Source organism: Enterococcus sp. DIV2385 (assembly GCF_051711925.1).
GTDB lineage: Bacteria > Bacillota > Bacilli > Lactobacillales > Enterococcaceae > Enterococcus > Enterococcus faecalis.
In genome coordinates, this window is sequence record NZ_JBIONV010000001.1 from 1,379,044 (window position 1) to 1,436,714 (window position 57,671).

Consider the following 57,671-nt stretch of genomic DNA (forward strand, 5'->3'; position numbering starts at 1 on the left):
GTTGGCAAAGAAACCCCTTTATTCGCTCGTTTTTCAACTGTAGCTGGAGAGTTAGGTTCATCAGATACATTGCGTGATCCTCGCGGTTTTGCGCTTAAATTCTATACAGACGAAGGAAATTACGACTTAGTTGGCAATAATACGCCCATTTTTTTCATTCGTGATGCAATTAAGTTTCCAGATTTTATTCATAGCCAAAAAAGAAATCCGCGGACGCATTTGAAAAGTCCAGAAGCTGTTTGGGATTTTTGGTCTCATTCACCGGAAAGCCTTCATCAAGTAACAATTTTAATGAGTGATCGTGGCATTCCGCTATCGTTCCGTCACATGCATGGTTTTGGTAGCCATACGTTCAAATGGGTCAATGCTGCTGGAGAAGTATTTTTTGTTAAATATCACTTCAAGACGAATCAAGGAATCAAAAATCTAGAGAGTCAATTAGCAGAAGAAATTGCTGGGAAAAATCCCGATTTCCATATTGAAGATTTGCATAATGCAATTGAAAATCAAGAATTTCCTTCTTGGACATTATCTGTGCAAATTATCCCGTATGCAGATGCGTTAACAATGAAAGAAACACTTTTTGATGTAACAAAAACGGTTTCTCAAAAAGAGTATCCGCTGATTGAAGTTGGCACGATGACTTTAAATAGAAATCCAGAGAATTATTTTGCAGAGGTTGAACAAGTAACCTTTTCACCAGGGAATTTCGTTCCTGGTATTGAAGCTTCTCCGGATAAATTATTGCAAGGACGTTTGTTCGCTTATGGGGACGCACATCGTCATCGCGTGGGCGCTAATAGTCACCAATTGCCGATCAACCAAGCAAAAGCGCCTGTAAATAACTACCAAAAAGACGGCAATATGCGTTTTGACAATGGCAATAGCGAAATTAATTACGAACCAAATAGTTATCCTGAAACACCAAAAGAAGATCCTAAGGCGAAAATTAGTTCCTTTGAAGTTGATGGAAATGTTGGTAATTATAGCTATAATCAAGATCACTTTACACAAGCAAACGCTTTGTATAATTTGCTGCCAAGCGAAGAAAAAGAAAACTTAATTAACAATATAGCGGCATCTTTAGGTCAAGTGAAAAATCAAGAAATCATCGCGCGTCAAATTGATTTGTTCACTAGAGTAAATCCAGAATATGGAGCACGTGTCGCACAAGCAATTAATCAACAAGCATAATTTATATAACGTACGTGACAAAACCAGTCTAGATAAACTAAAGACTGGTTTTGTTTGCTTTTCAATGCTTTTAACTCTACTTTGTATAATGTATATTATGTAAACTAGAATAAAATAAAAAACTTTAGCCGATAAATTGCACTTCTCTTTCGACTAATTAATTTACCCAACTAACCTTACAAGTTGTTTGCTAAGCTAGTTGGGTTTACTGTTTATTGAAACCTTGGATTGTTCATTTCTTGATGAATTTCTTTGCTCGCTTCATATAGAAACAATGTTTGTTTTTTACTTGATGCATAATCGACAATGGGTTTTGGATAATTTTCTCCTAAATGTACATGATATTGCGTTTGTAAAGCTTCGTTCATTAGATTTGGTTGATGAATATACTTTTGTGGCACTTGCTTAAGTTCTGGAACATATTTTTTGATGAACTGGCCGTCATTATCAAATTTTTTTGACTGGATAATTGGATTAAAAATCCGAAAATACGGGACAGCGTCCGTTCCTGTCGAGGCAGCCCATTGCCAGCCACCAATATTATTGGCAGCATCATAGTCAATCAACATTTTTTGAAAGTATTTTTCACCCCAACGCCAATCGATGTGTAAATTTTTAACTAAAAAAGAGGCAGTTATCATTCTTAAGCGGTTGTGCATCCAACCAGTTTGATTCAGTTGTCGCATGGCGGCATCAATTATAGGGTACCCCGTCTCCCCTTTTTGCCACTTGACAAACATTTCTGGGTCATTTGTCCATTGAATATAACGAAATTTTTCTTGAATAGCTTCCTCTTTTTGTTGTGGAAACGTACTATAGATCATATTGTAAAAGTCGCGCCAAGCTAATTCTTTTTTGAAGGTTTCTTTACTTAAGCTAGAAGGCGCAGATGCAAGCTCTTGCCAAATAGTGCGAATCGAAAGTTCTCCCGTTCTTAAAAAAGTAGACAGATGACTCGTTTGATCCTGATAAGGGAAATCACGCTTATTTTCATAGGATCGAAGTTTTTGATTAATAAAAGTATTTAAGCACCTTCTGGCTGTTTTTTCGCCGACACTATAGTGTTTTAAAGGAATCCTCGCAATCTGTTCCCCATATGCTGCTTCCTCTTCTGGAAAAAGACACGCACTAAAAATTTTTTCAGCTGTATAGGAAACAGGAATCGGTGTTTCTTTAGGCGCCTCTTTCCATTTATTGTAATAGGGCGTAAACACTTGGTACTTGCTGCCATCGTTCTTCTTAATTTCTTCAGAGCCATGCAAATAGGCATCTTGAAAAGAGAAAGACTGAATATTATTTTCTTCAAAAAAGCGCATAGCTTGCTGGTCCCGCTTTGCCCCAAAGCCACAAGTATCTTCATTAAAATAAATGGCCTGCCAATCGGGTAATTTGCGTTTCAAACGTGAAAATAAATCTAATGGTTCGCCGACCATGATTTGTAAATGTGCCTCTTGATCGATTCGTTCTTTAAACGAGGCTAAACTTGCAAAAAAAGCGTTATGATTAGCACTTTCTTGAATAAATTGTTGAGGATTCATTTGGAATAATAAAATCAATTCATCAGCTGCAGAATTTTGTAACGCGTGTGCTAATGCTTTATTATCCTGTAATCGTAAATCACGTCTAAACCACATCACTCTTTTCATTTTTAAATCCTCCTAAATACTTCGTCTTGCTTATCGTAACCGTGACTGCTGATTTTTAAAAGCAACTTGCCTAGACTTTTCAAAAAGCCGATAAAAACTGGGTTTTCAGCTTTTATCGGCTTTTTGATTAAATTAATAGGAAATATTAAAAGCTTTCATATCTTTCTCAATATATTGTAGGACTTCTGTATTGCCAAAAAATTGTGTAAAATAATAGGCTTGACGATAGTCATCGGCTGTGTCTTCCCCGAGCATTTGTTTGTTAAAGGCTTTTTCATATAAAAGATAATCTAGCAAATAAATGGAGTGTTTGTCACGACAAATCTGAATCCCTTTTTCGCTTAAAATGACACTTTTTTGGTAGTCTTTCATTTCCGAGTAGAATTTAGCAGAATTATAATAAATTCTACAACGCTCCAAGGAACATTCTAATTTAAATTGTTCCAATTCTTGTAATGATTTTTCGTAATACACTTGCGCTTTTCTCATATCTTTTTCCAGTTCATATAGCGTACCTAGCGCATTCAGGCTTAAAATGTTGTAAATATTGACTTTACGGTCAATTTCCGCGCCCCGGTATAGGTAAAACAAGGCTTCTGCTTTATCTTTTTTTCCTAATAAACAAGTAATTCCCTTATAATATAACAATTTAGTCGTTAGTTCATTATTAGATAAGATAAGACCTTCAGGCACTTCTTGTAATAAATTGTAGGCCTCTAAGTGAAATAACCGTAAAGATAAATCCTCGACTTTGTTTAGTAGATTTTCAATTTTCTTTTCTTCAGAAATCATCATGCATTCTTCTACTTCTAAATCTAATCGGAGGCAAATAGATGAGAAAATATCTAAACTGTCACATAGATTACGGTTTTCAATATTACTAATTGTTGCTTGCGTACAGATGCCGTTAGCCAGCTCTGATTGTGTGATTTTTTTAAGTTTTCTCGCTTGTTTTATTTTGTCTCCTGCTACCTTCACGAACAGACCTCCACTTGTATTATTATGTAAATTCATTAAAAAATGTTATACTTTGATTATCAATTAAAGGAGGTACATGCTATGTTTGATTTACTTGCATTATTGACTGGAACATCAACTTATGGCAACGTTCCCCATGTTTAATTAGTCAATGCGTGTCAAGTATGGTCTTCCATACTTGGCATGTTTCCTTTAAAACTGACTCAATCATACTACAAACGGATAGACAAATACAACCGAAAATCATTGGTTTTTTATTAAGAAAAAGAACAGCAAGAAGTGATAACTACTTCTTGCTGTTCTTTTGTTTAGTTAGGTGTATTTAGGTTTAAAATAATTTGTTCCAGCGTAATTTCATTATGATCTGACATCATTGGCTCTACACTTAAATAACTTGAAGTATTTGTAATGATAACCATGACAGTTGAGTCAAGCCCAGCTTCTTTAATGGCTTTTCGATCGAACGTTCCTAAAAGATCTCCTTTTTTAACACGGTGACCTTGGGTTACTTGTGTCTGAAAGACTTCCTGCCCCAACGTGACGGTATCAATTCCTATATGAATTAATACTTCAGCTCCTGCGTCCGTTTGGATACCATAAGCGTGCCCAGTTTCTGCAACCAAGTTTAATAAACCATCTGCAGGCGCGTAAACCTTGTTCGCTGTTGGCATGATTGCTAAACCTTTGCCCATCATCTCGCTTGAAAATACTGGGTCATTAACAGCAGTAAGATTCATGGCGTAACCATTTACCGGAGAAAAAAGTTGTTCATCTAAGGTGTTATGTTGCATTTCAAAGACTTCGCGTTCTTCCTCTTCGATTACTTTATCTGAAATTAAAACCTCTTGTGGAATTGCAAATAGACTGGTTAATGCATAACATACACCGACAGATAAAAGTGCGACTAATAAATAGATCACTAATTGATGTGCACTATAGATATACATTAAGAAAGAAGGAATAACGGCTAATCCATAAGAATTTGATTGAATATGAAAAATAGCTAAAATTGCTCCGCCTAAACCTGACGTAAACAAGACACATAGCAACGGTTTTAAGTTCCAACGAATAAGTAATCCAAATAACACAGGTTCACTAACTCCAAATAATTGAGACAACATAGAACCGATGGCCGTCGACTTCACTTTGCTATCTTGCGCTTTTTTCGCAAAAGCTAAACAACTGCCAACGTTGGCAAACCCATACATGGCACATATTGTAATCAATGCATTAAATCCTGTATTTGCTAATAATGATGTTTCTACCATAGTTAGTGTATGATGAATACCAATCAAAACCATTAAAGGATATGAGGCACCAATCACGAAACCACCTAATCCTAAGGGCAACCCAATCAACCATTGGACAACATCTACCATGCCTAACTCAACGGTATGCAAAATTGGGCCAATTCCGAGAATCATGATTAAAAAAGTAATTAACATAGTCATAAAGGGTGTAAAAATTTGATCAAGAATATTCGGCATCTTTTTTCGGAAAAAAAGTTCAATCTTTGCGCCAATTATACCAGCAGCAATTGCACTTAAAACGGATCCTTGTGCACCGACAACTGGGATAAAACCAAAAGCCATAATAGCTTTCACGCCAGAATCTGGTGTTGCAACTGCATAAGCGTTTGGTAAAATGGGTGATACCATCATTAAGCCAATAACAATCCCGATTACAGGTGTCGCATTAAATGCTTTAAAGGTAGACCAAACAATCAAAGCTGGCAAAAAGGCAAAGACGGTATCTGTAATGACAGAGACAATTTGTTGAAAGCTTTCAGGAATATTGGCTACACTTGCTCCGAATAATTGTAAAAAAGTGTCGTTAAAAATAACACCTTTTAACCCTAGGAACAATCCTGTTGCTGCAATTACTGGAACAATTGGAATGAATATTTCACTTAAAATGCGCATTGTTTTGCGCATGCCCGTTTCATTATTTTTTAAAATTGCTGTTTGCTCTGCTTTTGACACAACATTGATTCCAAGTTTTTCTATTTCATCATACACTTTAGTCACAATACCAGTTCCTAAAATCACTTGGTATTGACCACCATTATAAAAAACACCCTTGACTAAATCGATTTTTTCTAGTTGTTTACCATCTACTTGTTCGTGGTCCTTCAAAATAAAACGTAACCGCGTTTGACAATGGGTGACCGATATAATGTTATCCATACCGATTAATTGAATAATGTCTTTGGCTGCCTGCTGATAATTTTCTGCCATGTTATACTCCTCCTAGCTACTCATTTATAGTAATCAATAGTCCTTGATAGCTTTTTAATAATGTTCCCTGCTGAACTAATTGCTCTCGTTCTTCAGACTGTGTATCAAAAATAACTGTGCCATTAACTAAATAATGAGGGATTGGAACCGCCTCACCAAAATTAAAAAAGGCGTAAATTGTTTTTTCATTTAATTTGCGTTTATAAGCAATAACATTATCTGGAAGATTTGATAGTCCCTCAAATGTTCCATAAAGTAAGATGTCTGTATAGGGACTCTTTTGACGAAATGCAATCATCCGCTTATAGAAATGAAAAATACTTTGACTATTTTTTATTTCTGCTTCGGCATTGATTTCTTTATAATTATCCACCATTCCTAACCAAGGCTTGACGCTTGAAAAACCGCCATACATAGAATCATTCCATGGAAAAGGCGTGCGGGCATTGTCTCGACTACGCAAATTGACAAGTGACAAGGCTTCTTTGGGCGTAAATCCTTCTTTTATTGCTCGATAGTATTGATCAATGCTAGAAATATCATCGAATTCATCAATCGAACCCCTTTCAAAATTGGTCATTCCTAATTCTTGTCCTTGGTAAATAAAAGGCGTGCCTCTTAAAAAGAAATACATGGCGCCGAATGTTTTAACCGCATTTGGCTGTTGAGCCTGTTCTTTTAAATATTTCGTTGTCGCTCGAGGTTGATCATGATTTTCGATAAAATTTGCACTCCAACCAGCCTTTTGCATGGCTTCTTGCTGTTTAAAAATTAATGTGCGTAAATCATTCCAAGACCAATCGATTCTATAAAACCATTCGCTTCCTGATTTCACATCCAAATCAGCCCATTTGAAGTCAAAAATCATGTCGAAATACCCTGTTTCTCCAATAAATTCTGATAAATTTGGATAATTGACGCCGGCCGCTTCGGCAACTGTGACAATATCAAAGCCAGCAAAAGCTTTTTCTTTTAATTCGTTCAAAAAGTCACTCATTCCTGGTATGTTTCTACTAGCTTTTGTTACTTTGGCTAATTGATCTGCCCCATCAGCAGGTAAGTTTGTCCAAGTCAAATCTTTCTTAATAAAATTAATCGCATCTACACGAAAACCAGCAATTCCTTTGTTTAACCAAAAACGGATCATTTGGTAGATTTCTTTGCGTAGTTCAGGATTTTCCCAATTTAAATCTGGCTGTTTTTTATGAAAGGCATGAAAGTAGTAGGCATCTTCCCCAGGTAATTTTTCCCAAACACTACCACCGAAGTTAGACCGCCAATTTGTAGGTGCTTCTCGTCCTTCTTTTATAATATAAAAGTCTCGAAAACGACTTTGAGGATTTTTTAAAACATCTTGAAACCAAGCATGTTCATCAGATGTATGGTTTACCACCAAATCTAAAATAACTTTTATGTTTCGTTTTTTTGCTTCTTCAATGAGTTCATCGAAGTCTGCCATTGTACCAAAATCACTAGAAATACCATAATAGTCTGAAATATCATATCCATTGTCAGCCATTGGCGACGGGTACATTGGACTCAGCCAAATCAGCGTAATTCCTAAATTTTCTAAGTAATCCAGTTTTTGAATAATGCCTTGTAAATCACCGATTCCGTCATTATTACTATCCGAAAAGCTACGTGGATAAATTTGATAGGCCACTTCTTTTTGCCACCAATTTCTGTTCATTCTGGTTCTCCTCACTCTTAAACTAGTCCTGTTAATTTTTTCTGTAACCGTTTTTACATTTTGTATGATACTCGTTTTTGCGTAATATGTCAAACGTTTATCATAAATAAATGTAAATTATAATATTCTTTTGATTTAAATAGATTTATATATGTTATACGTTTGACTTTTTTCTGATTTGTTTATACTATTAGACTAACTACTATTTTCTAATAAAGGAGACATTACTTATGTCAAGCATCATGAACCAATGGACGGATGAATTACGTTATGCGCCTTATTCTTCTTGGACATCTGCTCACCTCGAAAATCTAACTTCTATTATCGCGCAATCTAGTTGGCGTTTTAAGTATCATATTCAACCACAGACAGGACTACTAAATGATCCCAACGGTTTTTCGTATTTCAATAACCAGTGGCATTTATTTTATCAAGCGTTTCCTTTCGGGAGTGTTCACGGACTAAAAAGTTGGGCCCACTTAACTTCCTCCGACTTAATTCACTGGGATTATGAAGGAATTGCCCTTTATCCCGACTCTGAATATGATTCTCATGGCGTCTATTCAGGCTCAGCTTTACCAATAGATAACCAACTATGTTTATTTTATACAGGAAATGTTCGTGATCAAACTTGGCAACGATTTGCATATCAAAATATTGCATGGCTGAATTCTTTAGGTGCGATCACAAAGGAATCAACACCATTCCTACCTATTGACCCCAATTATTCTTCCCATTTTCGTGATCCGATGGTATTTCCTTATCAAGAAGGACTTGTTTTATTAATTGGTGCTAGTGATTTAAATGGACAAGGAAAAATTGTGGTCTATTTTTCTAAAGATCGAAATGTACACAATTTTCATCAACTTGGCGAATTGACGTTCACCAACCAAGAATTAGGCTACATGGTTGAATGCCCCAATTTGGTATTTATTGATGGCCAGCCTGTCTTATTATTTTGCCCACAAGGTCTATCTCCATCTGTAAAAAGTTATCAGAATATCTATCCGAATATGTACACATTGGCCGAAACGTTTGATTTGGAGAATCTTTCTTTAGTTCAGGCTGGGCCTTTTGAAAATTTAGATGAAGGATTTGATGTCTACGCCACTCAAGCCTTTAATGCGCCAGATGGTCGTGCACTTGCGGTCAGTTGGATTGGGTTGCCAGAAATCACTTACCCAAGTGATGTGGAGGGTTGGGCAAATGGCTTAAGTCTGGTTAAAGAACTCACAATTCACAACGGGAAACTATTTCAATATCCAGTTTCTGAAACAGAAATGCTTCGTCAATCCGCCACTACTTTATCAAATGGCTGCCATTTCTTATCTACTGCTTCTTTTGAATTAGAAGTGGATATTCCCAAAAATGAGATTGCTTTTATTCGGCTTTTAGCGAACGAAACGGGTTCAAAAGGACTTTTAATTACAATTGATACGATTCATGGTAAAATAACCCTTGATCGAACATTTGCTGGCCAATCTTTTGCTGAAAAGTATGGCACAATTCGTGAAACTAAAATTAGGAAAAATAAGTCAGTTCAGTTAACTATTTTTGTTGATTGCTCTGTTGCAGAAATCTATGTAAATAAAGGTGAAAAAACGATGACTGGTCGCTTCTTTCCAGATAAAGCGCAACGGTATCTTCATCTATCCAAGACGGCAAAAGCTTGTTTTTATGAGCTGGAAAATACGAATAATTAGGAATGATGGTGAATTTTGATGGTGGTTAAATTAACGGATGTAGCTAAGCTTGCTGGGGTGAGCCCGACAACGGTAAGCCGCGTGATTAATAATTATGGTTATCTTAGTCAAAAAACAATTGATAAAGTTCATCAAGCGATGGAAGAATTAAATTATCAACCTAATGGATTAGCCAGAAGCCTCCAAGGAAAAAGTACGCAGCTGATTGGTTTAGTCTTCCCTTCTGTTAGTCATCCATTTTTTGGTGAATTAATTGAAACACTGGAAAGAAAGCTCTTTGTTCAAGGATATAAAGTGATTTTATGTGATAGTGAAAAAGATCCAGAAAAAGAGCGCGCCTATTTACGAATGCTCGCTGCAAATAAAGTGGACGGTGTAATCACTGGTAGCCATAACTTAGCTATTAACGAATATGAAAATGTTTCACTACCTATTGTTTCCTTTGACCGTTTCTTGGCACCTGGCATTCCAATTGTCTCTTCGCAAAACTTTCAAGGGGGCCAAAAAGCCACTGAAGCCTTATTTGCAAGTGGTGCACAAAAGATTGCAATTATTACTGGTGCTAATAACACAGGCGCACCTAGCGATTATCGATTGGCTGGTTATAAACAAACAATGGAAAAATATGGCGCAGAAAAAACGATTCTACAAATTGATAATGGGACCTCAACAACATTAAAAAATCTAGAAATCGAACGTTTGCTTCAAAATAAAACTGTGGACGGCATCTTTTGTACCGATGATTTGACAGCAATTACAGTTATGAATATTGCTCAAAAATTGAAGATAGCCATTCCTGAAGAATTAAAAGTAATTGGTTATGATGGGACAAAATTAATCAAAAGAATTGCCCCACAACTATCAACCATTGTGCAGCCAATCGACGAGATGTGTGACGTTATGATTGACTTACTGATTCGTAGAATGAAGGATCCTGATGTTGCGCTCGAGGAAAATTATCCTATTCCAATTCAGCTATCATTGTCTGAATCCTGTTAAAAAAGACACCTGAAAAGGTGTCTTTTTTTATTCTTAATTCCTCATTTGCCCATTTTCCCTTAATTCCAAAGCACAGAGATTAAATAATACAACAACATGATTCCTACAAATACACCGAGCATTAGTAAAACATACCACCAATTTTTGGCGCTATAGGTTTCATTTTTATCTTTTTCGGTTCGTTTCCCGGCAGCCCATTTCCATAAATCGTAATTATTCATCTCTCTCACCACCTTTAATGGGTTTATTAACTTAAATCTAACACGGAATGAGAGAACTTGAAAACAAAAGGATCACCCGCGTATGCAATGGATGATCCTTTTTGGGCACTATTCTTCTGGTAACCCATTATTTTTAATTACTGATTGGTACCAATAAAAACTATCTTTTTTAATGCGTCGTAAATCTTTTAACTCATGGTCTTCACGATTGACGTAAATAAAACCGTAGCGTTTTTTGAATCCTTGATGAGAACTTAAAATATCCATGACCGACCAAGGGCAATAGCCAAACAACTCAACACCGTCAGAAATAGCCGCATGACAAGCAGCAATATGATCATGCAAATACGCAATTCGATAGTCATCATGAACTTTTCCGTCCTCTGTTAGGTGATCGGGTGTGCCTAAACCGTTTTCTGTAATGATTAATGGCAAACGGTATTGACGATAATAATCATTTAAAACTAAACGTAGACCAGTTGGATCAATTTGGGCACCATACTTAGAGGTTTTTAAATGTTGATTTTTTTCGATTTTAAAATAACCGTATAGATCAAAATCAATGTCCTTTTCTTTCGTACCCAATGGGTGTTGCTCATCTGTCGGTAAATAGCTAGCAACTAACGTCCGATAATAATTAAGGGCGATAAAATCTGGTTTAGCGGCTTTCAGAATTGCTTGATCTTCTGGCTGTGTTTCGGGATAAATGCCGCATTTGGTTAAATACTCTTGATAGTAACCAGGGTATTCGCCAAAACAATACATTTCTAGAGCATAATTTGTTTTAAAGTTATCATTCATACGAGCTGCCCAAACATCCTCAGGTTTATTGGAACTAGGATAAGTCATCGTTGAGGAAACAGAGGGACCGACTTTTCCCCCAGCGACCAATTGGTGACAATCATTCGTCGCTAGCGCATGGGCAACAAACATATGGTAATCCATTTGTGCACGAATTTTTTCAGCATTTTCTGGTGCAACGTCGTACATATTCATTCGTTCATCGACACGAATCATTAAGTTTTGTTCGTTTGTAACTTGCCAATTTTTGACTCGATCACCAAACGCTTGATAACAGACTTGCGCATAGCGTTGAAATGCGGAAACGCAGCGACGATCCGCCCAACCATTGTATTTTTCCACCAACGCAAAAGGTAAATCAAAATGATAAAGTGTGACAAACGGCAAAATATCGTTTTCTAAAAGTGTATCAATGACGGCATTATAAAAATCGATGCCGGCTTGATTGATTTCGCCATCACCTGTTGGAATGATTCGTGCCCATGAAAGAGAAAAACGATAGGTTTTTAAGCCTAATTCTTTCATTAACGCAATGTCCTCTTTGAAACGATGGTAAAAATCGCTGGCGACTTTCGTATCTGCTTGTACAGCTGACTTTTTAAAAGAATTGTAATCAGCGACTGTTAGGCCTTTGCCGTCCTCATTCCAAGCGCCCTCAATTTGAAAAGCGGAGGAAGAAGCTCCCCATAAAAAATCGTTCTTAAATTGTTTAACCATTAGTTTTGCTCCTTTACTTGCATGAAAAATAAATTTGTTTGTGGTGTAATCTCTGTTTGTTTGGTTGTCTCAATTACAGCCATTTCCGCAGTATTTGTTACGATGACTAAGACGGTTGGATCATAACCAGCAGCTTGGATGATTTGTTTATCAAAAGAAAGCAGCTTTTGTCCTAGCCTGACTCTTTCTCCTGCTTTTACGAACGCTTCAAATCCCCGCCCTTTTAATTCGACTGTATTGACTCCAATGTGAAGGAGGATTTCAGCACCATTGTCTAACTTTAAGCCAATTGCATGATGAGTTGGATATAAAGCCGTCACTTGCCCATTTCCTGGTGAAACAATTTGTTCCTCTGTCGGATAAATAGCTAGCGTTTTTCCCATTTGTTGAGAAGAAAAGACTTCATCGTTGATTTGGTCTAAAGATACGAGTTGTCCTTGAACAGGTGCTTGAATCCGTTGTTTTTCTTTGACGGTCGTTGCCTCGGTCTTTAAGCTGGGTTCTTGACGTGACTCGTCAAGCGGTAAATCATTAAAGCCTAGAAAAATCGTTAATAGAAATGCACCAAAAAAAGCAATGCCACAACCTAATAAATAACAAATAAAGGCTTTGGTTCCTGCTTCTGCGTAAACTGGGATGGTCAAGAGTCCTTGGTTAGCGAAGGCTGTCCCGTAGGAACCGCCCCAGCCCATTAAGGCCCCGCCTGCTGCTCCGCTAGCCACCGCATAAATCATCGGTTTTTTTAGCCGCAAGTTTGCCCCATAAATGGCTGGTTCTGTGATACCAAATAATGCAGTCACTGTTGCAGAGGCAGCAACGGCTTTCAAGCCTTTATTTTTTGTGCGGACAAACACGCCAAATGCGGCGCCCGCTTGAGAAAAGTTCGCTGCACCAGCAAACGCTAGCAAATTTTGACGCCCTGTTCGAGCAACATCATTAATCCCAATTGGTACAAGTCCGCGGTGAGCCCCAAAAATGACTAAGACACACCAAATTCCGCCGATAAAACCGCCTAACAAGATGGGACTCAAATTCATTATATAATAATACAACCAATTCACGCCGTCACCTAAATAAATCCCTATCGGTCCAAATAATAATAAAGTGGCTGGAATCATTAAAAGTAATGACAGCGTAGGAACCATAATAATTTTTAGAACTTCTGGAATGACTTTTTCCAAAAAGCGTTGCACATAAGCTAACATAAAAATTGCAAGAATAATAGGAATTACTGTGGAAACATAATTGGCTTTGGTCACATGTAATCCAAACAAGGTAACCGCTGATTCTTCAGTCATTAATGAAACGATGGTCGGATAACATAAGGTGGCACCAATTACCATGGCGATATATTCGTTTGTTTTGAAAACCTTAGCAGCTGAATAACCTAAAATAACTGGCATAAAATAAAAAAGTGCATCGGAAGCGGCGCTTAAAATAATATACGTATTCAAAGGTTTTAAATCGACCTGGTAAAAATTGTTTGCGACCATCACAGCGATGGCTAGAATTCCTTTTAACATGCCTGAAGCGGCAATTGCTGGTACGACAGGTGTGAAAATCGCGGCAACAGTATTTAAAATTCGATTACCTAATGAATTTTTTTCTTTTGTGGATGTTTTGGTCGTAAGTTGCTGAGCCAACAAAGGTTCTAGAACATTATAAACATGCGCGACTTTATTGCCTAAAACCACTTGATACTGCCCGCCACTTTCAACAACAGAAATGACACCTTCTGTTTGTAGTAAGGCTTCTTTGTTCGCTTGTTTCGTATCTTTCAATACGAAACGCAATCGTGTATAACAATGTGTGACATCCACGATATTGTCTTTGCCACCTACGTCTTTCAAAATTTCTTTTGCTATTGCTTGGTAGTCCATGATGACCACTCCTTATCTATAAAATAACAGCTCAATAAAAAAGACCAAATCACACATGCACATTTCAGCAAACACACTCAATATTTGCTCGTCGTGAATGTCCCTTTGATCTGATCTACGTAATAACTATGTTTCTCACGATAGAATAGCTGATTGAATTTATTTTTAATTTACCATTATTTAGAGGGATTATCAATGAATTAGGTAGACCACCTCAGTGTTTTGTTACTAAAATCAGCAGTGAAAATAGTAGTTTACTACATTCACTGCTGATTTATTGATTACAAGACTGGTGACAACAAGCGTGAAAAGTTTTGCTTGAAGCGTAGCCAGTACCCTTGTTTTTTAATTATCTCGTCGGTTAGTAAGACACTTTTTTCTATATCTTCTTCAAAGACTTGCGCTAACATCCACGCAATGTCGGGATTGTAAATAAACGTACTTACCTCAAAATTCAATGAATAACTGCGAATATCTTGGTTTGTTGTGCCAACCATAGCTAATTCATCATCAATCACCATTGTTTTTGCATGAATAAACCCACTATCATAAATATAAATTTTAATGCCGCGTTTGTGTAAGTAATTCGCGTAATATTGTGTTGCGCGGTAAATAAAGGGATGGTCAGGCATACAAGGAATCATAATTCGCACGTCGACACCTGAACGAACCGCCACTAACAACGCATTAATCATACTATCGTCAGGGATTAAATACGGTGTTTGAATCCAGACACTCTTTTCTGCAGAAAAAATCATCCGAACGAACCCGCTTTTCAAAATTTCTTCTTCTGAATCAGGACCATCTGAAACAACTTGTAAGGACAAATGCTCCACTTCATGATCTTCTGGTAATTTAAAATATTTTTCATGATACGTCATACGTTCTTCAGGATATTTGACTGAAGCATTCCAATCCATGATAAATATCTCTTGCAATGAAAATACGGCCGTCCCGACCAAACGAATATGGGTATCTCGCCAGTAACCAAATTTTTCGGTGACATTCAAATATTGATCCCCAACATTGAACCCGCCGGTCCAGCCAATTTTCCCATCGATGACAACAATTTTCCGATGCAAGTGATAATTTAGACGTGTTTTACGGATCATATCGCGAGAAGTAATAAAGGGAGCTACTTTTCCTCCAGCGTCAACGTAACGAGCAAAAAACTTTTTATTTGCGCCGGGTGAACCCCAAGGATCGTAAATTAAGTAAACTTCCACGCCTTCATGCAACTTTTCGATTAATACATCTAAAAATTGATTACCAATTGTGTCATTAAAAAACGCATAATACTCCACATGAACGGTTTCTTTCGCTGCACGAATATCTTCAAATAATGCTTGGAATTTTTCTTGGCCATCTGTGAATAATTGCAAACTATTTCTTTTGGCCAACGGTGATGCGTCCATATTCCGGAAATAACGATTTAAAACTTTCGCATCATAAAGTAAATCATAACGTTTATCGCGCCCTGCTTTTTTGTTATCAATGTCCACTTTTTCTTTAATTCGTTGAACCATTTGTTTTTCATCATCAGACAATTTAAAAACTTCTTGTCCATCGATACCTCGCCCACAGAATAAGTAAATAATAAAGCCGATACCAGGCAAGAAAATCAACGTCATCATCCATGCTAAAACGCTGGAAATACTACGAGGTTTTCTAAAAACAGTAATTAAGGCAGCAATAACGTTAATTACTAATAAAAATAACAAAATCCAAACAAAAATTTTCATCGCTTACCTCCTTTTTACTTCATACTAAGATTATATCAAATAACAGTTAAATTAGGCGAATAATATGAGCGAGTATTCAAAAAAGAATTTATTTCTATAAGTGTTTCGCCTTTGATTCTCAGTTTTTCTGTACTATAATGAGGGCTGGATGTAAAGATTTTGAAAAGAGGTACTTATTTTATGGTCGTTGATTTGAAAATGTTAGCTATGATTTTTATCATTAATTTTGCGTATATTACCTTAAATACTATTCGTTTTATGTTAACGATGAAAGGTTATCGGGTTATTGCACCGCTGGTTAGTATGGCTGAAATAACAATTTATGTCTTAGGGCTAAGTATGGTTCTGAATCGGTTAGACAATCCTTTAAATTTACTTGTTTATGCGCTTGGTTACGCTGTTGGCATTAGTGTAGGAATTAAAATCGAAGACTATTTGGCCTTGGGTTATATCATGGTATCGGTTATCCTCCCTTCTACTACTGAACAATTTCATTTACCAGAAACACTTCGTGAACACGGCTATGGTGTTACGCAAAGTGTCGCCTACGGACGCGAAGGAGAACGAATGGTTTTAGAAATTCTTTCCCCAAGAAAAAATGAACGTACATTGTACAAATTAATCAATCAATTAGAGCCGAGAGCATTTATCATTTCCTATGAGCCTAAGTTCATTTCCGGTGGTTTTTGGACGAAAAAAGTTCGCAAAAGAAATGACGCCATTTCTCACTAAGAAGCGGCGTCATTTCTTGTTATTGATTTTTAGTTTACATAATAAAATTATCGTAACTTTAATTTATTCTAAGATAACTTAGAGAGTTCGTACCTAGTTGCTCAATCAATTGTTGCATAAAAACTAAGCGTTCGATGGCCGATCGGTTAGCAATTTTTTCATAATAAAATGCTAGAATATCCGACTGTGCTTCTAAAGGCTCGGCTTGTTCCGTTGCTACTGGTAAAAGGAGTTTTAAGTGGTCCTGGTCAATCGTAATCACTTGGGTCAAGTGCAAACTTTCTTGAAAAATATTAGGTACAGTACTGACTTTGCGGCCTCGCAGAGCTTGTTTAATAACTCTTCTCGCTTGTGAAAGATAGTATTCAGGATTTACGTCTCCTAGCAAGTCATATAAAGCACTGAAGGCTTCTGGCAAGGATTGCTCTTTGCCCAAGTAATCAAAATAACGAGGCATTGTTGGAACCTCTGTCTTTTCTTTTTCAAGCGTAATTATAGATAGTTGTACCGAGGCCAATCTTTGTTTTTGATAGAATGAGGGGCCACCGCTCACGCCAAAAAAATAGTCTTCCTCTTCTGGAAACACTTGTGGCCAAAAAGATTCAGCTAGCCAAAATAATTGCTCTGTTACAGTTCCTTTAAACTTAGGAAGTTCGTCTTCAGTCAAGGTCAAACTCGCAACTTCAGCTGCCGTATAAATAGGAAAATTCAAACAATATTGACGATTTTCCCGAATGATTAACTGACAATCAATCATTTCTGATAAAAATTGTTCTAACTTGGCTTCTGTTGCAAAGGCCGCTTTTAATTGTCTTAAAATGATTCTTTCTTCCCGATGTTCATACATAAAAGTAACAAGAGGGAAAAAAAGTGATTGGTTGAGCAAATGATTGTATTGTTTCGTTTGTTGCGGAGAATGATAGTAAATTGCTAAATCATTCATGTTAACGCCCCTTTACTATTGAAGCGCCTAAGCAACAAGGAATTTATCGCGTTGCTTAGGCGCTTACGGTTTTAGTTAAAGACTTCTGTTAATTGTGGTACTACTTGTTTTTTACGAGAAACAACGCCGGGTAAGAACGCACGATTGTTAACTAATGTTACATTGAACGCTGCTTCAATTTTGGCTTGTTCCGCACCAATCGCTAATAATTCAGAATCACTGTCTAGGATATTCGTAATAATTAAGACAAACAAGTCATAATTATTGGCTGCATTTTCTGCGGCCATAGCTGCTTCTAATTCAGCTTGACGATCTAAAACTTCTGCTAAATCGACGGTATTTACTTGAGCAACGCGAACTGTTTTGCCGTTCATTGGGAAGCTCTTAGCATCTAAATCTAAAAGAACTTCAGCTGATTTATCGCTTAAATTTGTTCCTGCTTTTAATAAGTCAAGACCATAGCCTTCTAAATTAATTTCAGCAATATCAGCTAGGGCGTGCGCTGCATCGATGTCTTCTTGTGTGCAAGTTGGTGATTTAAATAATAATGTATCAGAAATAATCGCTGAGACCATCATACCAGCAATTTGAGCTGGAATTGTCACGTTATTTTCTTTAAACATTTTATAGATGATTGTACTGGTACACCCTACTGGTTCTGCACGATAATACAATGGATCTGCTGTTTCGAAGTTGGCAATCCGGTGATGATCCACTACTGCTAAAATGTTTACTTCAGCGATATCTGAAATGCTTTGTTGGAATTCGTTATGATCCACTAACATGACTTGGTTTGTTTCGCTAGCTGCTTCAGTGACAACACGTGGTGCTTCAATATTGAAGTAATCTAAGGCAAATTGAGTTTCTTCACTTGGTGTTCCTAAAGCGACAGCTTCTGTCTCTTTTCCTAATTCTTTTTGTAAGTAAGCAAAACTAATTGCTGCTCCGATAGCATCTGTATCAGGATTTTGGTGTCCAAAAACTAAAATTTTTGACATAATACACACTCCTTGGTTTTGATTCACTCTTAATGATAACAAAAAATAGAAAAGAAACAACAAAAAAATTGTCTTCTTTTCTATTTTTTCGTTTGTTAACGTGCTAGATAACCTTGATAGTCCTCGACATGTAGTAGTTTTTTCGCATTTTCAACACGATCATTTTTAGGAGGCTCAATTCCTTCTAATGGATAAGGAATACCTAGTTCTTCCCATTTGTACTTGCCCATCGTATGGTAAGGAAGCACTTCAACTTTATCTACATTGTTTAATGTTTTTATGAAGGCATCCAGACGGATTAAATATTCGTCGTAATCACTACGTTGAGGCACCAATACGTGGCGAATCCAAACAGGTTTGTCAATTTCAGATAAATAGGTAGCCATCTCTAAAATATTATCATTTGATTGCGTTGTTAACAGTTTATGTTGCTCGTTATCAATATGTTTGATGTCAAATAAGAGTAAATCTGTATACTTCATCAATTCATCAAATTGACTAATGAAGGGTTCTTCCCGAGTAAAAGGCTTGCCACACGTATCTAAGGTTGTATGAATGCCTTGTGCTTTGGCTTTTTTAAATAAATCGATCAAAAAGTCCATTTGCAATAGCGGCTCACCACCACTGACAGTGATACCACCCTTTTCGCCCCAATAAGAGCGAAAACGTAATGCTTCCTCTAATACTTCGTCAGTCGTCACCACACGACCACCGGAACCAATTTTCCAAGTATCTGGATTATGACAGAATTGACATCTCATGCGACACCCTTGTGTAAATACGATAAAACGGACACCTGGGCCATCAACGGTACCAAAATTTTCTGTTGAATGAATTCTACCTGTAACTGGTGTTGTCATAATGATCCCTCTTCTTTCAAACGAAAAGGATGACACGTTAAATGTCACCCTTTCAGTTAAATAATGTAAATGTTTTTTATAGTCTGTCGTGTGAAGTTCTTGAAATAACGTCTGCTTGTTGTTCAGGAGTTAAGTCACGGAATTTCACGGCATATCCAGATACACGGATAGTTAAGTTTGGATATTTTTCTGGATGTGCTTGTGCATCTAATAATAATTCGTTTGTAAATACGTTTACGTTTAAGTGGTAACCACCTTTATCGAAGTAGCCATCTAATACGTTACGTAAGTTGTTAATTCTTGTGTCGTCGTCTTTACCTAAACCATTAGGGTTGATGGTTTGTGTATTAGAAATACCATCTAAAGCGATTGTATATTCTAAACGAGCTGTTGAGTTTAATGAAGCTAACAAGCCATTTTTCTCACCTAAGAATTTACCGTCTTGATAACTTGGGTTCGCACCTGGTGCAAGAGGTTTGCCGGCACGACGTCCGTCAGGCGTGTTCCCTGTTGCTTTACCATAAACAACGTTTGAAGTGATTGTTAATAATGAAGTCGTTGGTTTAGAGTTACGGTATGTGTGTTGACGTTTAATTTGTGTCATAAAGTAATCTAAAATCCAGTTAGCCATTGCATCGGCTTCTTCGTTATCGTTTCCGTATGTTGGGAATTCTTTTGTTGGTACATAATCGATTGCCATACCATCTTCGTCACGGATTACTTCTACTTCACCGTGTTTAATTGCCATGATACTATCAGTCGCATGAGAGATTCCGGCAATACCAGTTGCGAATGTCCGTTGTAAATCAGTATCCATTAAAGCTAATTGTGGTGCTTCATATGCATATTTATCATGCATGTAATGAATAATATTTAATGTGTTAACGTACAATTCAGCTAACCAGTCTAAGATGTCTTTATAGCGTTCCATGAATTCGTGGTAATCTAATTTGTCACCAGTCATTGGACGATATTTTGGTGCTACTTGCATTTTAGTTTTTTCGTCGACCCCGCCGTTAATTGCATAAAGAACAGCTTTCGCTAAGTTCGCACGAGCGCCGAAGAATTGCATATCTTTACCCATAACTGTTGCAGAAACACAACATGCGATTGCGCAGTCGTCAGAACCCCAGTTTTCACGTAATAAGTCATCGTTTTCAAATTGGATAGATGAGCTTTCTTTCGCGATTTTAGCTGCATATGTTCTGAAGCCTTCTGGTAAGTGAGAAGAATACAATACAGTTAAGTTCGGTTCTGGAGATGGTCCCATGTTTGTTAAGGTGTGTAAGATACGGAAGTCATTTTTGGTAACTAATGAACGACCGTCAATACCCATACCAGCAATAGATAATGTTGCCCAAATTGGATAACCAGAGAATAATTGGTTGTATTCTGGTGTCCGTGCAAATTTAACCATACGTAATTTCATGATTAAATGGTCAATCATTTCTTGTGCTTCAAATTCAGTGATTAAACCAGCTTCTAAGTCACGTTGGATATAGATGTCTAAGAATGCTGAGATACGACCAATTGACATTGCCGCACCATTTTGAGATTTAATGGCACCTAGGTAACCAAAGTATAACCATTGGATTGCTTCTTGCGCATTTGCAGCAGGACGAGAAATATCGAAACCATAAGAAGCAGCCATTTGTTTTAAGTCATTTAACGCACGGTATTGTTCAGAAATTTCTTCACGTAAGCGAATAACATCGTCTGTCATTTCTTTGTTACCAGTGTTATCATGATCTTTTTTCTTTTGTTCCATTAAGTAGTCGATACCATATAATGCGATACGACGATAGTCACCGATAATACGGCCACGGCCATAAGCATCTGGAAGACCAGTAATGATTTTGTTTTTACGTGCTAAACGCATTTCAGCTGTGTAGGCATCAAAAACACCTTGGTTATGTGTTTTTCTGTATTCTGTGAAGATTTTTGTCATTTCTTCGTCAGTTTCATAACCATTTGAAACTAAGGCATTGTTCGCCATTTTAATACCACCGAATGGCATAAATGCTTGTTTTAATGGTACATCTGTTTGTAAACCGACAATTTTTTCTTCTTCTTTGATTAAGTAACCAGGTTCATGTGACGTAATAGTTGCTGGGATATCGCTATCCATGTCATAAACGCCATTTTTTTCATGTTGGATTTCAAATAATTCTTGTAGTTTTGTCCATAATTTGTCAGTGCTCGGAGCGATTGGTTCTAAGAAACTGTCGTCGCCTTTGTACTCTGTGTAGTTGTTTTGAATAAAATCACGAGTGTCAACGCTTGTTCTCCATTTGTCGCCTTTAAAGCCTTCCCATTGTTTCATGAAGTGTTTGCCTCCTTAGTTAACTGCTACTTGATTGTATGTAACAGCTTTATGTGATTAGTATAACACATAACCTTTTAGATGCAAGCGTTTTTTTATTATTTATTGCACTTTCTTAATAAATAAATGGGGAGCGAAGATTCTAAACGCTGATATATAAACATTTATACTTGTGAAAATAAGAACGATTTATAGTTGTTATCACTTGTGAAAAATGTACTTCTGTATTAAAAACAGCAGCCATCTGTATTAATACAGATGGCTGCTGTGGAGATATTTATAACACAGTTTAGTTTGTTTGTTCTTCTTCAATCACTGCAGAATGCATCTCGTGGACTTCCATTACTTGGCCATCTTTTTGTTCATCGATGACAAAGGAACCGTTGGATGTTCGTTCACTGATTGGATAGTTTTTCGACTGAATAACTTCTTGTGTACCTTTTTGTGTAGTGACTAATAAATCTAAATCGGTACTTTCAGACATAAAGACAACACGATGTGGATTTTTCTTCAATTCCCGTAAGACCATTAATCCACGTTTTGCTCGTCCTAATTGTGTTAATTCTTGGGCTAACATGCGTTTAACACCGCCACGTTGGGTAACGATGACAATCGGTGTATCCCCTTCAGAATGAACCAGTAAACCATTAACGACATAATCGTCTTCTTTGAGTTTCATTGATTTAACTCCAGCCGCTTTACTACCCACAACAGGTACTTCATATAATGGATAGCGTAAGCCAAAACCGCGATTGCTCACGAGGAAAACATCCAATAAGTCTTGATCATTTGTTAAATAAACATTGGTAATTTCATCTTGGTCTGATTTTAATTTCATACAAGATGTCGGGCGGCTCTTATAAGTGCGCCAAGGCTCAAAATCAGCCATTTTGGTTTGTTTAATCATGCCAGCTTTTGTAATGAAAACAAAGGTTTTTGTCGGACTTAACTCTTTATAAGGATATACAGCAATAATCGATTCATCGATAGCAAGATTTAAAATGGTTTGAGAAATATGTTCGCCAATTTCTTTCCAGCGTAAATCTGGCAACTCATGGACGGGGCGATAGATCATATTTCCTTTATTTGTTACTAGTAAAAGATGATCTAATGTATTGACTTCGCCAGCATATAGTAAAAAGTCGCCTTCTTTCATGCCGATTTCTTCTGGTTTTGATGCTGTATAAGAACGAATACTACTCCGCTTGATATAGCCTTCGTGCGTCACGGTTACGACCACGTCTTCCTGCGCAACTAACACGGCTGTTTCAATCTTGATTTCTTGGATTTCCTCTTCAATTTGAGTTAAGCGCGGATTGCCATATTGCTTTTTAACTTCGCGAAGTTCTTTTTTCATGACTGAGAATAGTTCTTTTTCATTGTTTAAAATGTTCAATAACTCAGCAATTTGTTGTTCTAAAGTTTTCGCTTCTTCTTGTAAATCAGTAATATCCGTATTGGTTAAACGGTATAGCTGTAAAGTAACGATTGCTTCAGCTTGTTCTTCAGTAAACGCATAGTCGGATACTAAGTTCTTCTTCGCATCTTTTTTATCTTTACTGCCACGGATTGTTGCAATCACTTTATCTAAGATAGACAATGCTTTAATTAAACCAGCAACAATGTGCTCACGTTTGCGAGCTTTGTCCAACTCAAATTGACAACGGTTAATGATAACTGATTTGCGGTGCGTAATGTAACTTTCTAAAATCCGTTTTAGTCCCACTTGTTGCGGGGTCATGTTGTCGATGGCTACCATGTTAAAGTTGTAATTGATTTGCAATTCAGTGTTTTTAAATAGATAATTTAAAATACCTTCTGCATTGACATCTTTTTTTAGTTCAACAACAATTTGCAAGCCAGTTCTGTCACTTTCGTCACGAACTTCGGCAATGCCGTCTACTTTTTTATTTAAACGGATTTCATCCATCTTCTTCACTAGCGTTGCTTTATTGACTTCGTAAGGAATTTCAGAAATAACAATTTGTTGTTTGCCGCCTTTTAAGGGCTCAATCTTTGTCTTCGCACGTAAAATTACTTTACCACGGCCGGTTTCGTAGGCTTTTTTAATTTCTGCTTTTCCTTGTAGGATCCCACCTGTTGGGAAATCTGGTCCTGGAATGTATTCCATTAATTTCTCTAAACTTGCATTAGGATGATCAATTAAATACACGGTTCCATCAATAATTTCCGCTAAATTATGCGTAGGAATTTCTGTTGCATAGCCTGCTGAAATCCCCGTTGAGCCGTTTACCAATAAATTAGGATATTTGGCTGGTAAAACAGTGGGTTCTTTTTCTGTATCGTCAAAATTCCAGACGAAATCGACGGTATTTTTGTCGATATCTTTTAACAACTCACCACTTAACTGTGATAAACGAGCTTCTGTATAACGCATCGCCGCTGGTGGGTCGCCATCCATACTTCCGTTGTTTCCGTGCATTTCAATTAGTACTTCCCGTAATTTCCAGTCTTGACTTAGACGCACCATCGCTTCATAAATACTACTGTCGCCATGGGGATGATAATTCCCCATAATGTTTCCGACAGATTTTGCTGATTTACGAAAGCCTTTATCAAAGGTATTGCCGTCTTTATTCATTGAAAAGAGAATGCGGCGTTGTACTGGTTTTAGCCCATCTCGAATATCTGGTAGGGCCCGTTCTTGAATGATGTATTTGGAATATCTTCCAAAACGATCGCCCATTACTTCTTCAAGGGTTAATTCTTGAACTTCTTGGCGTTTTTCCAAAATTGTCACTCCCTACTCTATGTCAAACAAACTGATTTCAGTGTCATCGGTTTGTTCTGCTTCTTTTGTTTTTTCCGCATCTAAAAGACTTTCTCCTGTTGGTGCAGAAGTGTCTTCTTCTGAACGATCTAAAATACTGCCATCTTCTTCCAGCGTAAATTGAACATGTTGTTCAATCCATTTTCGACGAGGTTCGACTTTATCGCCCATTAATGTGGTCACACGGCGTTCTGCTTGAGCTGCATCATCAATCCGAACACGAATTAAGGTTCTAGTTTCAGGATCCATCGTTGTTTCCCAAAGTTGTTCTGCATTCATTTCCCCCAGACCTTTATAGCGTTGGAGCATATAGCCTTTACCAACTTTATCAATTACTTCTGCCAATTCACCATCGGTCCAAGCATACTCAATGACTGATTTTTTTCCAGTTCCTTTAGAGACTTTATAAAGTGGTGGTAAGGCAATGTAGACTTTGCCAGCTTCAATTAATGGTTTCATATAACGATAGAAGAACGTTAATAGCAACACTTGAATATGGGCACCATCGGTATCCGCATCGGTCATGATGATGATTTTATCATAATTACAATCTTCAATTGAAAATTCAGGACCGACGCCTGCGCCAATTGTATAGATCATAGTATTGATTTCTTCGTTTTTCAAGATGTCTTGCATTTTCGCTTTTTCCGTATTAATGACTTTTCCTCGTAGCGGTAAAATGGCTTGAAATTTCCGGTCGCGTCCTTGTTTTGCTGAGCCACCGGCCGAGTCTCCTTCGACAAGATATAGTTCATTTTTCTTAGGATTTCTAGATTGAGCCGGTGTTAATTTTCCAGAAAGTAACGATTCACCTTTTTTCCGTTTTTTACCGTTCCGGCTTTCTTCACGAGCTTTGCGAGCCGCTTCACGGGCTTCACGGGCTTTAATTGCTTTCCGAATTAATGATTGACTCATTTCACTGTTTTCTTGTAAATAGAAGCCCATTTGTTCGCCTACGACGTTATCGACAACGGTTCTTGCTAAAGGTGTACCTAATTTCCCTTTGGTTTGGCCCTCGAACTGTAGTAAGTTTTCTGGTACTCGAATAGAAAGGACGGCTGCTAAGCCTTCACGGAAGTCGCTACCTTCTAAATTTTTATCTTTTTCTTTTAATAGTCCTACTTTACGTGCATATTCATTGTACGCCTTTGTCATTGACGTTTTCATACCGACTTCGTGGGTACCGCCATCTTTTGTGCGGACATTGTTAACGAAAGATAAAACATTTTCAGAATAGCCATCGTTGTATTGGTAAGCTAATTCAACTTCAATACCTTCTTTGGCTCCTGAAAAATAAACAACGGGTGTTAATGTGTCTTTTTCTTCATTTAGATAGGCAACAAATTCTTTAATGCCTTCTTCGTAGTGAAAGACTTCTTCTTTGGGTTCTTCCCTACGTTCATCCGTTAAAGTAATTTTGACGCCTTTTAGTAAGAAAGCTGATTCTCTCAAACGTTCTGCTAAAATTTCGTAAGAAAAATTTGTCGTAGAGAAAATGGTGTCGTCAGGTAAAAAAGTAACGGAGGTGCCGTTGCGTTTTTTTGTTTTGCCGATTTTTTTTAAGGTACCAACTGGTTTACCGCCGTCCTCAAATCGTTCCATGTATTCTACGCCATCACGAACAATATGAACTTCTAACCACTTCGATAAGGCATTAACAACACTGGCACCCACCCCATGGAGTCCGCCTGAAGTTTTATAGCCACCTTGGCCAAACTTACCACCCGCATGTAAGACAGTAAAAATTACTTCTACTGTTGGGATACCAGAAGCATGCATCCCTGTTGGCATTCCGCGGCCAGAGTCTGCAACACAAATACTATTATCTTTTTGGATAGTTACGTTGATTTCATTCCCGTAGCCAGATAACGCTTCATCGACTGCGTTATCGACAATTTCATAGACTAAGTGATGGAGTCCACGGCTATCGGTTGAACCGATATACATACCAGGTCTTTTCCTCACTGCTTCCAATCCTTCTAGGACTTGGATAGAGGCATCATTGTACTCATTGTTAATTTTTTTAGCCAAAGAAAAAACTCCTTATACTTAGATTCTCGTTTAGTTAATAAGCGTACATTAACTATTTCTTAAAGAATTAGAAGGAGAGTGAGCGGGTTTCTTGCGTTTTCCGTTCGCTCCTTCTAAAACCATCATTACAATAATACTCTATCTGGGTCAAAAAAAAAAGAGCTTTCCGTTCAGGACGCTCTTTCTTTATAAAATTACACGTGTTTATTCAGCATCTGCCATTTTTGCCAATTCAATTTTAATACAACGGTCCATAATAACTTGACGACCTTCATTTAATAACAAGTTCGCTGCCTCTTCGTTTTCCAAACCTAGTTGGGCCCAAAAGACAGGCGCTTCTGTTTTCAATGTTTCTGCGGCCACTTCTGGCAAAAATTCACTCCGCCGAAAGACGTCAACAATATCAATCTTTTCAGGAATCTCTGTTAATGCCCCATAAACTGTTTCGCCAAGCACCGTTTCGCCTTTTAAAACTGGATTGACAGGTAACACACGATAGCCATGTTGCTGTAAAATTTCCGCAATTTTGTAACTCGTGCGGTCGGGCTTGTTACTCAAACCAACCACCGCAATATTTTTTGCTTGTTTTAGAATATCAAAAATTTGATTTTGACTTGGATTCTCAAATGTCATTCACTCAACCCCTTTTTTCGTTCTTATTTATTATAACGCTGAGTAAAGGGTTTTGGCAAAATTATTCTCTGAATACCGACAAAATAATTATTGGCTTTGCCAATCTGCTGGATAAGTCACGTAGACAAAGCGGGCATCACCCGTCACTGAAAATTGAATTTTGCTGCTTTTCGGGATTAAAATAATTTCACCGGCTGTTGCAGAAATTTTACGTCCGTCAATCAGTATATCCAGTTGTCCTGAAATAATATAATCAATTTCATCGTATTCTAGTGTCCAATCGAAGGTGGTATCTTTCATCACCATTAAACCGCAACCAAGGCGCGGGCTTTCTTCTAAAGAAAACAGATCTTTTGTGTAAACAATGTCCGCTGGGTTGCCTGTATCTAAGCGATCGTCTTCTGTTACGTCAATTTCGGGTAATTTGATGGACATAATTCCACTGGGATCCACTTGTTTAGTCGGCATTAATTTTTCTGTGACAATTTGTCGAACAAGCGTTTCAATCATTTCACGATTTAATTCTGTCATATTTACACCTCATTATTTCACTTCTGTTTCGGGTTTCCCTAGCATTCGATTTGCCATAAAGATAGCCACAAAAATGGCGGTAATCCCTCCAACTAATTTGCCAACAATCATTGGAAAAATCATTTCTTTTGCTACGCCTGCAGTAAAACCAAGATGGTCACCTAAAACGAAAGAAGCCGAAACAGCAAAAGCGATATTAATAATTTTTCCTCGATTATCCATGTCTTTTAACATTTGGAACATGGGAATATTGTTAGCTAATGTAGCAACCATTCCTGCAGCCGCTACTTCATTCATTCCTAAAACTTTTCCTAGTTTCATCAATGGTTTATTAAAGACTTTCGTAATCACAGCGACTAAACAGAAAGCGCCAGCTAAAGTTAAAGCAATCCCGCCAACGACTTCAATTCCTTCAGTAACTGGTGCAATACCAGGAATCACTGTAATTCCTAATAATAGTTGAATCGCCCCCACAACTAAACCAAAGATAGCGACAATCACTACGCCTTGACCAAAAATTTGGAAGCCTTTAATCATGCCATTTGGCGCTAACCATAAACCTAAAATAATTAAAGCAGCAACAATAATAATTGGAATTAAGTTAGGAATAATCAATGACAATGGCATGCCAGCTGTTAAACCACCTGCTAATAAACCAAAAGGAATTGTAATAATCCCGCTCAAAACACCCGTTGCTAAGAATTGCTGGTCGTCTTTTTGGATAATGCCAAGCGCTACTGGAATTGTAAAGACTAACGTTGGTCCCATCATTGCACCTAAGATTGCCCCCGCAAATAAACCAGCTTGTGGATCATTGGCTAATTGTTGTGCTAACGCAAAGCCGCCCATATCATTAGCCAATAAGGTTGTGGCAAACATTGCTGGATCAGCCCCTAGTAATTCATAGACAGGAACGACAATCGGACTTAAAAGATTGGCTAAGACAGGCGCTAAAGTGATAATCCCTACCATAGAAAGCGCTAGAGAACCCATAGCCATAATCCCTTCCTCAAATTGCTCCCCTAAACCTAGTTTGTTGCCAATACATTTATCGATTCCTCCAATAATCATGAAAAGAACCATAATATACATAATAATTTCATTAATGCTCATGTCTCGTCCTCCCTATTCTTCCTCTGTAGAATCAATGACACCAACAATCATTGCATCAATTGGGACATTCGGATCTTCTGCCGAAATACGGGCAGCATTGCCTTGACTAATTAACACTTTGTCCCCGACACCAGCTCCAGCGTTGTCAGCAGCAATTAGAAATCCTTGCTTTTCGTCCTCTTGATTCAAAATATCAACCATCATAAATTTCCAGCCATTTAATTTTTCATCTTTTCTTGTTGACCAAAGGCTACCAGTCACTTTTCCTAAAAGCATCGTTTTTCCTCCTTACGTCAGCAATTGATGTTTCCTAGCATAATCTTTCGCTAACGGGGTTAAATAGGCGTTTTTACTTAAAGAAACACCTGATTCTGTCATTCTTATCAATTGTTTTTCAGTAATGTAGGTTCGTTTGGTCTCAGCTAAAGAACGAAGTTGTTTTTGACAGGCCGCCTGAAACATAGCATAATTTTCTGAATCATGATAAAAAATCATCCCAAACTGTTGGCACGTGTCCACGTTTTCCTGAATCGTTCGTTTCAAACGATACTTCAATCGTGAATTTTTAGTCACTGAAGGTATTGGGGTTAAAACCAATACCGGCTTACCTTCAAATAAGAATGCTAAGATGTTTTTGACTAATTCATCCGTTTCCTGTAAATGCGCAATCGCATTTACTTGGGAAATCGTTAGCCTCTTTACAACCAAGCCTCGTGCTAGCTTCTGCTCCTTGGTTACCCAATTTACATCAGGAAAACGAACAAACATTTCTTCAGGAAATGCTTCTTTTGCTTCTGCTAAAGCCACTGAATAAGACGACGACAGCAATTGTTGACAAATTTGATCAGTAATCTGTTGAATCAAATTTTCCATTTCAGAAACGTTCATTGTCCTTCCTCCTTTTACTTAAGAATATAGCCACGAGCTCCTTTGGTTAAGCCGCAAGCGTTGGCTTCATCGTAGTCAATGTGCATGTACGTTGCAAATCGCGGACTGATTCGCACAACCACATCATCAAAGATTAACGGACGTGTGCCTTCCACTTTGACTTGCACAATTTGGCTATTGCTTACTTTATTTTTCAAGGCGTCTTCGGGTGTCATGTGAATATGACGTTTGGCAACAATTAAGCCGTGACTTAATGTCACAACTGCTGATCCGTTCATCAGCGTGACGCCAGGTGTCCCTTCTGTCTTGCCACTCTCTCTAACTGGGGCATTAATTCCTAAAATACGCGTATCCGTCATAGAAACTTCGACTTGTGATTCGCTACGTTCAGGGCCTAAAATAACCACATTTTGAAAAAGTCCTTTAGGTCCAGCAACCGTAATTCGTTCTTTACAAACGAACTGTCCAGGTTGTGATAAATCTTTCACTTTTGTTAGTTGATATCCTGGTCCAAATAATGCATCAATCTCTTGACGAGACAAATGAACATGTCGGCCAGATGCTTCAACTTCAAAAGTATTTTGTTGTTGTTGCTGAATTCGTTTAACAACTTCTTCAACAATTTCATTCATTGAATCCAATTTGTTCATCTCCTAGTTTCGTGATATTTCAGCCATGGTGCTAATTAATTCTGTAGCCCAAGATTGAAAAAGGCCGAACAGTTGTGATTCTCCTTTTAACTGGAGAATAATTTTATCTAGTTGTAATTGAATTTCTTTTGAGGAATAGCGCCATTGTCTCTGTTGGTTAGTTAGAATAGTTACCTTTGATTCCAAAATGACTGGTTCCATTACAATCGACTGTTCTAAAATAAACTTCTCTAACCACTGTTGTTGTTGTTCGAAATATAACCAACCTTCTGTTGATAACGCTTCATTCGTTAAGAAAGGCAAATACAATAGATGGCTTAAGTGCCGAATCTCATAAATTGTTTCTTTTGATAAATGTTCTTGTTTTTGTTTTTGTGAGGAGGCCTTCACTGAATGAACCTCAGAAAGCAATGGGTTTGTTGAAGAGAAGCTGCTATTAATCCGATGCTCGCGTAGATAGCTTTTGGCGGCTGGCGTCAGAAAACTGCCTACAGGAAACACAAAATCCGTGCCATCTTCTAGTTCTTTTTTAAGCCTTTTGTTGCGAAGCATATCTTCTGTAATAACTGTCATAACACCCCTCCTCAATGAAAGTTTAGGACAGAAGTAATGAACCTACCTCTGCCCCAAAAAATCAAAATTATAATTCAGTTGTTGCGTGTGGTAAAATAGCGTCTACTTCTGTATGTGGACGTGGAATTACATGGACAGATAATAATTCACCAACACGTTCTGCTGCAGCAGCACCAGCATCTGTTGCTGCTTTTACAGCACCAACGTCACCGCGAACCATTACTGTAACTAAACCGCCACCGACTTGTTCTTTTCCAATTAAAGTAACGTTTGCCGCTTTCACCATTGCATCAGCTGCTTCAACAGCACCTACTAAACCACGAGTTTCGATCATTCCTAAAGCATTTGTACTTGACATTATAATTTCCTCCTAAGATGTATGTTTTATTTTTAAAAATTTGGGACAATTATCAATTTGACTTAGGTCCCAAACCCTAAATCCAATAATTTATTTGTTTTACTCTTACTCGCTCGTTTCTTGTTAGTTTAAGCGAGCTAAAACTTGAGCCACCACGGCATTTACTAGTTCTTCTTGATTGGTTGTTTCGCAAGAAGTAGCCACAGATGTGGTTGATGTTTGACCAAATTCTTGACGAATCTCTTCTAAATCACGCACGCCATAAGCAACACGACGTAAATTGAACAGATTTTCAACCCCAATATTATCAGAAGTTGAGCTGCCACCAACTGCGCCACAACCTAGTGTTAATGCTGGCACTAAGTTAGTTGAAGCACCAATTCCGCCAAGTGTACCAGAGGTGTTAACAAGCAAACGAGAGACGGGTTTTCTTAAGCCAAATTCACGAATGACTTCTTTGTTTTCTGTGTGAATACCCATCGTATGACCCGCACCTTCACCTTTCAAAATTTCAATTGATAACGCGCAAGCTGCTTCCCAGTTTTCAACTGTATAGAAAGCAATAATCGGTGCCAATTTTTCTCTTGAAAATGGATATTTCAAGCCTACATGTGTTTCCTCGGCAACAATTAAGCGGCGATCTTTTGGAATAGATAAACCAACTAATGAAGCAATATGTTGAACGGAACGACCCACGATTTGCGGGTTCATTGTACCGTTTGGTCGTAAAATAAATTTAGCTAATTTGTCGGCTTCGGCTGGACTTAAGAAATACGCGCCCTGCTTAATTAACTCTTCTTTGACCGCTTCACGGTTGACAGTTTCAACAATAATTGATTGTTCCGATGCACAAATTGTACCGTTATCGAAAGTTTTTGAATCCATTATTTGTTTCACTGCATGAGGAACATTTGCGCTTCGTTCGATGTAGGCTGGTCCATTACCAGGCCCGACACCGATTGCTGGTGTTCCAGAAGAGTACGCTGCTTTAACCATTGCGTTTCCACCAGTAGCTAAAATTAAATTTGTTTCTTTATTTTTCATTAATTCGCTGGTCGCTTGCATAGTTGGCGTTTTGATGACCGAGACACAACCTTCTGGTGCCCCTGCAGCAATAGCCGCTTTTTGGATAATTTCCACTGTTTCAATAATCGATTTCAACGCATTGGGATGTGGTGAAAAAACAATGCTGTTGGCCGCTTTTAATGAAATTAATGCTTTGTAAATGACTGTTGATGTCGGGTTGGTAGAAGGAATTAATCCTGCAATTACACCAACTGGGACAGCAATTTCAGTGACTTTTTTGGCAGCGTCATCATGGATCACACCAACTGTAGCTTTGTCCTTCATTTCGTCATATACTACTTTTGAAGCGAAAGCATTTTTGATGATTTTATCTTCATAAATACCAAATCCTGTTTCTTCATTGGCCATTTTCGCTAACTTTTCTCGTTGGTTAAACGTAGCCTCTGAAACTGCTTGGACAATCGCATCGATTTGTTTTTGCGAAAATGTTGCTAATACTTGCTGTGCCTCTTTGGCTTTTCTGATTAAATTTCTTGTTTCTTGGATGGAACGTAAGTCTTTATCTACTAATTCCACTCGTCTTCACTTCTTTCTATTTCAGCCATGATTGCTTGAATTAAAGCTTCTTTATTGGCAAATTTAATCTCACTTTTCTTTAAACTACTTAGGTTCATTTTGTAGGCTTGTTTGCGTAAATCAACCACGCGTTGTGTTTCTAATTTTTGGCGTGTGCCAGTGTGTTCTTCCAAATCTGGTGTTTCAATCTCTTCTTCAATTACTTCTACTTGTTCCATCGGTTCAGGTGCTGACTTGGGTTCTGGATCTGATAAAATTACTTCCGTTTGAGCATCAACCCGTGAGATCACATGATGAGCAATTAAACAATTTAATTCTTTAGCTACTTCCGTGCCTACTTCAACGGCAGCTTGGACCGCGGCAACGTCACCAATCAGTTCCACAGTTGTTAAACCGCCATTAATAATTTCAGCTTTTAACAAAGTAACGTCGGCGGCTTTCAATGCCGCATCGGCCACACTAATGGCACCTAAAAATCCTTTGACTTCGACCATTCCTAATGCTTTCATTCAGGTCACATCCTTAATAACTCAACGGATTGTCAGCGATATTTTGAATGACTTGTTCAAACGCACTGCAAGCAGCTTTACATGCAGATTGACTACCTGTCAATAAGGCGCCGCCAAAGTTCGTTTCAGAAGGTGGGCCATAAAAGACACCCATTTGAACATCGGCAGCTTTCATTGCTGCATCTAAGCCAACCATTGCTTCTAGCGGTGGTGCAATCAGATAAGCAATCGCTTCACCTTCAGGAATATTCGCTTGTTCAGATAAAAAGCTACCTGTTCTTGACACTACATGTGCAAAATAAACAATACTGTCATCTTCGTTAGCACTATAGAAGCTGGCTTCTTCTTCAATGACTTGCGTAATGACACTCAAGCCACTATTGACTTCGGCAGGACTCGGACCAGCAATAATGCCAATCACTTCACCGGCTAATTTGGTTGAAGCATTTGCTGCGCCAGCATACATACTTTTACCGTAAACTACAGTAACATCGGTGGCTTTGGTTGCTTCATCTAATGCAACATAAGTGACATCATCACAATCGGAAGTAACAATTCCTAATGAGCGATGTTCTGGTTTCAATGATAATTCTTTTGCTAATGCCGGATCGACATTGGGAATGACTTTCATACTTAGGACATTTGCGCCTAGACGATCATTTTTCATGAGAAATCCTCCTTTATTCAGCTTCTTTTAAATCAATACCAGATTTTTTCTTGTCTAACATTTTTTTAATAATTTCGGCAATGTAGGCACCTGCTTCAACAGCCGGTGTCCCACCTTTGTGAATATTTGAAATAACTGTCCGCCGTGCTTCTGGCATACCGACAGTTGGTTTGTAAGCAATGTAGGCACTCATAGATTCAGCTGTTACTAAACCAGGACGTTCGCCAACTAGCAAGCAAACAACATCAGCGTCAGTGATTTCACCAATTTTATCCATTGCTGGCACGCGACAATATTTAACAAAAACAACATTGTCGAAATCTAAGTTGTACATGTTTAATCCTTGTTTAATTGCTGGTAGGACTTCTTTAATATTCGCTTCGATAGCAGCTGAACTAAGGCCATCCCCTACGACCATTTGGATTTTGGCTTTTGGTGTCGTATTTTTCCGAATGATTTCACTATTTTCTTCATCAAATTGACGACCATAATCTGGACGTGTTAAATATTCATCTTTACTGTTACAGATTGTTTTTGTAGAAATAAAATTCATTTCTTTTACCAAGTCTTCGCTTACGTCTGAAAAGACCGCATCTTGTGCTGCCGCATGGTCCGCTCGGAAACGTAATGTTGAACTAGTCATATAACGCGTCCCTGCACGACCAACGCCTAAACGAGCTGGCGAGAAAGCTTTCATTTTTAATAGTGCTTCAGGATCTACGGCATTTTTCAATAGTAATTGTTTACGTAAATCTACTTCAGTAATGTCAGGAATTAGGCCTTCTTCAATTTCTGTCGTTTCAGTGACGTGTGTTGTGACTGGTTTTTCTTCAGCAGTCACAGTGGCAGTCGAAACCGCTTGATTGTCAGCGACCATTTCTGTTAAAATTCCGGCAATCATTTCTTTTAATTCTTTTTCGTTCATTTGTATTCTCACCTCGTTTATTTAATAAATACAGATGCATCGCCAGCGCGACTTGTTAATTTTCCGTTTTCCATTAAGCCCATTTTTTCCATCCATTCTTCAAATTCTTTAATTGGACGTAAGCCTAATGTTTCACGAATCGTCGCAGTTTCATGGAACCCAGTTGTTTGATAATTTAACATGACATCATCGCCATGAGGAATCCCCATGATATACGTACAACCAGCTGTTGCTAATAACATTGCTAAGTTTTCCATATCATTTTGATCAGCTTTCATATGGTTGGTGTAGCAGACATCACAGCCCATTGAAATTCCAGTTAATTTGCCCATGAAATGATCTTCTAAACCAGCGCGGATGACTTGTTTTGAATCGTAAAGATATTCTGGTCCAATAAAGCCGACAACGGTATTTACAATATACGGATCAAATTTTTTGGCTAAGCCATAACAACGCGCTTCCATTGTCACTTGGTCTGCGCCAAAGTTCGCTTCAGAAGAAAGTTCTGAGCCTTGACCTGTTTCAAAATACATCACATTAGGACCAGCTGCTTGACCACTGTGAAGCGCTAAATCTTGTGCTTCAGCTAAAATTTCTGCATTTAAACCAAATGCTGTGTTCCCTTTTTCTGAACCCGCGATGGATTGAAAGACTAAGCCAGTTGGCGCGCCTTGACGCATGGCTTCCATTTGTGTCGTTACGTGAGCAAGCACGCAAGTTTGTGTTGGAATTTCCCATTCGCTGCGGAACTCTTCAAATTTGTTTAAGATTCGTTTAACACTTTCTGTAGAATCATCAACAGGATTCAAACCAATTAACGCATCACCGGCGCCATAAGAAAGACCTTCCATAACTGAAGCCATAATGCCATCGACATTATCGGTTGGATGGTTCGGCTGTAAACGATTTGAAAAAGTTCCGGGACGGCCAATCGTTGTGTTGGCGGTTTTTTCAATATTGATTTTTTTTGCGCCAACAATTAGATCCATGTTGGACATTAATTTACAGACAGCAGCAATCATTTCAGAAGTGAGTCCACGGGAAATTCGTTTGATATCAAAATCGGTTGTTTCCGAAGATAAGATAAATTCGCGTAATTCTGCGACTGTCCAATGTTTAATACTTTCAAAAATTCGCATATTGACTTGGTCAATAATAATGCGTGTCACTTCGTCTTCGTCATAATCAACGACGGGATTGTTAAACAAGTCATTTAAGGACAATTCCGATAAAACGACTTTTGCTGCCACGCGTTCTTCGGCTGAATTAGCAGCTACGCCAGCTAACTTGTCGCCAGACTTTTCTTCATTGGCTTTGGCTAAGACTTCTTTAACGGATGTAAATTGATAGACTTTGCCAAATAGTTTGGTTTTTAAAATCATCTTTGTGTCGCTCCTTTTTAATTAAATACTAAGGTCTTAACAATGACTGGAAGGACGGCTCCTTCTGCCACTGGTAAACCGATATCTACATAATCACCGTTTTCTACTTTGACCGAATCAAGACAGATAAACGGATAGTCTTTTGGCAGATGGGCACTTAAGGAATGCCCTAAAGCTTTCGCCATGTCTTCATCCACCATAACAATAATGGGAATTTGTTCAGCAACTAAACTAGCTAATCCTTCCACAATCCCTTGACCATAGCGTTGAATATCAGCAAATGTTGGATTGCTCATGCCTCTAATTGCTAGGGCAATCTGGGGTGTTTCTTCAATACGATGCCAATTGAGTTTTTCTTGGATTCGCTGGCCTAATTCTGTCACAGTAAGGGTTTCATCCTCTTGCGCTAATTTTAGAATTGGGATATTTTTTACCGGCAAAATTTGCTCACGGTAAGCGATCGTGCTTCCGCTAATTTCAGCAGTATGTGAACCTGCTCCGACGACCGTCGCTCGGATTGTTTCTGCGCTTTCTAAGACTTCTTTTTCCGAAAAAATCAGTGACTTTCTCAAGTATTTCCCTAAAAGTAAGCCGATGTCCCCATATTTAAAGAGATTCGTACTTGTCGTATTTAAGCAATCAGCCACACCACCAGAAAATGTTACAATTGGTAATTCCTCACCTTTTCGTAGTGGATGGTTGGTTACTAATAACTGGTAGAACGGACTTTGTGTCCCCAAGCCAATGCTATTTTCTAACACGGCAACTAATTCCGAAATAATTGGCAGTAAGTTTTGTTCGGTGGCTTGGTCACCAAGGTGCAAGGTTAGCCCTTTTTTATTTATAATTTCTTGAATCTTCGGAGCTATATAGGTGATTTTTTGTTGTTGATCTAATTTAATTAAGCGTCCGCCAATGTCAAAACAAGCCGTATCAATCACTTCACCATCTTTAAAGACAGCTAAATTTGTCGTTCCACCACCAATGTCTAAATTAACCACTGGTTTGCGTTTCGTTTCAGAATAAGTTTGAGCACCAGCGCCTTTCCCGGCAATGATACTTTCTAAATCAGGTCCAGCCGTAGCAACGACAAAATCACCTGCATAGCCACTAAGTGCTCGTAGCACATTGTTGGCATTGCTTTTTCGAGCAGTTTCACCTGTGATAATTACCGCACCCATTTGAATATCTTGTTTATGAATGCCTGCTTGGCGATATTGCTCCGCTACAAACGCTTTGATAGGTTCTGCATCAATTTCTGATTGGTTAAGTAAGGGTGTAAAGATAATGTCACTTCGGTAAATGACTTTTTTATCAGAAATGCTGATACGTGGTACTGTAAACGCAGAGGCAAAATTTTCAACAGTTAATTCTGACAAGACTAATTGGATTGTAGACGTCCCTAAATCAATCCCTACGGTTAAAAGTGTTTCCTTCGACATCGCCTGACTCGCCTCCTTTTGCATACAAAAAGGCACTTAAAGAATCGTTAGAAAATTTCTTTCTACTTTTCTTTAAGCGCCTTTGCTTAATCAATGAACAACATCACTGGTGTTCTGTTCGAAATAGAAACAGGTTTTAGTTCCCTGTTTATTGGATTCAATTGTAATTTTTCCTTTTAGTTTATCTTTTACGTAGCTTTTGACAATCATCAAACCTAAACTGGTCTCGTTACTTTGATGAACATCATAGCCTTTACCATTATCTGTAACAGTAATGGTAATCATTTTATTATCTAATGTTCCACTAAGTTTAACAACACCACTTGTTTGTGGCTCAAATGCATGATCAAAAATGTTTTGTAATAGTTCGTTGACAACAAGGGAAATGGTAACCATTTGTTCGCTAGAAACCATAATGGCTGGATCAACATCCATCATCATCTCAATGGGTTGTGCGCCTTGAAAAAGATGTCTAAAATTATACATCACTGCTTCCAATGTTTGCCGTAAAGCAACGTCATCTTTGACTTGTTTTGACAGCAATTCATGGGTGGCTGCAATCGCCATAATTCGATTGACACTTTCATGAAGGACTTTTTTTGCTTCGGGGCTTTGCGTTCGCCGTTCTTGAATACGCAATAAGGAAACCACCGATTGCAAGTTATTTTTAACACGATGATGAATTTCACGAATCGCAACAGATTTGGAAATAATTTCCGCTTCTTTTTCTTTAAATTCTGTATTGTCTTGAATAATCATAATCAGTTGTTCTTCTGATGCCAACCACACTTTCCGAACCTTAAAATAATAATTAAGGTAGGTCGTTTTGCTTTCAATTGGTTGATTACTCATTTTATATTTCATTTGATACAACACATATTCAAAAGTTGTATAATCGATGGACAAATTGTCATAACTCATTCCAATGATATTGTCCCGATAACCAAGTTTGCGATAAAGCTCTTGTGCATTGTGATTGGTAATTAATAAGTGACCCGCCGCATCAAAAATCAAAACGGCTTCTGCCAATTGATCAATAAATAATGCGTCGACTTGACTAGTTGATTTCGCTACTTTTGCTAACTGGCAGTTATTTAGCTCCTCTTTTTGTAAGTCCGCTTGAATCTCTTCATCTGCCGCAATCTCGACAATAATGACACCAATCGTTCGATGTTCATTGCGAATGGGATAGATATTTTGCTTAATCAAACGATTTTCCTGAGTCACTGCTAACAAACCAATGCTATTTAAGCTAGTCTGCATGGTACGCAGAACACCAGGTTCATTTTTTAATAAAGCTTCCATCCCGACGACATCTCCGCTATATAAAGAAGTTGTCTTCGCAGGCGGCTTATGATAAACGACTAGTGCTTGCTGTGACATTTCCTTATACACATCAATAAAAACATCTGCACTTTGATACAGTGTCGTCGAAGAAAGATAACGTGCTGTACGTTGTAATTCTTTAATGTCTGATTCTGAAAGATTGGTATATTGGTGACATAATTGCTCTAATCGTTTCATTTATTCATCATCCATTACAATCAATTCTGCAATTTCACTCATACGTGCGCGTTTGTTCATACTTAACGTACGCAACATTTGGTAGGCTTCTTCTTCCGATATATGATTTTCTTTTACAAGAATACCTTTGGCTTTTTCGATAATTTTACGTTCTTCTAATTTTAAACTTAATTTATCGATTTGACTTAGTAACAGCTGCGTTTGTTTGCCTCGTTCAATGCTCATTTCAATTGTAGGTATTAATGATTTTTCATCTAGAGGTTTAACTAAATAACCCAGTGCTCCTAATTTTTTAGCCTTGTCCGTATTTTGTACGTCACTGTATGCAGATAAAAAGACAATACTACTGGCTAGTTGGTCTTGAACAATTTTTTTACCTGCTTTTAGACCATCTAAAATTGGCATTTGAATGTCCATTAATACTAGGTCAGGTTGTGTTTTTTTACATACCTCAATTGCTTCAAAACCATCGGCTGCTTCACCAACTACTTCGTACCCTGCTTCTATCACAATATCACGAATATCGAGTCTCGTAATAGGTTCATCATCGACTATTACAATTCGTCCATCCATTTTCTTCACGCCCTTGTCCTTTCAACGCTATGTTCTGGTAATTTTACAAGTTACAGAAAAGTTTAAAATCTGTTGTAAACCTTCAATCACCGCTTGTAAGGCTGTTTCCACTGAGCTTACGTCACCAGAAATGACTACCGATCCAGAAAAACGATCAATAAAACCGATTTGGATATCTCCGCTTTTAGTCGCAATATCAACAGCGATAATTGCCGCTTCGCTCGGAGTGATTGTCAAAATACCTAGTGCATTGCTGGTACCTTCTGGCAACCCTAATTTTGTATAAATTTCTTTATTAGGACTAGCAATGATGTGCGCTAACGTTACTTGTTTCCCAGGAACATATTCTTGAATCATTCGTTGTTTTTCTTCCAACCAGACTCGCTCCTTTAATTTAGCAAATAAAAAATCCTCAATAAAAAACGTAAAGGTTCCACTTTCGCTTTCTACTAAGGAGCTTCTTTGCTCTTAAATTTTGAAGCACGCCGTTGTGCTACCCACATTATATGTTATCGATTTCATCCTGTCAATCGCTTATAAGATAGAATTTAAAATTTTTGTCACTTCTGCTGCTGTTGGTTGGACAGGATTTGTTTTGGTGCAGCCATCCATCAATGCGCCTTCAGCTATTTTTGGGATCGCAGCTTGGACTTCTTCTTTTGGTAAACCATAATCACTAAAAGTGGCAGGCATGTTTAATTTTTGACGGAGTTGCTTGATTTGTCGAATAAATTGTTGAACACCAATCCGTGCATTGGTTGTCTGTGTATCATTTAGACAATTTGCTAACTGCGCATAACGTTTAGCTGTTGGTTCGTTGGTGACTTTGCCATTCGCTAAGCCACTGTTATATGCAATGACTTCCGGTAAGAGCATCGCATTCATTCGTCCATGTGGCACATGTAAACGCGCACCGGCCGCATGAGCAATGCCGTGATTCAAGCCTAATGAAGTAACATTAAACGCCATCCCTGCCATACATGAAGCTAAATGCATATTTTCACGGGCTTGTTGGTTGCTACCCTCATTAAAGGCTATTTCTAAATTGTCGAATACTAAGCGAACGACTTTTTCGCACAACGCATCTGAAATCGGATTTGCTTCTGTTGAAACATACGCTTCAATAACATGCGTTAAGACGTCCATTCCTGTATCCGCTGTGATTTTTGGTGGCACACTCATCACTAAATTTGTATCTAAAATCGCAATTTCTGGTTGAATTTCATCCGTTACAAGCGGGATTTTGATGCCAGTTTCAGCAACCGTAATCACTGAAAAATTCGTAACTTCTGAACCAGTTCCACTAGTTGTAGGAACCGCAATAAACTCAGCAATCTGAGTTTGCAAAGTACGTTTGCCAAAAAATTTCATTGCTTTGGCCGCATCAATAGCGGATCCCCCACCTAAAGCTAATATCGTATCTCCTTGAAATGTCGCTAAATGCTTAATTCCCGCAGCAATCTTATCAATTGGTGGATCGGGGATGATATCACTAAAAATTTGCCATTCACTTTTTGTTAAATGCTTTGTCACTTCATTCACAAATCCAGAGTCAACCATGAATGGATCTGTGACAATGAAAACACGTCTATCATGAAGTGTTTCCAAATTGGCTAATGCGCCTTCTCCTACCCATAGTTCGGTAGGGAAATGAATTGTTTTCATCTCAATTCCTCCTTAATAAAATACAAAAAGACACTTCAAACAAACGAAAAATCATCTGTCTGAAGCGTCTTTGCTTCCTTATGTATACGCCATTGTACACGAAACCTTATCCATAGAGTACAACGCCTTTAATTAATTGTCAATAAAAAAAGGGAATATAGCAGTACGTCATTGTACCTGAAATCTCCTTCAACATTGAAAGACCAGCCCAAAATTCCCAAAAGCACTTCCTCGTGCCATTAATTGGATTAATACAAATATCTTGGGCTGGATTTTCAACACAAGCGTTGTTAAGAAACATCCTGTTTTGCCTCGAAACAGCATGCCCAATAATGAAAAAATGAAAAGACCTGACTTAAAAGCAACCTTGCTTCTTCACAGTGGCGGGACCGTGCCAGACTCTCACTGGCTTCCATTCATATTTTTCATAAAATATTCGTTTAATCTATCTGAAATTTACCATAAGTTTTTTAGAAAAGCAACTGTTTACAATCCATCTTCTTTAATTTTATGGAAAACCTTTTCGCTTCGTTCATAAAAAACATCAGGTCGTTGTGCTTGAACATTTAAATAGCGAGCCAACGCATAAAAATAATCTGATAAACGATTGGTAAAAATTAATACCTCTTCGTTAATTTTGGCTGTCCAATTTAAACGAACAATGATGCGTTCTGCGCGCCGTGCAATCGTCCGAGCCACATGAACCATACTGGCTGCTGGGGTTCCGCCAGGTAAAATAAAACGATCAATATCTGGTGATTGTGCAGTGTAGAAATCAATCCGCTGTTCTAGCCAATGCACACTTTCCTTTTGTAATTTAAATGGTCGTTGTGCTTCAATCGGTGTTGACAAATCTGTTCCCGCATCAAAAAGTAAATGTTGTAAAGCTTCTAGTTCTTCTTTAATTTCTTGATTTTCTTGTGGAAGTTGGCTGATAATATAGCCCACCCAAGAATTCAATTCATCAATCGTTCCATAACTTTCAACTCGATCAGAATCCTTAGCGACGGTTGAGCTGCCGACTAATTTCGTCATTCCCTTATCGCCAGTTTTTGTATAAATTTTCATTCTGCTTCATCCTCCTCTAAATAATCTACTAATTCTTGCAAGCCAATTTTTTCAACAGAAGAAATTTCAAAAATTCTTGTTGCACCCGCACTTTTTAATTGTTGCCGAACAATCTCTAACTGCTGAGAATCTTGTGCTAAATCAATCTTGGTTAAAATACCAATGATTTCTTTCGGGAAAATACTACCAAATCCTGGTGAAAAAACTTGTTGTGTTTCTACAGCACTTTGAACCAAACCAATCACATCTGCTTCTACCGCTGTGACGTTTAATGCATTATAATATTGTCGATGCAAAATAAACTCGCCCGGTGTATCAATCATTTCTGTATGAAATTCCACCGCCTGTGTTTTATCATAAATTAATTCTTTGCCTTGCAGAGCTTGACATAACGTGGTTTTGCCACAACCGATAGCTCCCATTAAAATGATTCGTTTCATCGTTACCTCCATAAAAAAGGAGCCCAAAGCAAGTACCATCACGTACTTAGTCTTGGGCTCCTTTGCCGATTTGTTAAAACACGCCATTGTGTTTCTGATTCTTTGCCTTTATCTTACCTGTTTCCAAAAAACTTGTCAAAATTATTGAATAGTTTCCCAAACTTTATGTTGTTTCTGAAAATAGGAGACAATATCTGTTTCAAAAATCGTTTGTAAAAATTCTTTGGAAGCCAACGTTTGAAAATCACCTTGCGCGGCCACTTTCCCTTGCTTCATAAACACAATTTTTTCACTTAGCGTTAACGCTAAACGGATATCATGAAACACCCCGATTAACGTTTTCCCTTCTTGCGCACTCCACTCATTTAACTGCTGAATCAATTCTTGTTGATACCGAATATCCAAATGATTATTGGGTTCATCCAATAAAATAATTTCTGGATCTTGTACAAATAATTTAGCCAAAAATACTCGTTGTTGTTGTCCTCCTGAAAGCTGATTGACAACTTTATCTTTTAAAGGCAATAAACCCGTGCGTTCTAAATAATAAAGGACTCGTTCTTTTTCTTGTTTAGAAACAATAGGTAAAAAACGTTGTGCTTGTTGTCGATACGCCCCCATCAAAACTGTTTCGTAAACCGTATAATCAAAAGCAACTGTCGTGAATTGACTCATCATCGCTACTTTCGTTGCCAATTCCTTCCGCTTTTGTCCATGAACTTCTTGACCATCAATTAAAACAGAACCACTATAAGGGACAAGTCCGGCAATCGTTTTTAAAAGTGTCGTTTTACCGCAACCATTTGGACCTAAAATACAAGTTTTACTACCTGTCGGAAAAACGAGGGAAATATCTTTTAAAATGGGGGTTTGTTGGAGCGTTACAGCTGTTTCTTTTAATTCAATCATGCAGCAACGCCCCTTTTTTTAAAGTAAATATACAAGAAGAATGGCGCTCCAATCAAGGCTGTTACGGCCCCGATGGGAATTTCTCTTGGTGATAAAATCGTGCGAGCAATTGTGTCCCCTATTACCATGATGGTCCCACCTAAGATTGCTGAACCGGGAATCAGCCAGCGATGAGTCGCCCCTAAATAGCGACGGACAATATGTGGTGCTATTAAATCAACAAAACCAATCACACCGACAAATGAAACCGCACTTCCTGCTAGTAAACTAGCCAAAAGAATAATGCGTAGTTTTGCTGTTTTGACTTCTACTCCCGATAACATCGCATGTTCTTCTCCTAAGCCAAGAACATCCAATGCGTTGGCATCAAACCAAAGAAACAGACTGCTGACAAGCAAGATTGGACAATAAATAGCAATTTTTTGCCAATTACTGCCAGAAAAACTACCCATTTGCCAAAAGACTAATTGTTTCAAATAATCTTGGAAAAGTGCTGTAATCAACGTCAAAATAGCACCGACAAACAAGGTCATAATCATTCCTACTAAAACAACTGTTTGATTGGACATTTGACTATCCATTGTTTGCGTAAATAACAAAACTAAAAAGACCGTTGCTAAGCCAAAGATAAAACCAGTTAAAGGCAATAAAAATCCCCCTAAGATCGAAGCAGTTACTCCAGTTACCATGATTAACGCAGCGCCTAAGGATGCTCCCGCTGATACGCCCAAAGTATACGAAGAAGCTAAAGGATTACCTAAGAGTGATTGCATCACCGTGCCACTTACTGCTAAGCCTGCGCCCACGAGATAGGCCATCACGACACGCGGTAACCGAACATTCCAGATGATTCCCTCTAAAATCCCGTCTTCTGAAACCGTCTTTTTCACTAAAATTTGAAGCAAATCCGTTAACGAAATCTGAACACTTCCAATTTTAATACCCAAAAAGAGCATGCTCATACTGATCAAGAGCATCAGTATGAGACACGTTTTTTTACTCATCTTTTAAATCCTTATATTCCTCTGGATAAACAGCTTTTGCCATTTGTTTTAATGCTTTGGTAATGTGGTTATTTGGTAAAGAGCTAGACATGTTATCAATTTCGAAAACTTCTTTGTTTTGAACTGCAGGAACGTTTTCCCAGTTTTTACGAGCTAAAATTTCTTTGGCGGGATCTTTCATATAGTTAACATTGGTTAAAATGACTTCTGGTTTTGCAGCAATGGCCGCTTCTTCTGTCACTGGTAACCAGCCTTTTTCATTTGCCAAAACATTTTTTGCCCCAATTGTTTCAATCATTTCATTTAAAAATGTCCCATTACCAAAACTATAAATGTCTGGTAAGGCAGCCACTTCAAACAAAACAGTTTTTGGTTTTTTAATAGTTTTCCCAATTTTGGCTACTTCGTCGATTTCTTGATCCATTGTTTGGATTAACTTTTGTCCTTTTTCATGTTCAGATAAGCTATCCGCGATGAATTGGACGTCTTCTTTGATTGCTTTGATGCTTGTACTAGTGGGGATATTAACGACTGTAATTCCAGCATCTTCCACTTGTTTCCAAACACTTTCTGAGCTAGCTAAATTGATGTCATTCACATAAACAATTTGTGGTTTCAAGGCAATCAATTTTTCGGCATCGACAGCCATCATATCCATTTGTGGTAATTTTTTTAAATCAGTCATCATTGTACTACTTTGAGTATCAACTGCGATTAATTGGTCGGTTTTACCTAAGTCTTCAATCACTTCTGTTGTTGATGGTACTAGGGAAATAATTTTGGTTGCTTCTTTGGGTAAAGTAATTTCTTTGCCGCTACGGTCTTTGGTTGGTAACGTTACTTCTGTTTTTTCAGAAGAGGTAGTTGCTTTCTTTTCCTGTTTGCCACACCCTGCTAAGCCAAGTGTTGCTACTAAACCTAAAGTCATCATTGTTAAAGTAAATTTTTTCATTTTTTCATCCTCGCATTCGTCTATTTTATTTTGGGGAAAATTTTCTGAAATGAACCTCCTTTGTCTCAACGTCAAAACAATACAAAAAAACCACTTTTTTCTCCAATAGAAAAAAAGCAGTCACTTAACTATGCTAATGATATACTCAGCCAGTTATCTTCAAAGCCCCTTCTTTTTCCTACAAAAGAATGATTAGACTTATCAAGCCGGTATCCTGACTTAGCTTCTTCTTACTCCCAATCCTTCCAGAATAATCTGTGGTCTTATTGGTTTCATCCACCATACAGTAGGTAGGTCTGTAGAGGATTCGCACCTCTTTCCCTGACACTTCATAAGTACATATATATTGTATCTTCGTTGATAACTAATTTTCAAACCAGTGATTAGACGTCTTTGTCTAATGACACACATTTATTATAACGGTTATCAACCATTTGTCAACGCTTCCTCAAGCAAAAGAAAAACTTTTCTTGTTTTAGTTATTAGACGTTGTTCCGTTTTTCTATTCATGATAAAATAAATCCTAGTTTGAATAAGAAAGAGGTTAACTTGATGAAAATCGTCATTTTGTTACTTGTTGCCTATTTATTAGGTTCAATTCCCTCAGGTGTTTGGATTGGTAAACTTTTCTTTAAAAAAGATATACGCCAATTTGGGAGTGGGAATACAGGAACAACCAATACATTTCGTGTCTTAGGGAAACCTGCCGGAATTACGGTATTATTAATGGATATCTTGAAAGGAACGTTAGCCACTTCATTACCCTATTTGTTTGGTTTACAAGGCGTGAATCCGCTCTTCTTTGGGGTAGCAGCTGTTTTAGGGCATACCTTCCCTATTTTTGCCAATTTCAAAGGTGGTAAAGCCGTAGCCACTAGCGCTGGCATGTTATTAGCATACAGCCCCACATTTTTTATTTATTCTGCTCTTATTTTTGTGATTTGTCTGTATCTAACCAGTATGGTGAGTTTAACAAGTATGATTAGCGCTGTACTAATTACACTTTCTACTATTATTTTGCCTTTCACTGTCCCAGCTATTTTACCAACATTTAACTGGTTATTAACCGTGATTGCGATTGCTTTGACTACTTTTATCTTTGTCCGTCATCGTGAAAACATTCAGCGAATTAAAAATGGAACAGAAAGTCGCCTTTCTTTTGGCTTACGTGCAAAAAAATAAAGAAAAAGGCTGTGAACATTATTTGTTCACAGCCTTTTTCTTTATTTTACACTAATCATATACTGTGTTTTAAATAGTTCGTTAGCTGGTAACTTATTGATGCCAAATTTTTCAGCAAGTTGGCCAGTTGCGTCGACAGCATCAGCAATCCCGCACCAAGGTTCGATACAGACAAAAGGCGCTTCTTTCGGTGTCGGTGACCAAATCCCCACAAAAGGCATTTCTGGATAACTCAAAGTGACTTGATGGTCACTTTCGTCTGTGGCAATCGTAATTGCTGTTTGACCTTTTGTTTCAAAAATCATTGCATCATTTTCAAATAATTGATGCGTTAAGTCAAAGCTGGTATTCGTTTGGGCTAGCGTTTTATTCGCTAAATCAATAAACGGGCCTGCTAAGGGAATTTGTGTCCGTGATTTTTTAGGTGAAAAACTTAGATAATAATCTTCAAACGTTAGTGAAGATTCTAAAGGTACATTAAAGGCTGGATGACCACCAATCCCAAAATACATCTCTTCTTTCCCTGTGTTTTCTACTTGGTAGTTTACAGTCAATTCTTGATGTTCTAATGTATAAGTAATCACTAGTTCAAAATCAAAAGGATACTTCTTCTTGGTTTCTTTTGTTGATTTTAGTGAAAAAGAAACTTCTTCTCCACCTTTTTCAATCACATCAAATACTTGATCACGAGCAAAACCATGTTGAGTTAAATGATACGCTTGATTTTGGTACATATACGTATCTTCTTTTAGACGACCGACAATCGGAAAAAGTACGGGCGCATGGCGGGCCCAAAATTCAGGATTTCCTTGCCAAATATATTCAATGCCGGTTTCTTTTGATTGTAAACTTACTAATTCTGCTCCTTCTTCAGCAAATGTTGCGATTAGAAATTCATTTTCAATTTGTACAGTCATTGCGTTGTCCTCCTAGTTGATACGAGCAATTGCTTATTTTTCCAACTCTTTAATAAATTGTTGATTTAATACTTTTAAATAAGTCCCTTTCATACCAAGAGAACGTGATTCAATAATTCCAGCTGATTCTAATTTTCTTAAGGCATTCACAATTACGGAACGAGTAATGCCTATTTCGTCTGCAATACTTGAAGCAGTTAAACGACCTTCTTCGCCATCTAAGGCTTCAAAAATGGCATGGACGGCTTTTAATTCACTATAGGAAAGAGTGTTGATGGCCATTTGCACGGCAGTCGCACTGCGAACTTCTGCTTCAATTGTTCTGGATTGATGATACAAAATTTGCATGCCGACAACGGTCGCACTATATTCAGCTAACACTAAATCATCCTCGTTAAAGGATTTTTCAACACGCGCTAAAATAATCGTACCCAAGCGTTTGCCGGCACCGTACAAAGGCACAATAGTGGTTAAACCAAACGGATACAGCTCTCGTGATTCAAAAGGAAATGCAGTTAAATCACTGTCTATTGGAATATTTGCTTCGGTTACTTTGAGCATATCCACGGCCTCGGTGTATCCTTGAGGAAATTTTTTCTCTTTAAACATATTTTTGATACGGGCATTATTAACATCTAATTTTTCAGTATACCCCAACAAATCACCTGAACTGCTAATAATATACGCATTACTTTCTAAAATATCCCCTAAAATCATTGCCATTTTGTTGTACGGAAGTTCTGCTTGTACGTCAAACAGATTATTTTTTTGCAAAAGCTCGTTCACTTGACGTGTTTTTTCTAATAATGTAGCCATCTTTTCTCCTCCAGCCTTTTTTATAAGATGTAACGACTTAAATCTTCATTTTGAACAATGTCATTCAATTTTTCATTGACATATGCTTCGGTAATCGTAATTTCACCCATTTGCATATCTGGTGCTTCATATAATAAATCTTCTAATAAACGTTCTAAAATTGTGTGTAAACGACGCGCCCCAATATTATCTGTATCACGGTTTACATCATAAGCGATGTGTGCTAACCGTTCAATTGCTTCTTTGGTAAAGATGACTGAAACATTTTCTGTACCGATTAATGCTACATATTGTTTAATTAAAGCATTGTTTGGCTCAGTCAAGATACTTACGAAATCATCAGCCGTTAAATCATCTAATTCAACTCGAATTGGGAAGCGGCCTTGTAATTCTGGAATCAAGTCACTTGGTTTTGACAAGTGGAAAGCACCTGAAGCGATAAATAAAATGTGATCTGTTTGTAAAGGACCATACTTCGTGTTAACTTGGGAGCCTTCAACAATCGGCAAAATGTCTCTTTGTACTCCTTCACGAGAGACTTCGCCCGAATTTTGTTGGCTTTTAGAGGTGATTTTATCAATCTCATCGATAAAAATAATTCCGCTTGATTCAGCTAAACGAATCGCTTCACTATGAATATCAGCGTCATTGACAATTTTTGCTGATTCTTCTTTCACTAATAATTCTTGTGCTTCTTTCACCGTTACAGTACGTTCGATTTTTTTCTTTGGTGACAGAGCGCCTAACGTTTCATTTAAGTCGATACCCATTTGTTCTAGGCCATTGTTCATAGCTGGCATCGTTTTCTTCGGTTCTTCAATTTCAATTGTTACTTCACGATTATCTAATAGACCTTTTTCCAGCTGTTCCAAAATTGTTCGGCGATTCGTTCGAATATCTTCCGTTACTTCTTCTTGTGCTTCTTGCTGTTGCTGAGCCATGTTAAACATGTTCATCATTTGTTCAAATTGATTACCGCCAGCCTGTTTTTGTTCTTTTTTAATTCCAGGCACTAATACTTTGACTAAACGTTGATTGGCCTTTTTCAAGGCTTGCGCATACACGCGACTGTATTGTTGTTTTTCAACAATTTGGATCGCATTTTCTACTAAATCTCGAACCATTGATTCGACATCCCGACCAACATAGCCTACTTCTGTAAATTTGGTTGCTTCAACTTTTACAAAAGGCGCATTGACAATTTTTGCGAGACGACGAGCAATCTCAGTTTTACCAACACCTGTTGGTCCAATCATTAGTAAGTTTTTAGGCGTAATATCTTGTTGCATATTTTCTTCTAATTGCAAGCGACGATAGCGGTTACGTAAAGCTACCGCCACTGATTTTTTGGCAGCTTGCTGTCCAACAATATATTGATCTAGTTCTTTGACTATTTCTTTTGGTGTTTTGTTTAATTCATTCATGGATTTTCCCTCGCTTATAATTCTTCTACAATGATATTATGATTCGTAAATACACAGATATCTGCAGCAATATTTAAGGCATTTTTAGCAATCTCTTTCGCTGGCATTTCTTTATCGCCAAAGTTTTTCATGGCTCTTGCAGCGGACAAAGCAAAATTACCGCCTGAACCAATTGCTAAAATACCATCGTCTGGTGTGATGACTTCCCCAGTTCCTGAAACTAAGAGCATTTCTTCCTTATTCATCACAATCAGCATAGCTTCTAATTTTTGCATAGACTGTTGTGTACGCCACTCTTGGGCTAACTCAACCGCAGCTCTCGTTAAGTTTCCGTTGTATTCATTTAATTTTCCTTCAAACTTTTCTTCTAATGTAAAGGCATCTGCCACACTTCCTGCAAAACCGACAACGACTTCATCATTGTAAATACGGCGCACTTTTTTGGCCGTACCTTTCATAACGACAGATTCGCCCATTGTTACTTGGCCGTCACCAGCCATTGCAAATTTTCCATCTTTTTCGACTGCACAAATTGTTGTAGAGTGAAATTGTGATTCAACCATTATTGTTCCTCCTAGACGTTTACCTCCATTATGCACGAGGATGAAACGTTCGATAATTTTTTTGTAAACTTTCTTTTGTCACATGCGCATATATCTGAGTTGTTGATAAATTAGCATGTCCTAATAATTCTTGAACTGTCCGCATATCGGCGCCATTATTTAATAAATGTGTCGCAAATGTATGGCGTAACATGTGGGGATGAATTTCCGCATTTAATGAACTTTTTTTAATTAGTTGGTTTAAGACATATTCAATCCCTGTTGGCGTGATTTGTTCACCATGATGATTAACAAAGATATACGGATGTTTTTTTTGATATTTTGTCATTAATAGCGCGCGGCCATTCTCTAAGTAATCCTTTAAGGCGTCTTGTGCAAATGAACCAAAAGGCACATATCGATCTTTATTTCCTTTTCCGTGAACCAATAAAACAGAAGCTTGAAAGTCAACTGCGTCCACCGTTAAGTTCGCACATTCACTGACCCGAATACCAGTCCCATACAGAACTTCTAGCAACGCTTGATTTCTCAAATCAAGCGGTTGCTCCCCTTGTGCGCTCTCAAATAATGCATCCATTTCTTTTTCATAAAAAAAACGGGGCAACCGTAACTGTTTCTTTTTCATATGAACATAGGAAAAAGGATTCTCTTGGATTGCTTCATTTTTTAATAAGAATTGATAAAAAGAACGCAAACTGGCAATTTTTCGACTAATCGAATTGCGGCTATATTCCTGATCGTATAATTCGCTCAAATAAGCCCGAACATCCAAATGTTCCACAGTCAAATAATTGTCATTACCTGAAGTCTTTAAAAACGAAAAAAAATGTTGTATATCTTCTTGATATGCTTTTTTTGTTTTTTCTGAATAGCCTCTTTCGACAATAAGATAACGAGCAAATAACTCAGGCCAATTCTTTTCTTCCATGTGATAGCCCTCCTCATTCGATTACAAAGTAACTTTAGCATAACCTTTTTCAAAAGACAATTAAGTTGTCAGAATTTAATCAATATTTCTAAATATGTTCACAATTTTAACTATTCTTTAGCTTTTGTTATTTTTTTCTAAAAATTAAAAGACTGAGTATCATCGCATTTCTTAGCAATGATGCTCAGTCTTTTCTCATATTTTTTCTAATTTAGTCTAAAGATTGGATAACTTGAGCTTGAACATCTAAGGCCCGATTAGCAATCGCTTCATAGCGTTCTTTTTTGTCACGAATTCGTTCAGGTAACTCTGGGAAAAGCCCAAAGTTTGCATTCATTGGTTGGAAATGTTTGCCTTCTGCATGTGTAATATAATAAGCCATACTTCCTAAAGTCGTTTCGCGAGGGAATTCAATCGGCTCTTCCCCTTTGGCAAGACGAGCTGCGTTAATACCTGCGAGTAAACCACTTGCCGCGCTTTCAACATATCCTTCAACACCAGTCATTTGTCCAGCAAAAAACAGATCGTCACGTTTTTTTGATTGGTAGGTTGGTTTTAGCAACTCTGGAGAATTCATAAAACTATTACGGTGCATGACGCCATAGCGAACAAATTCAGCATTTTCTAATCCCGGAATCATACGGAATACTCGTTTTTGTTCACCCCATTTTAAATGCGTTTGGAAACCAACAATATTGTATAAAGAAGCTGCAGCATTGTCTTGACGTAATTGAATTACAGCATAAGGGCGTTTACCTGTTTTAGGGTCTTCTAGTCCGACAGGTTTCATTGGGCCAAACAACATGGTTTTAATGCCACGTTGCGCCATTACTTCGATGGGCATACAGCCTTCGAAAAACTTCTCTTTTTCAAACGTGCGTAAAGGAACCACTTCTGCATTGACTAGCGCTTCATGAAAAGCATTGAACTCTTCTTCAGTCATCGGACAATTTAAGTAAGCCGCTTCCCCCTTGTTATAACGAGATTTTAAATAAACTTTATCCATGTCAATTGTTGATTTATCAATAATTGGTGCTGCTGCATCGTAAAAATAAAAGCCTTCAGAACCATTAAATTCTTGAATTTTTTGAGATAAGCTTTCAGAGGTTAAGGGACCCGTTGCAATAATTACAATCCCTTCCGGAATATCAGTGATTTCTTCATTTTTGATTGTAATTAATGGATGACTTTTAATTTTTTCAGTGATTGTTTCAGAAAAAGAATCACGGTCAACTGCTAAGGCGCCGCCAGCTGGTACAGCGGTTTGATCTGCACTACCAATAATGATTGAATTTAAACGGCGCATTTCTTCTTTCAAAACACCTACCGCATTGGTTAAACTATTTCCACGTAATGAATTAGAACAAACTAACTCTGCAAAATTTTCTGTTTGATGCGCTGGTGTCTTTTTGACAGGGCGCATTTCATATAAATCAACTGGTACGCCAGCATTGGCCACTTGCCATGCCGCTTCACTTCCGGCTAAACCGGCACCAATAATTGTGACTTTTTTTGTCATGTATAAAAATTCCTTTCTATGTCAAGAAGTTAAGAGCTGTCTCTTACAAACTCAATTCATTTTACTAAAAGAGAAGACCGAAGTAAATTCTTCGGTCTCAATTTTTCTTATTTTTGGACGTTTTCTTCATAATCGCCATTGATACAAACGACTTGTTTGCCGCCTTTAACTTTTTTCTCTACTAAATATTGCCCACATTTTGGACATGGTCGGCCTACTGGTTTGTCCCAAGAAGTGAAGTCACACTCTGGGTACCGACTACAGCCATAGAAAATCCGATTTTTCTTTGATTTGCGTTCGATAACTTGTCCTTCGTGACACACAGGACACGTCACGCCAATTTCTTTAACGATCGCTTTTGTATTCCGACAATCTGGGAAATTACTACATGCATAAAATTTTCCGTAGCGACCCAGTTTAATCACCATTGGATGTCCACATAGTTCGCAGTCAAAGCCTGCTGGTTCATCTTTAATTTGGATTTTTTCAATCTTTTCTTCGGCATTTGTTAATTCTTTTTCGAAGGGCTTGTAGAAGCGATCGACAACTTCAACCCATTTTTCTTGGCCTTCACCGACTTTATCTAGGTCCGTTTCCATTGTCGCTGTAAAATGTGTATCGACAATTTGTGGGAAAAACTCTGAAACTAGAGAATTCACAATTTCACCTAATTCCGTTGGTTCAAACCGTTTATTGGTTAGCTTCACGTAATAACGCCGTTGAATGGTTTCTAATGTTGGCGCATACGTTGATGGTCGGCCCACACCATTTTCTTCTAAAGTCCGGATTAACGTGGCTTCACTAAAACGAGCCGGTGGTTGAGTAAAGTGTTGTTTCGGTTCGATATCGACCGATTTAACAACGTCACCTTCCACTAATTCAGGTAAAATATTTTCCTTGTCTTCTTTACCATCATCGCGTCCTTCAACATATACTTGCATAAACCCTTTAAATTTCACTTTGGAGCCATTGGCAATAAACGTTACGCCGTTTTGTTGAAGCGTGACCTTCATGGTATCTAAAATCGCTGGTGTCATTTGACTAGCAACAAAGCGCGACCAAATAAGAGTATATAATTTTAATTGATCTTTATCTAAATACTTCTTCATTTCATCAGGTGTTCTTAAAACGCTTGACGGACGAACCGCTTCATGGGCATCTTGTGCACCTTGCGTATTTTTTGCTTTGCGGCCGCCATGTGCTGAGAACTCATCTCCGTAGGTCTTTTCAATGAATTCAGCAGCTTCTGCTTTGGCGGAATCGGCAATTCTGGTTGAGTCTGTACGCATGTAGGTAATCAGCCCCACAGTGCCTTGTTTCCCTAAAGCAATTCCCTCATACAATTGTTGCGCAACCATCATGGTTTTACGGGTACGGAAATTTAATTTACGTGCCGCTTCTTGTTGTAAACTACTGGTTGTAAAAGGTAATGCAGGATTACGTTTCCGTTCTTTTTTCTCAACTTTTGTAACATCGTAATCTTTACCGTCAATCCGAGAAGTGATTTCTTTCACCGCTTCTGCATTTGGTAATTTTTTCTTTTTACCATCTACGCCCCAGAAATTTGCTTTGAATTTCTTGCGACCTTTTTGGAAATTCCCATCAATACTCCAATATTCTTCAGGTTTAAATTCTCGAATTTCATTTTCTCGATCAATAATCATTTTTAAAGCAACAGATTGCACACGACCAGCACTCAAGCCTTTTTTGACTTTACGCCATAAAATAGGACTAATCGAGTATCCGACTAAACGGTCTAAAATGCGCCGTGCTTGTTGTGCATCAACTAAATCAACGTTGATGGTTCTAGGTTCTTTAAATGCCGCTTTTACCGCTTCTTTAGTGATCTCATTGAATACCACACGGTTTTTATCTTTTAAATCAAGGCCAAGAAGATAAGCTAAATGCCAAGCAATTGCTTCACCTTCTCGGTCCGGATCGGCTGCGAGATAGACTTTTTCAGCTTTTTTTGCAGCCGCTTTTAAACTTTTGATGACATCGCCTTTTCCGCGAATCGAAATATAATGAGGTTCATAATTATTTTCAATATCAATCCCCATTTTACTTTTTGGTAAATCGCGAATGTGACCAACACTGGCAACCACCTTGTAGTTTCTTCCTAGATATTTTTCAATTGTTTTGGCTTTGGCAGGTGATTCTACAATCACGAGATACTTATAGGCCATTCAATTAGCTCCTTTCGCGTTCGCTTTCCTACTATATAATATATGTAAAAAACGCACAAATCGTAATACATCATATGCTATATAGAATAGGTTTGTCAAGACTAGGCTTTCTAACATTTCTGTCATTTCTGTTTGACTGTCCGAATTTATAAATAAAAAATGCCTATGATTTATAGATTTTATCCTAAAGCATTAAAATACCCAAAACATTCCAAATAAAATGAGTCAAGACAGCAGCTTCAAAGCGATCCGTGCGTAGATAGACCCAACTTAAAGATAAACCCATGCCCCAATAAATAACAAAACTACCTATATCTGTCGGCGTGTGCACAAGTGCAAATAAAATAGAAGAAACGAGTATGCCTATTTTTGAAGCTGGCTTGAAAAACGCTTGAATCCCGACACGAAAAATTCCCTCTTCGAAAATTGGCCCAATCACACCTGCAAAAATAAGTATAAGCCCTTTAGGAATGGCTTGGACAATTTCTTCAACACTTTGTTGGTTAGAGGTCGTCTCTAGTCCTTCCAGACGTAATAAGAAATCACCAAATATTCCCACACAAAAGATTATCACCAAACCTAACAAGACCACTGGCAAGGTTTCTTTGATTCCTAAAAAAGTCCAAGTTATGAGCTTTTTCTTTTTCAAAAAAGCAACAAATAGATAGACGAAATAGGCACCAAGTCCAACAGCCACTAATCCACTAACAAAGCGAAACCAAAAATTTTCTGTAGAAAATCGAACAACTGAGACCATCATCAAAGGAATTTGATACAAAATCAAAAAGCCCAGTAGCTGCATACCAAACAACCATCTTTTTCTAACAACCGTTTCCATTTAGACACTCCTAACTACCAACCAAAAGATTAAAATCTGATTAAATAGTACCGAAGTGAACGTAGGTTGTCAATTCACAATTAGTAAAAGTCACAATTCTTCACAAATATCATCAATTGTCTGAACACATTTAGCGCCGTCCTGAATTAATTCATGGCAGCCTGTTGAAAAAGAGTGGAAAATACTTCCCGGTACGGCAAATACCTCGCGCCCGTAATCCATCGCCGCTTGTGCAGTAATTAAAGAGCCACTATTCTTACGAGCTTCCATCACGCAGACCCCTAAAGATAATCCAGCAATAATGCGATTACGTGCAGGAAAATGATATTTTTTCGGCCCACTCCCATTCACATATTCTGTTAAAACAAGCTGATTCTGCTTCATAGTTTGCTGTAATTCTTTCTTTTCATACGGATAATATACATCTAATCCAGTGCCTAAAATTCCAATTGTCTGACCCCCGTTCTGGATGGCCATCTCATGGCTACGACTATCAATGCCTTTGGCAAGACCACTGACGATTGTGAATCCTTCTTTGACTATTTTAGGAACCAGAGCTTCAGTCACTCTTAACCCATACGAAGTGGCATAGCGAGCGCCGACGATGCCAATTTTCCTTCTGCTTAACAATTGTAAATTTCCTCTATAAAAAAGAATTGCTGGTGGATTATAAATTTCTCGTAATAATTTAGGATAGACGGCATCTAAAATTGTCATAAATTGGTGTTGGCATTGTCGTATATATAACGCTTCACTATGAATCGTATGGTGTAACCAAGATTGTTCAAATAATTCACGATATTTCTTGATTTCAGCAATTCTAATAATTTCTGTACTGGAAAAATCAACACGCTTTTGTGCGATAGCTTCTTGTAACACTTTTAAGATACCTAAATTGCCAATTCCTTGGCATACCGCTAATTTAAATAATAATTGTCGTTGTAAAATTTCCAACAAAAAACACCTCTTTCACATCTTCTTAAAATAAGAATACGTAAAAAAAGTGTTTTATTTTTAAATCATATCTTTTATTGGCGCAAACGTACGTCGATGAATGGGTGTTACACCGTATTTTTCTAACCCGAGAAGATGTTCTTTTGTTCCATAGCCTGCATTGTTTTTAAATCCATATCCAGGATATAATTCATCATATTCTTCCATTAATCGATCTCTTGTAACTTTTGCAATAATACTGGCTGCTGCAATCGAAATGGAGCGTGCATCCCCTTTAATCAAACTTTCTTGTGGTTGGGGAACGTCTAACTGCATTGCATCAATTAATAAATAATCTGGTGCAAAAGCTAAATCGTCAATTGCCATTTTCATCGCTTGTTTAGTTGCTTGATAAATATTAATTTGATCAATGACTCCTTGATCAGCGATACCTAACCCGATAGCGACAGC

General features: G+C 37.8%; 52 protein-coding genes and 2 riboswitches (2 of these 54 only partly in view). Of the genes, 5 read left to right on the forward strand and 47 right to left on the reverse strand.

The annotated features are described in order from the left end of the window. A protein-coding gene (locus IGM04_RS06790) for a catalase (RefSeq protein WP_086317890.1) crosses the window boundary here: on the forward strand, positions 1-1,194 show its 3' portion. It extends 243 nt beyond the left edge of the window; only the last 1,194 of its 1,437 coding nucleotides appear in the window; the start codon falls outside the window, past its left edge; its stop codon occupies positions 1,192-1,194. 212 nt (positions 1,195-1,406) lie between these two features. On the opposite strand, the gene IGM04_RS06795 is transcribed toward IGM04_RS06790, so the two are convergent. The 4 genes from IGM04_RS06795 to IGM04_RS06810 all read right to left on the reverse strand — a co-directional run bounded on the left by IGM04_RS06795 (position 1,407) and on the right by IGM04_RS06810 (position 7,745). Next, positions 1,407-2,840 (reverse strand): cryptochrome/photolyase family protein, encoded by a 1,434-nt coding sequence (locus IGM04_RS06795; protein WP_086317891.1) that lies wholly within the window; start codon positions 2,838-2,840, stop codon positions 1,407-1,409. A gap of 132 nt (positions 2,841-2,972) precedes the next feature. Beyond that, a complete protein-coding gene (locus tag IGM04_RS06800; protein WP_002363971.1) occupies positions 2,973-3,854 on the reverse strand; it encodes a helix-turn-helix domain-containing protein in 882 nt (293 codons plus the stop codon). A gap of 272 nt (positions 3,855-4,126) precedes the next feature. Next, the gene (locus IGM04_RS06805) at positions 4,127-6,055 is read right to left on the reverse strand and encodes a sucrose-specific PTS transporter subunit IIBC (protein WP_086317892.1); all 1,929 of its coding nucleotides are present in this window, start codon (positions 6,053-6,055) and stop codon (positions 4,127-4,129) included. A 16-nt stretch (positions 6,056-6,071) separates the two neighbouring features. Further along, positions 6,072-7,745 carry a glycoside hydrolase family 13 protein gene (locus IGM04_RS06810; protein ID WP_086317893.1) on the reverse strand — a complete coding sequence of 558 codons (1,674 nt, stop codon included), beginning with the start codon at positions 7,743-7,745 and terminating at the stop codon, positions 6,072-6,074. A 242-nt stretch (positions 7,746-7,987) separates the two neighbouring features. Here IGM04_RS06810 and IGM04_RS06815 point away from each other — a divergent pair, with 242 nt between their 5' ends. Together IGM04_RS06815 and IGM04_RS06820 are read left to right on the forward strand one after the other, a co-directional pair. Then, positions 7,988-9,448, forward strand: a complete 1,461-nt coding sequence (locus IGM04_RS06815) for a sucrose-6-phosphate hydrolase (protein WP_086317974.1) — start codon at positions 7,988-7,990, stop codon at positions 9,446-9,448. An 18-nt stretch (positions 9,449-9,466) separates the two neighbouring features. Continuing rightward, complete coding sequence (locus IGM04_RS06820) at positions 9,467-10,447, forward strand: LacI family DNA-binding transcriptional regulator (RefSeq protein ID WP_033624974.1); 981 nt, start codon at positions 9,467-9,469, stop codon at positions 10,445-10,447. 59 nt (positions 10,448-10,506) lie between these two features. Here the strand turns inward: IGM04_RS06820 and IGM04_RS06825 are convergent, their stop codons facing one another. From IGM04_RS06825 to cls, 4 genes are all read right to left on the reverse strand, one after another. After that, on the reverse strand, positions 10,507-10,668 hold the full coding sequence (locus tag IGM04_RS06825; RefSeq protein WP_002361843.1) for a hypothetical protein: 162 nt from the start codon (positions 10,666-10,668) through the stop codon (positions 10,507-10,509). A 108-nt stretch (positions 10,669-10,776) separates the two neighbouring features. Beyond that, a complete protein-coding gene (locus IGM04_RS06830) occupies positions 10,777-12,186 on the reverse strand; it encodes a glycoside hydrolase family 1 protein (RefSeq protein WP_010822830.1) in 1,410 nt (469 codons plus the stop codon). Continuing rightward, entirely contained in the window at positions 12,186-14,066 is a 1,881-nt protein-coding gene (locus tag IGM04_RS06835) for a beta-glucoside-specific PTS transporter subunit IIABC (protein ID WP_086317894.1), read from the reverse strand. Before IGM04_RS06835 ends, IGM04_RS06830 begins: the two co-directional genes overlap by 1 nt. 281 nt (positions 14,067-14,347) lie before the next feature. Beyond that, positions 14,348-15,808: a cardiolipin synthase gene (gene cls / locus IGM04_RS06840; RefSeq protein WP_002381891.1), complete on the reverse strand. Its 1,461-nt coding sequence runs from the start codon at positions 15,806-15,808 to the stop codon at positions 14,348-14,350. A gap of 180 nt (positions 15,809-15,988) precedes the next feature. Between cls and IGM04_RS06845 the strand changes: the two genes are divergently transcribed. Next, the gene (locus tag IGM04_RS06845; RefSeq protein ID WP_002361848.1) at positions 15,989-16,540 is read left to right on the forward strand and encodes a DUF2179 domain-containing protein; all 552 of its coding nucleotides are present in this window, start codon (positions 15,989-15,991) and stop codon (positions 16,538-16,540) included. A 58-nt stretch (positions 16,541-16,598) separates the two neighbouring features. Here IGM04_RS06845 and IGM04_RS06850 read toward each other — a convergent pair whose 3' ends face one another. The 29 genes from IGM04_RS06850 to IGM04_RS06990 all read right to left on the reverse strand — a co-directional run bounded on the left by IGM04_RS06850 (position 16,599) and on the right by IGM04_RS06990 (position 45,963). Beyond that, positions 16,599-17,483, reverse strand: a complete 885-nt coding sequence (locus tag IGM04_RS06850; protein WP_086317895.1) for a DUF1803 domain-containing protein — start codon at positions 17,481-17,483, stop codon at positions 16,599-16,601. A gap of 71 nt (positions 17,484-17,554) precedes the next feature. Then, a complete protein-coding gene (locus tag IGM04_RS06855) occupies positions 17,555-18,481 on the reverse strand; it encodes a manganese-dependent inorganic pyrophosphatase (protein WP_002397325.1) in 927 nt (308 codons plus the stop codon). Between the two features lie 95 nt (positions 18,482-18,576). Further along, positions 18,577-19,341, reverse strand: coding sequence for a pyruvate formate-lyase-activating protein (gene pflA / locus IGM04_RS06860; protein WP_002357530.1), 765 nt, complete (start codon positions 19,339-19,341; stop codon positions 18,577-18,579). 76 nt (positions 19,342-19,417) lie between these two features. Beyond that, the gene (gene pflB, locus IGM04_RS06865) at positions 19,418-21,664 is read right to left on the reverse strand and encodes a formate C-acetyltransferase (protein ID WP_002357529.1); all 2,247 of its coding nucleotides are present in this window, start codon (positions 21,662-21,664) and stop codon (positions 19,418-19,420) included. 289 nt (positions 21,665-21,953) lie between these two features. Then, on the reverse strand, positions 21,954-24,416 hold the full coding sequence (parC, locus tag IGM04_RS06870) for a DNA topoisomerase IV subunit A (protein WP_086317896.1): 2,463 nt from the start codon (positions 24,414-24,416) through the stop codon (positions 21,954-21,956). Positions 24,417-24,428: 12 nt separating this feature from the next. Then, positions 24,429-26,486, reverse strand: a complete 2,058-nt coding sequence (parE, locus tag IGM04_RS06875; RefSeq protein ID WP_086317897.1) for a DNA topoisomerase IV subunit B — start codon at positions 26,484-26,486, stop codon at positions 24,429-24,431. Positions 26,487-26,690: 204 nt separating this feature from the next. Further along, positions 26,691-27,119 (reverse strand): CoA-binding protein, encoded by a 429-nt coding sequence (locus tag IGM04_RS06880; RefSeq protein ID WP_002377361.1) that lies wholly within the window; start codon positions 27,117-27,119, stop codon positions 26,691-26,693. A gap of 87 nt (positions 27,120-27,206) precedes the next feature. Next, positions 27,207-27,650 carry an ethanolamine utilization protein EutQ gene (locus IGM04_RS06885; RefSeq protein WP_002357522.1) on the reverse strand — a complete coding sequence of 148 codons (444 nt, stop codon included), beginning with the start codon at positions 27,648-27,650 and terminating at the stop codon, positions 27,207-27,209. Between the two features lie 12 nt (positions 27,651-27,662). Next, positions 27,663-28,763, reverse strand: a complete 1,101-nt coding sequence (gene eutH, locus IGM04_RS06890; protein ID WP_002396318.1) for an ethanolamine utilization protein EutH — start codon at positions 28,761-28,763, stop codon at positions 27,663-27,665. 12 nt (positions 28,764-28,775) lie between these two features. Then, positions 28,776-29,039 carry a EutN/CcmL family microcompartment protein gene (locus IGM04_RS06895; protein WP_002357519.1) on the reverse strand — a complete coding sequence of 88 codons (264 nt, stop codon included), beginning with the start codon at positions 29,037-29,039 and terminating at the stop codon, positions 28,776-28,778. A gap of 12 nt (positions 29,040-29,051) precedes the next feature. Beyond that, positions 29,052-29,651 carry a TIGR02536 family ethanolamine utilization protein gene (locus IGM04_RS06900; protein ID WP_016634200.1) on the reverse strand — a complete coding sequence of 200 codons (600 nt, stop codon included), beginning with the start codon at positions 29,649-29,651 and terminating at the stop codon, positions 29,052-29,054. Positions 29,652-29,665: 14 nt separating this feature from the next. Beyond that, positions 29,666-30,301, reverse strand: a complete 636-nt coding sequence (gene eutD / locus IGM04_RS06905) for an ethanolamine utilization phosphate acetyltransferase EutD (RefSeq protein ID WP_002357516.1) — start codon at positions 30,299-30,301, stop codon at positions 29,666-29,668. 3 nt (positions 30,302-30,304) lie between these two features. Further along, the gene (locus IGM04_RS06910) at positions 30,305-30,874 is read right to left on the reverse strand and encodes a hypothetical protein (RefSeq protein WP_002357515.1); all 570 of its coding nucleotides are present in this window, start codon (positions 30,872-30,874) and stop codon (positions 30,305-30,307) included. A 67-nt stretch (positions 30,875-30,941) separates the two neighbouring features. After that, the gene (locus IGM04_RS06915) at positions 30,942-31,232 is read right to left on the reverse strand and encodes a BMC domain-containing protein (protein ID WP_002357513.1); all 291 of its coding nucleotides are present in this window, start codon (positions 31,230-31,232) and stop codon (positions 30,942-30,944) included. 123 nt (positions 31,233-31,355) lie between these two features. Then, positions 31,356-32,834 (reverse strand): acetaldehyde dehydrogenase (acetylating), encoded by a 1,479-nt coding sequence (locus IGM04_RS06920; RefSeq protein ID WP_002357511.1) that lies wholly within the window; start codon positions 32,832-32,834, stop codon positions 31,356-31,358. Beyond that, on the reverse strand, positions 32,825-33,343 hold the full coding sequence (locus IGM04_RS06925; RefSeq protein WP_002357510.1) for a BMC domain-containing protein: 519 nt from the start codon (positions 33,341-33,343) through the stop codon (positions 32,825-32,827). Before IGM04_RS06925 ends, IGM04_RS06920 begins: the two co-directional genes overlap by 10 nt. A 13-nt stretch (positions 33,344-33,356) precedes the next feature. Then, on the reverse strand, positions 33,357-34,010 hold the full coding sequence (gene eutL / locus IGM04_RS06930) for an ethanolamine utilization microcompartment protein EutL (protein WP_086317898.1): 654 nt from the start codon (positions 34,008-34,010) through the stop codon (positions 33,357-33,359). Positions 34,011-34,023: 13 nt separating this feature from the next. Then, positions 34,024-34,935: an ethanolamine ammonia-lyase subunit EutC gene (gene eutC, locus IGM04_RS06935; RefSeq protein WP_002363986.1), complete on the reverse strand. Its 912-nt coding sequence runs from the start codon at positions 34,933-34,935 to the stop codon at positions 34,024-34,026. A 17-nt stretch (positions 34,936-34,952) separates the two neighbouring features. Then, a complete protein-coding gene (locus IGM04_RS06940; protein ID WP_002357506.1) occupies positions 34,953-36,317 on the reverse strand; it encodes an ethanolamine ammonia-lyase subunit EutB in 1,365 nt (454 codons plus the stop codon). A 17-nt stretch (positions 36,318-36,334) separates the two neighbouring features. Further along, positions 36,335-37,783, reverse strand: coding sequence for an ethanolamine ammonia-lyase reactivating factor EutA (eutA, locus tag IGM04_RS06945; protein ID WP_086317899.1), 1,449 nt, complete (start codon positions 37,781-37,783; stop codon positions 36,335-36,337). A gap of 66 nt (positions 37,784-37,849) precedes the next feature. After that, complete coding sequence (locus IGM04_RS06950; RefSeq protein WP_002357504.1) at positions 37,850-39,283, reverse strand: sensor histidine kinase; 1,434 nt, start codon at positions 39,281-39,283, stop codon at positions 37,850-37,852. Further along, positions 39,284-39,856: an ANTAR domain-containing response regulator gene (locus IGM04_RS06955; protein ID WP_002384488.1), complete on the reverse strand. Its 573-nt coding sequence runs from the start codon at positions 39,854-39,856 to the stop codon at positions 39,284-39,286. It abuts the gene before it with no gap. Positions 39,857-39,883: 27 nt separating this feature from the next. Continuing rightward, on the reverse strand, positions 39,884-40,231 hold the full coding sequence (gene eutS / locus IGM04_RS06960; protein WP_086317900.1) for an ethanolamine utilization microcompartment protein EutS: 348 nt from the start codon (positions 40,229-40,231) through the stop codon (positions 39,884-39,886). A 159-nt stretch (positions 40,232-40,390) separates the two neighbouring features. After that, on the reverse strand, positions 40,391-41,521 hold the full coding sequence (locus IGM04_RS06965) for a 1-propanol dehydrogenase PduQ (protein ID WP_086317901.1): 1,131 nt from the start codon (positions 41,519-41,521) through the stop codon (positions 40,391-40,393). A gap of 292 nt (positions 41,522-41,813) precedes the next feature. Next, a riboswitch (adenosylcobalamin (AdoCbl) riboswitch) is annotated at positions 41,814-41,963 on the reverse strand. Between the two features lie 44 nt (positions 41,964-42,007). Beyond that, positions 42,008-42,589: a cob(I)yrinic acid a,c-diamide adenosyltransferase gene (locus tag IGM04_RS06970; protein ID WP_002360247.1), complete on the reverse strand. Its 582-nt coding sequence runs from the start codon at positions 42,587-42,589 to the stop codon at positions 42,008-42,010. Further along, positions 42,586-43,029 carry a EutP/PduV family microcompartment system protein gene (locus tag IGM04_RS06975; protein ID WP_086317902.1) on the reverse strand — a complete coding sequence of 148 codons (444 nt, stop codon included), beginning with the start codon at positions 43,027-43,029 and terminating at the stop codon, positions 42,586-42,588. The genes IGM04_RS06970 and IGM04_RS06975 overlap by 4 nt, the downstream gene beginning before the upstream one ends. 141 nt (positions 43,030-43,170) lie before the next feature. Further along, positions 43,171-43,938, reverse strand: coding sequence for an ABC transporter ATP-binding protein (locus IGM04_RS06980; RefSeq protein WP_002365688.1), 768 nt, complete (start codon positions 43,936-43,938; stop codon positions 43,171-43,173). Further along, positions 43,935-44,942 (reverse strand): FecCD family ABC transporter permease, encoded by a 1,008-nt coding sequence (locus IGM04_RS06985; protein ID WP_086317903.1) that lies wholly within the window; start codon positions 44,940-44,942, stop codon positions 43,935-43,937. The genes IGM04_RS06980 and IGM04_RS06985 overlap by 4 nt, the downstream gene beginning before the upstream one ends. Beyond that, positions 44,935-45,963 carry an ABC transporter substrate-binding protein gene (locus IGM04_RS06990; RefSeq protein WP_002393386.1) on the reverse strand — a complete coding sequence of 343 codons (1,029 nt, stop codon included), beginning with the start codon at positions 45,961-45,963 and terminating at the stop codon, positions 44,935-44,937. The genes IGM04_RS06985 and IGM04_RS06990 overlap by 8 nt, the downstream gene beginning before the upstream one ends. A gap of 118 nt (positions 45,964-46,081) precedes the next feature. Then, positions 46,082-46,241, reverse strand: a riboswitch (cobalamin riboswitch). Between the two features lie 205 nt (positions 46,242-46,446). Between IGM04_RS06990 and plsY the strand changes: the two genes are divergently transcribed. Then, complete coding sequence (gene plsY, locus IGM04_RS06995) at positions 46,447-47,076, forward strand: glycerol-3-phosphate 1-O-acyltransferase PlsY (RefSeq protein WP_002360243.1); 630 nt, start codon at positions 46,447-46,449, stop codon at positions 47,074-47,076. 41 nt (positions 47,077-47,117) lie between these two features. On the opposite strand, the gene IGM04_RS07000 is transcribed toward plsY, so the two are convergent. The 10 genes from IGM04_RS07000 to IGM04_RS07045 form a co-directional block, all read right to left on the reverse strand. Continuing rightward, the gene (locus IGM04_RS07000) at positions 47,118-47,993 is read right to left on the reverse strand and encodes an aldose 1-epimerase family protein (protein WP_002363997.1); all 876 of its coding nucleotides are present in this window, start codon (positions 47,991-47,993) and stop codon (positions 47,118-47,120) included. A 33-nt stretch (positions 47,994-48,026) separates the two neighbouring features. Beyond that, positions 48,027-48,809, reverse strand: coding sequence for a GTP-sensing pleiotropic transcriptional regulator CodY (gene codY, locus IGM04_RS07005; protein WP_002357492.1), 783 nt, complete (start codon positions 48,807-48,809; stop codon positions 48,027-48,029). Between the two features lie 20 nt (positions 48,810-48,829). Continuing rightward, positions 48,830-50,233, reverse strand: a complete 1,404-nt coding sequence (gene hslU, locus IGM04_RS07010) for an ATP-dependent protease ATPase subunit HslU (RefSeq protein WP_002360239.1) — start codon at positions 50,231-50,233, stop codon at positions 48,830-48,832. A 14-nt stretch (positions 50,234-50,247) separates the two neighbouring features. Further along, a complete protein-coding gene (hslV, locus tag IGM04_RS07015) occupies positions 50,248-50,796 on the reverse strand; it encodes an HslVU peptidase proteolytic subunit (RefSeq protein ID WP_002357489.1) in 549 nt (182 codons plus the stop codon). Between the two features lie 28 nt (positions 50,797-50,824). Further along, the gene (gene xerC, locus IGM04_RS07020; RefSeq protein WP_002377333.1) at positions 50,825-51,724 is read right to left on the reverse strand and encodes a tyrosine recombinase XerC; all 900 of its coding nucleotides are present in this window, start codon (positions 51,722-51,724) and stop codon (positions 50,825-50,827) included. A 211-nt stretch (positions 51,725-51,935) separates the two neighbouring features. Further along, a complete protein-coding gene (gene trmFO, locus IGM04_RS07025; RefSeq protein WP_002357486.1) occupies positions 51,936-53,243 on the reverse strand; it encodes an FADH(2)-oxidizing methylenetetrahydrofolate--tRNA-(uracil(54)-C(5))-methyltransferase TrmFO in 1,308 nt (435 codons plus the stop codon). Between the two features lie 107 nt (positions 53,244-53,350). Then, entirely contained in the window at positions 53,351-55,429 is a 2,079-nt protein-coding gene (topA, locus tag IGM04_RS07030; RefSeq protein ID WP_002357484.1) for a type I DNA topoisomerase, read from the reverse strand. Positions 55,430-55,613: 184 nt separating this feature from the next. Beyond that, entirely contained in the window at positions 55,614-56,267 is a 654-nt protein-coding gene (locus IGM04_RS07035; protein ID WP_086317904.1) for a CPBP family intramembrane glutamic endopeptidase, read from the reverse strand. Between the two features lie 90 nt (positions 56,268-56,357). Then, positions 56,358-57,221 carry a DNA-processing protein DprA gene (gene dprA, locus IGM04_RS07040; RefSeq protein ID WP_086317975.1) on the reverse strand — a complete coding sequence of 288 codons (864 nt, stop codon included), beginning with the start codon at positions 57,219-57,221 and terminating at the stop codon, positions 56,358-56,360. 60 nt (positions 57,222-57,281) lie between these two features. Beyond that, a protein-coding gene (locus IGM04_RS07045; RefSeq protein ID WP_002357481.1) for a ribonuclease HII crosses the window boundary here: on the reverse strand, positions 57,282-57,671 show its 3' portion. 378 nt of this gene lie beyond the right edge of the window; only the last 390 of its 768 coding nucleotides appear in the window; the start codon falls outside the window, past its right edge; it ends in the stop codon at positions 57,282-57,284.

Coding starts and splice junctions, on each gene's coding strand:
- IGM04_RS06795 (WP_086317891.1), bottom strand. CDS start 2,840: ATGAAAAGAGTGATGTGGTTTAGACGTGATTTACGATTACAGGATAAT.
- IGM04_RS06800 (WP_002363971.1), bottom strand. CDS start 3,854: ATGAATTTACATAATAATACAAGTGGAGGTCTGTTCGTGAAGGTAGCA.
- IGM04_RS06805 (WP_086317892.1), bottom strand. CDS start 6,055: ATGGCAGAAAATTATCAGCAGGCAGCCAAAGACATTATTCAATTAATC.
- IGM04_RS06810 (WP_086317893.1), bottom strand. CDS start 7,745: ATGAACAGAAATTGGTGGCAAAAAGAAGTGGCCTATCAAATTTATCCA.
- IGM04_RS06815 (WP_086317974.1), top strand. CDS start 7,988: ATGAACCAATGGACGGATGAATTACGTTATGCGCCTTATTCTTCTTGG.
- IGM04_RS06820 (WP_033624974.1), top strand. CDS start 9,467: ATGGTGGTTAAATTAACGGATGTAGCTAAGCTTGCTGGGGTGAGCCCG.
- IGM04_RS06825 (WP_002361843.1), bottom strand. CDS start 10,668: ATGAATAATTACGATTTATGGAAATGGGCTGCCGGGAAACGAACCGAA.
- IGM04_RS06830 (WP_010822830.1), bottom strand. CDS start 12,186: ATGGTTAAACAATTTAAGAACGATTTTTTATGGGGAGCTTCTTCCTCC.
- IGM04_RS06835 (WP_086317894.1), bottom strand. CDS start 14,066: ATGGACTACCAAGCAATAGCAAAAGAAATTTTGAAAGACGTAGGTGGC.
- cls (WP_002381891.1), bottom strand. CDS start 15,808: ATGAAAATTTTTGTTTGGATTTTGTTATTTTTATTAGTAATTAACGTT.
- IGM04_RS06845 (WP_002361848.1), top strand. CDS start 15,989: ATGGTCGTTGATTTGAAAATGTTAGCTATGATTTTTATCATTAATTTT.
- IGM04_RS06850 (WP_086317895.1), bottom strand. CDS start 17,483: ATGAATGATTTAGCAATTTACTATCATTCTCCGCAACAAACGAAACAA.
- IGM04_RS06855 (WP_002397325.1), bottom strand. CDS start 18,481: ATGTCAAAAATTTTAGTTTTTGGACACCAAAATCCTGATACAGATGCT.
- pflA (WP_002357530.1), bottom strand. CDS start 19,341: ATGACAACACCAGTTACAGGTAGAATTCATTCAACAGAAAATTTTGGT.
- pflB (WP_002357529.1), bottom strand. CDS start 21,664: ATGAAACAATGGGAAGGCTTTAAAGGCGACAAATGGAGAACAAGCGTT.
- IGM04_RS06880 (WP_002377361.1), bottom strand. CDS start 27,119: ATGACATTTGAGAATCCAAGTCAAAATCAAATTTTTGATATTCTAAAA.
- IGM04_RS06885 (WP_002357522.1), bottom strand. CDS start 27,650: ATGACAGAATTAAATCGTGAAATGATTGAAACGCTTGTTCGACAAATT.
- eutH (WP_002396318.1), bottom strand. CDS start 28,763: ATGAGCATTAATGAAATTATTATGTATATTATGGTTCTTTTCATGATT.
- IGM04_RS06895 (WP_002357519.1), bottom strand. CDS start 29,039: ATGCTTTTAGGAAAAGTGACTGGTAGCCTTTGGTCAACAAGAAAAGAT.
- IGM04_RS06900 (WP_016634200.1), bottom strand. CDS start 29,651: ATGAACGTTTCTGAAATGGAAAATTTGATTCAACAGATTACTGATCAA.
- eutD (WP_002357516.1), bottom strand. CDS start 30,301: ATGAACAAATTGGATTCAATGAATGAAATTGTTGAAGAAGTTGTTAAA.
- IGM04_RS06910 (WP_002357515.1), bottom strand. CDS start 30,874: ATGACAGTTATTACAGAAGATATGCTTCGCAACAAAAGGCTTAAAAAA.
- IGM04_RS06915 (WP_002357513.1), bottom strand. CDS start 31,232: ATGTCAAGTACAAATGCTTTAGGAATGATCGAAACTCGTGGTTTAGTA.
- IGM04_RS06925 (WP_002357510.1), bottom strand. CDS start 33,343: ATGAAAGCATTAGGAATGGTCGAAGTCAAAGGATTTTTAGGTGCCATT.
- eutL (WP_086317898.1), bottom strand. CDS start 34,010: ATGAAAAATGATCGTCTAGGCGCAAATGTCCTAAGTATGAAAGTCATT.
- eutC (WP_002363986.1), bottom strand. CDS start 34,935: ATGAACGAAAAAGAATTAAAAGAAATGATTGCCGGAATTTTAACAGAA.
- IGM04_RS06940 (WP_002357506.1), bottom strand. CDS start 36,317: ATGATTTTAAAAACCAAACTATTTGGCAAAGTCTATCAATTTACATCC.
- eutA (WP_086317899.1), bottom strand. CDS start 37,783: ATGCAAAAGGAGGCGAGTCAGGCGATGTCGAAGGAAACACTTTTAACC.
- IGM04_RS06950 (WP_002357504.1), bottom strand. CDS start 39,283: ATGAAACGATTAGAGCAATTATGTCACCAATATACCAATCTTTCAGAA.
- IGM04_RS06955 (WP_002384488.1), bottom strand. CDS start 39,856: ATGGATGGACGAATTGTAATAGTCGATGATGAACCTATTACGAGACTC.
- IGM04_RS06965 (WP_086317901.1), bottom strand. CDS start 41,521: ATGAAAACAATTCATTTCCCTACCGAACTATGGGTAGGAGAAGGCGCA.
- IGM04_RS06970 (WP_002360247.1), bottom strand. CDS start 42,589: ATGAAAATTTATACAAAAACTGGCGATAAGGGAATGACGAAATTAGTC.
- IGM04_RS06975 (WP_086317902.1), bottom strand. CDS start 43,029: ATGAAACGAATCATTTTAATGGGAGCTATCGGTTGTGGCAAAACCACG.
- IGM04_RS06980 (WP_002365688.1), bottom strand. CDS start 43,938: ATGATTGAATTAAAAGAAACAGCTGTAACGCTCCAACAAACCCCCATT.
- IGM04_RS06985 (WP_086317903.1), bottom strand. CDS start 44,942: ATGAGTAAAAAAACGTGTCTCATACTGATGCTCTTGATCAGTATGAGC.
- plsY (WP_002360243.1), top strand. CDS start 46,447: ATGAAAATCGTCATTTTGTTACTTGTTGCCTATTTATTAGGTTCAATT.
- IGM04_RS07000 (WP_002363997.1), bottom strand. CDS start 47,993: ATGACTGTACAAATTGAAAATGAATTTCTAATCGCAACATTTGCTGAA.
- codY (WP_002357492.1), bottom strand. CDS start 48,809: ATGGCTACATTATTAGAAAAAACACGTCAAGTGAACGAGCTTTTGCAA.
- hslU (WP_002360239.1), bottom strand. CDS start 50,233: ATGAATGAATTAAACAAAACACCAAAAGAAATAGTCAAAGAACTAGAT.
- hslV (WP_002357489.1), bottom strand. CDS start 50,796: ATGGTTGAATCACAATTTCACTCTACAACAATTTGTGCAGTCGAAAAA.
- xerC (WP_002377333.1), bottom strand. CDS start 51,724: ATGGAAGAAAAGAATTGGCCTGAGTTATTTGCTCGTTATCTTATTGTC.
- trmFO (WP_002357486.1), bottom strand. CDS start 53,243: ATGACAAAAAAAGTCACAATTATTGGTGCCGGTTTAGCCGGAAGTGAA.
- topA (WP_002357484.1), bottom strand. CDS start 55,429: ATGGCCTATAAGTATCTCGTGATTGTAGAATCACCTGCCAAAGCCAAA.
- IGM04_RS07035 (WP_086317904.1), bottom strand. CDS start 56,267: ATGGAAACGGTTGTTAGAAAAAGATGGTTGTTTGGTATGCAGCTACTG.